48 protein-coding genes and 2 pseudogenes are annotated in these 40,650 nt (G+C 59.1%); 15 read left to right on the forward strand and 35 right to left on the reverse strand.

Features of this window, described 5'->3' with window-relative positions; all coding sequences use genetic code 11:
* Nucleotides 1-205 (forward strand): hypothetical protein (locus JCM25414_RS23470; RefSeq protein ID WP_035443637.1); only part of this gene is annotated, 205 nt, incomplete at its 5' end.
* A 433-nt stretch (nt 206-638) separates the two neighbouring features.
* Here JCM25414_RS23470 and JCM25414_RS23135 read toward each other — a convergent pair.
* Nucleotides 639-860: a hypothetical protein gene (locus JCM25414_RS23135; protein WP_148301126.1), complete on the reverse strand. Its 222-nt coding sequence runs from the start codon at nt 858-860 to the stop codon at nt 639-641.
* Nucleotides 861-1,319: 459 nt separating this feature from the next.
* On the opposite strand from JCM25414_RS23135, the gene JCM25414_RS14700 reads away from it, so the two are divergent.
* The 8 genes from JCM25414_RS14700 to JCM25414_RS26850 all read left to right on the forward strand — a co-directional run bounded on the left by JCM25414_RS14700 (nt 1,320) and on the right by JCM25414_RS26850 (nt 7,997).
* Entirely contained in the window at nt 1,320-1,643 is a 324-nt protein-coding gene (locus tag JCM25414_RS14700; RefSeq protein ID WP_148301127.1) for a hypothetical protein, read from the forward strand.
* Between the two features lie 24 nt (nt 1,644-1,667).
* Complete coding sequence (locus tag JCM25414_RS14705) at nt 1,668-2,441, forward strand: hypothetical protein (protein ID WP_025842130.1); 774 nt, start codon at nt 1,668-1,670, stop codon at nt 2,439-2,441.
* Between the two features lie 38 nt (nt 2,442-2,479).
* Nucleotides 2,480-2,995, forward strand: coding sequence for a hypothetical protein (locus JCM25414_RS14710; RefSeq protein WP_025842131.1), 516 nt, complete (start codon nt 2,480-2,482; stop codon nt 2,993-2,995).
* Nucleotides 2,996-3,825: 830 nt separating this feature from the next.
* Nucleotides 3,826-4,098 (forward strand): hypothetical protein, encoded by a 273-nt coding sequence (locus JCM25414_RS23140; RefSeq protein ID WP_148301129.1) that lies wholly within the window; start codon nt 3,826-3,828, stop codon nt 4,096-4,098.
* Nucleotides 4,098-4,553 (forward strand): recombinase family protein, encoded by a 456-nt coding sequence (locus JCM25414_RS20885; protein WP_051535921.1) that lies wholly within the window; start codon nt 4,098-4,100, stop codon nt 4,551-4,553. The genes JCM25414_RS23140 and JCM25414_RS20885 overlap by 1 nt, the downstream gene beginning before the upstream one ends.
* A 367-nt stretch (nt 4,554-4,920) precedes the next feature.
* Nucleotides 4,921-6,123: an LPD7 domain-containing protein gene (locus JCM25414_RS14730; RefSeq protein WP_148301130.1), complete on the forward strand. Its 1,203-nt coding sequence runs from the start codon at nt 4,921-4,923 to the stop codon at nt 6,121-6,123.
* Nucleotides 6,083-7,315, forward strand: coding sequence for a hypothetical protein (locus tag JCM25414_RS14735; RefSeq protein ID WP_148301131.1), 1,233 nt, complete (start codon nt 6,083-6,085; stop codon nt 7,313-7,315). Before JCM25414_RS14730 ends, JCM25414_RS14735 begins: the two co-directional genes overlap by 41 nt.
* A 340-nt stretch (nt 7,316-7,655) precedes the next feature.
* Complete coding sequence (locus JCM25414_RS26850; protein ID WP_369346101.1) at nt 7,656-7,997, forward strand: helix-turn-helix domain-containing protein; 342 nt, start codon at nt 7,656-7,658, stop codon at nt 7,995-7,997.
* A gap of 332 nt (nt 7,998-8,329) precedes the next feature.
* Here the strand turns inward: JCM25414_RS26850 and JCM25414_RS14750 are convergent, their stop codons facing one another.
* Nucleotides 8,330-9,520, reverse strand: a complete 1,191-nt coding sequence (locus JCM25414_RS14750) for a tyrosine-type recombinase/integrase (protein ID WP_051535923.1) — start codon at nt 9,518-9,520, stop codon at nt 8,330-8,332.
* 226 nt (nt 9,521-9,746) lie between these two features.
* The gene (locus JCM25414_RS14755) at nt 9,747-10,979 is read right to left on the reverse strand and encodes a type II restriction endonuclease (protein ID WP_025842138.1); all 1,233 of its coding nucleotides are present in this window, start codon (nt 10,977-10,979) and stop codon (nt 9,747-9,749) included.
* Between the two features lie 169 nt (nt 10,980-11,148).
* Between JCM25414_RS14755 and dcm the strand changes: the two genes are divergently transcribed.
* The 5 genes from dcm to JCM25414_RS20895 all read left to right on the forward strand — a co-directional run bounded on the left by dcm (nt 11,149) and on the right by JCM25414_RS20895 (nt 15,092).
* The gene (dcm, locus tag JCM25414_RS14760) at nt 11,149-12,405 is read left to right on the forward strand and encodes a DNA (cytosine-5-)-methyltransferase (protein WP_025842139.1); all 1,257 of its coding nucleotides are present in this window, start codon (nt 11,149-11,151) and stop codon (nt 12,403-12,405) included.
* The gene (locus JCM25414_RS14765; protein WP_025842140.1) at nt 12,398-12,853 is read left to right on the forward strand and encodes a very short patch repair endonuclease; all 456 of its coding nucleotides are present in this window, start codon (nt 12,398-12,400) and stop codon (nt 12,851-12,853) included. The genes dcm and JCM25414_RS14765 overlap by 8 nt, the downstream gene beginning before the upstream one ends.
* A 177-nt stretch (nt 12,854-13,030) precedes the next feature.
* Complete coding sequence (locus tag JCM25414_RS23145; RefSeq protein WP_025842141.1) at nt 13,031-13,483, forward strand: hypothetical protein; 453 nt, start codon at nt 13,031-13,033, stop codon at nt 13,481-13,483.
* Nucleotides 13,483-13,974: a hypothetical protein gene (locus JCM25414_RS14775; protein WP_025842142.1), complete on the forward strand. Its 492-nt coding sequence runs from the start codon at nt 13,483-13,485 to the stop codon at nt 13,972-13,974. The genes JCM25414_RS23145 and JCM25414_RS14775 overlap by 1 nt, the downstream gene beginning before the upstream one ends.
* Nucleotides 13,975-14,465: 491 nt before the next feature.
* Entirely contained in the window at nt 14,466-15,092 is a 627-nt protein-coding gene (locus tag JCM25414_RS20895; RefSeq protein ID WP_148301133.1) for a hypothetical protein, read from the forward strand.
* Between the two features lie 110 nt (nt 15,093-15,202).
* On the opposite strand, the gene JCM25414_RS14790 is transcribed toward JCM25414_RS20895, so the two are convergent.
* The 17 genes from JCM25414_RS14790 to JCM25414_RS14860 all read right to left on the reverse strand — a co-directional run bounded on the left by JCM25414_RS14790 (nt 15,203) and on the right by JCM25414_RS14860 (nt 29,939).
* Nucleotides 15,203-15,946 carry a phage antirepressor KilAC domain-containing protein gene (locus JCM25414_RS14790; RefSeq protein ID WP_025842143.1) on the reverse strand — a complete coding sequence of 248 codons (744 nt, stop codon included), beginning with the start codon at nt 15,944-15,946 and terminating at the stop codon, nt 15,203-15,205.
* Nucleotides 15,943-16,371 (reverse strand): hypothetical protein, encoded by a 429-nt coding sequence (locus JCM25414_RS14795; protein ID WP_025842144.1) that lies wholly within the window; start codon nt 16,369-16,371, stop codon nt 15,943-15,945. Before JCM25414_RS14795 ends, JCM25414_RS14790 begins: the two co-directional genes overlap by 4 nt.
* Before the next feature lie 292 nt (nt 16,372-16,663).
* Nucleotides 16,664-16,900: a hypothetical protein gene (locus JCM25414_RS20900; protein WP_025842145.1), complete on the reverse strand. Its 237-nt coding sequence runs from the start codon at nt 16,898-16,900 to the stop codon at nt 16,664-16,666.
* 42 nt (nt 16,901-16,942) lie between these two features.
* Entirely contained in the window at nt 16,943-17,380 is a 438-nt protein-coding gene (locus JCM25414_RS14805; RefSeq protein ID WP_025842146.1) for a lysozyme, read from the reverse strand.
* Between the two features lie 469 nt (nt 17,381-17,849).
* On the reverse strand, nt 17,850-19,940 hold the full coding sequence (drt3b, locus tag JCM25414_RS14810) for an antiviral reverse transcriptase Drt3b (RefSeq protein WP_051535926.1): 2,091 nt from the start codon (nt 19,938-19,940) through the stop codon (nt 17,850-17,852).
* A complete protein-coding gene (drt3a, locus tag JCM25414_RS14815; protein ID WP_025842148.1) occupies nt 19,930-21,306 on the reverse strand; it encodes an antiviral reverse transcriptase Drt3a in 1,377 nt (458 codons plus the stop codon). Before drt3a ends, drt3b begins: the two co-directional genes overlap by 11 nt.
* 281 nt (nt 21,307-21,587) lie before the next feature.
* Complete coding sequence (locus JCM25414_RS14820; RefSeq protein WP_025842149.1) at nt 21,588-21,833, reverse strand: hypothetical protein; 246 nt, start codon at nt 21,831-21,833, stop codon at nt 21,588-21,590.
* Nucleotides 21,826-22,191: a hypothetical protein gene (locus JCM25414_RS14825; RefSeq protein ID WP_148301134.1), complete on the reverse strand. Its 366-nt coding sequence runs from the start codon at nt 22,189-22,191 to the stop codon at nt 21,826-21,828. Before JCM25414_RS14825 ends, JCM25414_RS14820 begins: the two co-directional genes overlap by 8 nt.
* Nucleotides 22,192-22,211: 20 nt before the next feature.
* Nucleotides 22,212-22,934: a hypothetical protein gene (locus JCM25414_RS22040; protein WP_025842151.1), complete on the reverse strand. Its 723-nt coding sequence runs from the start codon at nt 22,932-22,934 to the stop codon at nt 22,212-22,214.
* Nucleotides 22,934-23,704 (reverse strand): hypothetical protein, encoded by a 771-nt coding sequence (locus tag JCM25414_RS14835; RefSeq protein ID WP_025842152.1) that lies wholly within the window; start codon nt 23,702-23,704, stop codon nt 22,934-22,936. Before JCM25414_RS14835 ends, JCM25414_RS22040 begins: the two co-directional genes overlap by 1 nt.
* Nucleotides 23,705-23,761: 57 nt before the next feature.
* Complete coding sequence (locus JCM25414_RS22045) at nt 23,762-24,277, reverse strand: hypothetical protein (protein WP_051535927.1); 516 nt, start codon at nt 24,275-24,277, stop codon at nt 23,762-23,764.
* 27 nt (nt 24,278-24,304) lie between these two features.
* Nucleotides 24,305-25,117, reverse strand: coding sequence for a hypothetical protein (locus JCM25414_RS22050; RefSeq protein WP_051535928.1), 813 nt, complete (start codon nt 25,115-25,117; stop codon nt 24,305-24,307).
* Complete coding sequence (locus JCM25414_RS22055; protein WP_051535929.1) at nt 25,057-25,365, reverse strand: hypothetical protein; 309 nt, start codon at nt 25,363-25,365, stop codon at nt 25,057-25,059. The genes JCM25414_RS22050 and JCM25414_RS22055 overlap by 61 nt, the downstream gene beginning before the upstream one ends.
* Nucleotides 25,362-27,395, reverse strand: coding sequence for a hypothetical protein (locus tag JCM25414_RS14845; RefSeq protein ID WP_025842153.1), 2,034 nt, complete (start codon nt 27,393-27,395; stop codon nt 25,362-25,364). Before JCM25414_RS14845 ends, JCM25414_RS22055 begins: the two co-directional genes overlap by 4 nt.
* Complete coding sequence (locus JCM25414_RS14850; RefSeq protein WP_025842154.1) at nt 27,383-27,637, reverse strand: hypothetical protein; 255 nt, start codon at nt 27,635-27,637, stop codon at nt 27,383-27,385. Before JCM25414_RS14850 ends, JCM25414_RS14845 begins: the two co-directional genes overlap by 13 nt.
* Nucleotides 27,583-28,902, reverse strand: a complete 1,320-nt coding sequence (locus JCM25414_RS14855; RefSeq protein ID WP_148301137.1) for a hypothetical protein — start codon at nt 28,900-28,902, stop codon at nt 27,583-27,585. The genes JCM25414_RS14850 and JCM25414_RS14855 overlap by 55 nt, the downstream gene beginning before the upstream one ends.
* Nucleotides 28,899-29,939 carry a hypothetical protein gene (locus JCM25414_RS14860; protein WP_025842156.1) on the reverse strand — a complete coding sequence of 347 codons (1,041 nt, stop codon included), beginning with the start codon at nt 29,937-29,939 and terminating at the stop codon, nt 28,899-28,901. Before JCM25414_RS14860 ends, JCM25414_RS14855 begins: the two co-directional genes overlap by 4 nt.
* A 138-nt stretch (nt 29,940-30,077) precedes the next feature.
* Between JCM25414_RS14860 and JCM25414_RS14865 the strand changes: the two genes are divergently transcribed.
* Entirely contained in the window at nt 30,078-30,488 is a 411-nt protein-coding gene (locus JCM25414_RS14865; protein ID WP_025842157.1) for an MliC family protein, read from the forward strand.
* Here the strand turns inward: JCM25414_RS14865 and JCM25414_RS14870 are convergent.
* The 15 genes and pseudogenes from JCM25414_RS14870 to JCM25414_RS20940 all read right to left on the reverse strand — a co-directional run bounded on the left by JCM25414_RS14870 (nt 30,470) and on the right by JCM25414_RS20940 (nt 40,406).
* Nucleotides 30,470-31,144, reverse strand: a complete 675-nt coding sequence (locus JCM25414_RS14870; protein ID WP_025842158.1) for an HK97 gp10 family phage protein — start codon at nt 31,142-31,144, stop codon at nt 30,470-30,472. The genes JCM25414_RS14865 and JCM25414_RS14870 overlap by 19 nt on opposite strands.
* A gap of 3 nt (nt 31,145-31,147) precedes the next feature.
* Nucleotides 31,148-31,342 (reverse strand): hypothetical protein, encoded by a 195-nt coding sequence (locus JCM25414_RS14875; RefSeq protein ID WP_025842159.1) that lies wholly within the window; start codon nt 31,340-31,342, stop codon nt 31,148-31,150.
* A 182-nt stretch (nt 31,343-31,524) separates the two neighbouring features.
* Nucleotides 31,525-31,728 carry a hypothetical protein gene (locus JCM25414_RS23150; protein ID WP_148301138.1) on the reverse strand — a complete coding sequence of 68 codons (204 nt, stop codon included), beginning with the start codon at nt 31,726-31,728 and terminating at the stop codon, nt 31,525-31,527.
* Nucleotides 31,695-31,961: a hypothetical protein gene (locus JCM25414_RS14885; RefSeq protein ID WP_025842160.1), complete on the reverse strand. Its 267-nt coding sequence runs from the start codon at nt 31,959-31,961 to the stop codon at nt 31,695-31,697. The genes JCM25414_RS23150 and JCM25414_RS14885 overlap by 34 nt, the downstream gene beginning before the upstream one ends.
* Nucleotides 31,962-32,028: 67 nt before the next feature.
* Nucleotides 32,029-33,231 (reverse strand): phage tail tube protein, encoded by a 1,203-nt coding sequence (locus JCM25414_RS14890; protein WP_025842161.1) that lies wholly within the window; start codon nt 33,229-33,231, stop codon nt 32,029-32,031.
* A 12-nt stretch (nt 33,232-33,243) separates the two neighbouring features.
* The gene (locus JCM25414_RS22060; protein ID WP_025842162.1) at nt 33,244-33,792 is read right to left on the reverse strand and encodes a hypothetical protein; all 549 of its coding nucleotides are present in this window, start codon (nt 33,790-33,792) and stop codon (nt 33,244-33,246) included.
* Nucleotides 33,793-34,200: 408 nt separating this feature from the next.
* A complete protein-coding gene (locus JCM25414_RS20920; RefSeq protein ID WP_025842164.1) occupies nt 34,201-34,638 on the reverse strand; it encodes a hypothetical protein in 438 nt (145 codons plus the stop codon).
* Nucleotides 34,638-34,961, reverse strand: coding sequence for a hypothetical protein (locus JCM25414_RS14910; RefSeq protein WP_025842165.1), 324 nt, complete (start codon nt 34,959-34,961; stop codon nt 34,638-34,640). Before JCM25414_RS14910 ends, JCM25414_RS20920 begins: the two co-directional genes overlap by 1 nt.
* Nucleotides 34,958-35,230, reverse strand: a complete 273-nt coding sequence (locus JCM25414_RS23155) for a hypothetical protein (RefSeq protein ID WP_025842166.1) — start codon at nt 35,228-35,230, stop codon at nt 34,958-34,960. Before JCM25414_RS23155 ends, JCM25414_RS14910 begins: the two co-directional genes overlap by 4 nt.
* Complete coding sequence (locus JCM25414_RS23160) at nt 35,227-35,616, reverse strand: hypothetical protein (RefSeq protein WP_025842167.1); 390 nt, start codon at nt 35,614-35,616, stop codon at nt 35,227-35,229. Before JCM25414_RS23160 ends, JCM25414_RS23155 begins: the two co-directional genes overlap by 4 nt.
* Nucleotides 35,617-35,633: 17 nt before the next feature.
* Nucleotides 35,634-36,835: pseudogene (locus JCM25414_RS25495) on the reverse strand (phage major capsid protein); the annotation flags it as partial.
* Nucleotides 36,836-36,913: 78 nt separating this feature from the next.
* Nucleotides 36,914-37,540, reverse strand: a complete 627-nt coding sequence (locus JCM25414_RS20930; protein WP_025842171.1) for an HK97 family phage prohead protease — start codon at nt 37,538-37,540, stop codon at nt 36,914-36,916.
* Nucleotides 37,533-37,661, reverse strand: coding sequence for a hypothetical protein (locus tag JCM25414_RS26205; RefSeq protein ID WP_277911350.1), 129 nt, complete (start codon nt 37,659-37,661; stop codon nt 37,533-37,535). Before JCM25414_RS26205 ends, JCM25414_RS20930 begins: the two co-directional genes overlap by 8 nt.
* Nucleotides 37,658-38,862 (reverse strand): annotated as a pseudogene (locus tag JCM25414_RS22670) (phage portal protein). The gene JCM25414_RS26205 and the pseudogene JCM25414_RS22670 overlap by 4 nt, the downstream one beginning before the upstream one ends.
* Nucleotides 38,859-40,406 (reverse strand): terminase large subunit, encoded by a 1,548-nt coding sequence (locus JCM25414_RS20940; protein WP_199897656.1) that lies wholly within the window; start codon nt 40,404-40,406, stop codon nt 38,859-38,861. The pseudogene JCM25414_RS22670 and the gene JCM25414_RS20940 overlap by 4 nt, the downstream one beginning before the upstream one ends.
* Between the last annotated feature and the right edge of the window lie 244 nt (nt 40,407-40,650).

Consider the following 40,650-nt stretch of genomic DNA (forward strand, 5'->3'; position numbering starts at 1 on the left):
CCCGCGTCGTCGTGCGTCCATCGGCGTCTTGCCGCCTGCACCTGTCCACATCCGCATCGGGCGCAAGGTCATGTACCGCCCCGCTGACCTCGACAAGTGGCTTGACGACATGGCCGCGGCGTCTGGGTTTGCCCGCGTCTCCCGTCGCCGTGGTCGCCCGACGAAGGTTGAGCAGGCCCAGCGCCAGCAGCAGGCGGAGGGCTGACCGATGGAGACGCTTGCAGAAGTGATTTACCAAAACGGGGAATCATTCAGGCAGAAGTTTGGGTGCAGAATCCCACGGTTCGACACAATACCAAGAATCCAGATTGCCGAAACAACAATCAACAGAATGGTCATAGGTACTGCGCACAAGGTCACGCATGATGAGATAATTAGTGGGGTGCGCGCAGTTTTGGGGCAACATGGACGCGGACGAGGTGTGGATTGAGTACGCAGGGGAGAATAGCTTAAGTGGTGGAAGCATAAGGTCTGTAGTGGACGGAATTGAGGTGAGTCTCTGGGGCTGCACCAGAACACGCCTGTATGGGAATGCTACCGGCTGGATTAAGCCTGACGGAATGACTGTCAAGGCGCTCCCAGAGGAGAGGTCGGGGGTGCTGAATATAGTTTTTCACATTGCAGTAGCCGCCGCCACTCTAGCCGAGCCCGGCACCCCTGCTGAACTTGCACCCGTTGACCATGCCGAGGAGCGCCGCACCCGAGAGACTAACAAGAAGCGCCGCCGGATGGGCCGTCCGCTTGACCTGCCATGCCGCCCAATCATTTGGAACCTCGACAAGGTTCCGGCATGGGACGAGCGCCGCCGGATGGCCACAAGTCGCCGGGAACAGGCCCGACCACATGCCGTAAGGGGACATTGGAGGCACTACAAAAGCGGGAAGGCTGTGCAAATCCGCCCGCATTTCAGATGCGGCATCCCGGAGAGCATGGGCCGGGACTACCGGGTGCGGGCCTAATGCTGGCCCGGTCAGGCTAGGGCTAATCGCCCTGGCTGACCTGCTACCCCGGAAATCATGGAAAAAGCAGCGGAACAGCACGGGAACGTTGAAATCCGCCACCCTGAAACTGTTCAATATAGAAAAGCCCGCTCTCTGATAGTCCCGGCAAGGACAGTGACCAGAGAAACGGGCTTGGTTCGCAACGACACGCGATGAGTTAAGTTATCCCGCCTCTGGCCCGGTTTTCAACACTCATCGCGCAGGCGGTGGGTGTTTTTTATGGTTGGCGACAGGCGGCAGTTTTGGGAAGACGTGGAGGACCGGGAACGGCTCCGTCTCCCCGCGCCCGACGCCGATGACGTGGCAGGCAGGGACGAGGTGCTGCGTCAGGACGTAGGGCTTGCCGCAAAGATTCTTCGGGCCACAAACCTCGACTTGTTCGGAAATCCGGCAAGCCTGCATGATATCGCATCCGTTACGATGCACCCATCACGCATCCCGGCGGCGGCATTGCTCAGGCGCTCCCGGTTGTTCCAGACCGTCAGGAACACGGACGCAACGTTTTGGCGCAAGGAATTCAAAACGTTCATGACCGAGCGCCGGGCAGAGCGCAGAAATCACAAACACATCATGGTCAGGCTGACAGCGGTGGGACACTGGACGCACCCATCAGGCGTGCATGATGTCTGTGATTTGCGATAAGACGGCCAGCGCGTCTACAGCGCCATGGCGGCGGCATTGTACGACGCAGAACACAGAATCAGAATCCTGCGCGGCATTGTTCTTCCGCTCTATGTCGGAACGCATGACGTTTTTGCGGACAACGGCTGGATTGTGAAACGTCACTACCATGTAGGCATTGATATCAACCGGGCCGGGCTTTCGGTTGAAGACTGGCAGTTCGTCCGGGAGCGTCTAAAGCGTCATTTCCTTGACCGTGGCTTCACTATCTACGTCCCTGAACTCGACCAGTATGACGACGAGGACGCGGAGTGGGCCGCATGGTACGCATCAGGAAAAACGAAGACGGAAGAAGGCGAGCCGGACGAATTGGACCCGGACGCTCTGGCTGAATACCACCGGCAGACAGTCGGGAGTGATTTCTATAATCCACGCGGGGATTTCCGCAGGTTTCGCGCTGACCTGAACCGGGGCGGCTTGAGGTCAAAATTCATCGGGCAGGGCATCGAACTAGTCGCCAAGGGCACCAGAGGTGCGCGGACTGGCGACTATCAGCCTCATGCCCGCGCACTCGTGAATCACCGTTCAGATGGTTTCGAGGTGCGAACAAATGTTGTCATCGCGCATCCGGACGCCGTGGACCTGAATCCCGGCGCACTGGTAGCATGTGACCTGTCGGAAGATATTCGCCGCGCCCGGTATCTTGCCGATGATGGCCTTGCGGTGGTCCTGCGCCGCCAGAATGAGGACACATGGCAGGCACTGGCCGAATGGCTGGCGACCCTCGCACGTCTACACCGTCTTATGGTATCTCCGTAAAACCTGATGTCATCCTTCCCTCTGCCGTCATCCACCTGATGGAGAACAACACCCATCGTGTCGCCGAGGTCCTGAACACAGCCATGGGATATCTGCCCGGCGTCACTAGCGCCATCAGAAACCGCCCGATGACATCAACCGCAGTCAGGTTGTGCATGAAGGAGGTCATTGAGAGCGCGAGGAACACTCACAGGTTTCTGTCATCTGTCCGCCGCATCCGTGGTCTGGGTACCCCACAGGACGGCGACAATGGCGGAATACCGCCGGAAATGGTGGGAGACTGGCAGGCACAGGCCGCCCGCCTTCTTGCCGACACGCTGAATCCGCCAGCACCCGCCAAGGCCGCCCGGTCCGCACGTCTGACCCTGACTCCACGTCCACCGAAGCCCGCACCGGAGCCAGCCCCGCAGTCCGCGCCTGACGATGAAGAAGCGGCATGGAGGCAGGCAATCGAGGACCAGAAAGCTGAATATACGTCCCGGATTGCCGCTCAAGAGGCCGGGGAAGCCCGTGAGCAGGCGAAAGCCCCTCATGATGCACTCGCCCACATTTGAGGCGAATACGCCGCCTCAAAGCGACTACAGGTCCGAGGCGGTCAGGTCAGGCACGTTCCGACGAAGTTCCGAAATCAGCCAGGCGACTGGCTGCCATATCCTCGTGCTAAGAGTAGGAAACATATTTTGGAGGCAATCAATGAGTGAGCAAGAAAATCTTACACTGATGAGCAGAATGGCCTTACTCAAGGCTGCTGTAGATGCAGCATACGACTACATCCTACACAATACCGTTCTCACGTTTGAACAGGTGAATTCCCCTCGACTTCAAAGGATAAAGACAGCGCATGAATTCTTCCCCACATTCGTAAATCTTCTGGACAGGTTCTCTAGTGAGCATAACGTTCCTGCTGCTGGTCTTGATGTCTCGACGCTAGAGAGGATTGCGCCTAGCGATTCAGATGAGGTGCTAAAAGCGGTGGGCGCATCTCTTAGTAGATTTCAATATGTATGCTCCCATTACCGTTCATCCTCTTCTGCCTTTAGGGAATTTGAAGGTTGCCTAGCCAACTTTCTGAAACTTGTGAAAGAGGAAAAGTAATAAGCGCCTGATGGCTGGGCGAGGCCGCAGGCAGACCCCGGCCATCCCTTCGAGCGCATCCAGACCCGCAGGGTGTGGATAAGTGCGAGAACAACTAGAGACGCAATTTTCAACAATAAAATCAATGAAGACCCGAAATAAATATCGGGGCTTAATTGATGCAATCGTACCAATTTCTATAGAATTTGGTATAATGATATCAAGTCAGAGGGAAATTGTCGTCTGGCGTATCGTTTTCTGTACCGTAACTTCAGGGGGCAATATGGCTATTTACGGATACGTTCGCGGCATGGCGGGCGCAGGCGCATGGAAACTTCATCAGGAGATGAGCCGCGAGGGTTGTGACATCATCACCTTTGTTGCGGACGACGACGTACCCACCGACATTGAGAGCGAGACGCATCTGGCAAACATGGTCAGCCAGATGGAACCGGGGGATATCCTTGTCATCCCGGACATCCATCACGTCGCGTGTGATTTCGATGAATGCGCCGGTGATGAAGCCCGGCAGGCTATTGACCGGATTGGCGCTTCCCTTCGCGTTCTCCGGGAGGTCGCCTGATGGCTGTTTATGGATACGCCCGCGTCTCCACGCCTCGCCAGAATATCGCGCCGCAGGTGAAAGCCCTGCGCGCAGCAGGAATCCCGAAAGACAGGATTTTTCAGGATAAATCGACCGGTCGCATTGTGGACCGGCCCGGCCTGAATGCGCTCCTGTCCGCAATCCAGCCGGGCGACACGGTGACGTGCTGGAAAGTGGACCGTCTGGGTCGGTCGTTCCTTGAATGTGCCCAGATTGCCGCGAGGCTTCGGGCTGACTACGACGCGCACATCACGACGATAACCGGCGGCGTGGACACTCGGACAACCGAAGGCCGGTTCCTGTTCTCGGCACTTCTCGCCGTGGCGGAACTGGAAACTGAACTCAGGGCCGAGCGGCAGGGCTGGAAGACGCACGCGAGAAGCGCAAGCAGACCGGGCGTCAGGGCGTCGGTGGTGGTCGCCGACCAACACTGACCAGCCGCCAGCGTGAGCACGCGCGCCAGATGAAAGTCGAGGGCAAATCCATCACGGAAATCCAGCGGCTTTTTAACGTCAGCCGGGGTGTTGCTCAGAGAGCAGCGGCGGGCCGGGAGGCAGTGCTGGATGATTTCGATTTCAAGAAGCCGGAAGACCGGGAGCGCGTGCGGAAATCGAGGCCACGAAGCGCCATCCCGAGACACCCGCGCCCGGCATTATTTCTCTCGATAATCACCGTGCCTTGCGTCGGCAGGCGCGACACTCACAGAGAGCCGTTGACGGGCTGTCTGCCGAGATTGTGCGCCTTGAAGCGCTCATTGCAGAGGAGGCCCGTCAGCGGACTTCACTGGATGGAGCGCACACGATGGCGAAGAAAATCAAGACGGGATGGATGGCAGGCGCGGACGGATACGCAGCATTGCCGGACAATCTGAAAGCGGCCGCAAGGAAATCATATAACAAGTGGAAAGGCAGGCAGGTCACAGACGGCAGGAACAGCGCAGACGTGTTCAGCCTGAGCGATTATGTCGATTACGTTCAGGGCAGGCGGAACGATGAACGTGGATGGAGATTCGAGCGTCCGGACGACGAGGCAAACACTATCCGCAGGGCACCAGAGCCGACGCCGGAAATCGTTGACAGTGACGCCCCGCCTGCACCGCAAGACGACCCGGACGACATGCCGGAAAGTGACGGCTGGGACCGTGAGAGCCGGTTCCGCGCCCGTCTTCTGGCTGGTCACTACAAGATTTCTGAAAGCAGCCTGACGCCTGAGCAGGTCGCTGCCATTTCGAAAATCCGAATTGACCGCAACCGGGGCGTTGCCACGATTGAACTGCACACGGGCGACGTTTTTGAGGATTTCGGGGACCGGATTGTCAGCCCCCGTGACCCATCCCCGGAGACGGCGGCACAACTGGCGCAGGCCGCAGTTTTGCACGGCTGGTCTAACGTCCAGCTTACCGGAACCCCGGCTTACCGCGATGAAGTCGCCATTGCCCTGAGCCTGCTGGAACCCCCGGTTTCTCACGATTGGAAACTCTCACGGGCGGCACAGGAGCGGCTTGACGCTGCCCTTGCCGAGCGGCAGGCAGCACACGAGAACACGAACGCCATCAGGCCCATTGAAGCCCCGGCGAACGAGATAGTGCCGGAAAGTCCGTCTAGGGCTGTCGCCCTGGACGAACCGCAGCCAGAAGCGCCAGCGGATACGGATGACGGTTACGACCCGGATGCTGACCCTGATTTCGTGCCCGTTGGCCCTGACCATATCGACTATGGCGAGGCATGGGAGGCCGAGAAACTGGCGGCGGTCGAGGCTCGGGAGCAGGCAGAGGAAATCACGACGGAAGACCTACTGAAACTTGCGCAAGATTCACCGCCGCCGACCGTCCGGATTGCTGCCGTGGTTTTGGGAACAGGCAACGTTGTGTCCGTGGAGTGGTTGCAGGCAAACCGGGATGCTTACGCTGGCATGTCGGCGGCGGATATCATGTCAGTCTTCCCGTCGTTCATAGGGGGAGCAGGTGAATCCAGCGGCCTTCGAAAACGACCCGTCCGGTGGTGAAGACCTCGACCATGCCATGCAGGAGGCGGACCGGGAGTGGACCCGGCAGGTAGGCGACGCCGTGGAGGCGTGGGAGGAAGCGACAGGCCGTGAACTTGCCGACCTGCCGCACGTGGAATGCCGACAGGTGTTCATCACGGACCCAGCCGACCCAGCGGGCGACCTTGACGCGGCGGACATGCGCACGCGCCCGGAACTGGCAAGGGTGTCCGACAGGCTGAAAAAACTGACGAACGAGCAGCTAGAAAAGCGGCTTTCTCAGACCTTCCCGCACTATCATCCTGATGTCGGTGCTCCCGACGCCAGAGACCACGCCGTTGCGAAATGGAAAGCTCGCAGGGCAGCAAAGAAGGAGGCAAACAATGCGAAAAATCAGGAGAATCACGAGGCTCGTGTTCCCGGTCATGATGAGCCTGTAAGTCCTGTTGTCTCTGACCCTGCACCCGACCCAGACGGCGGCAATGCTCGCCGGGACATGGCAGACGTTCGACCGCAGCGGACTGCCGGTGATGGTGCTGACGCTGTTCGGGATAGCCGCTCTGTTCCACTTCGCCCGGCACCGGCTGAACAGTCTGGCGAGCAGGTAATCAGGCAGACGCTTGCGGAAATCCGGGAACGCTATGCTCATGAGGCCGCACGGCTCGACGTTCCCGCACTGACCGTCCTTCTTGAACCCCGGCAGGCCGCCATTGACGGCGCCATCAGGGCAGCAGAGAAAGCCGCATCCAAGGCAACGAGAGAGGCCAAGACCGCACGGAATAACGCCTCTTTCCTGTCACCGGGCACCCGGAATGCCGCAGAGGACGCAGAGAAGCTGGCACAGGCTCTAAAGGCCGAGGCCGACCGCCTGAAAGAAGGCCGCCATGCAGCATTGGTGCAGGCCCGCAAGAATGCCGAAGCCGAGCGGAAGGAACTGACGACTGAATCAGAGCGTCAGGCCCGGTCGCCAGATTATCAGAAAGCAGAGCGTGCGCTCAGGGATGCAAACTTGATTGACCTTGCACTGGACAGCCGGGACGCGGGCACGCTGGAAGCGCTGAAAACCGGGGATTTCTCTGCCATCAGGGCAGCGGCTCAGGATTGGCAGCGTAAGCAGCGGAGGCAGGCCGATGCTCTGGAAGTGGCCCGGCTCAAGGCAGGTCCGAAGGCCAAGCAGGCGCAAAAGACCGGGCTTTCTGTCGTCCCGGAGTGACCTGACAACATTACGAGGATTAAATCTGGTTCAGGAAGGGGGCGTTCATTTATGAGCGCTCCCTTTTTCGTGTTCATGAATTCATGACCTCATTTATAAATAGATATGACCATTTATGATGTTATTAATAAATATAGAATTGATTCCATTCTGATTTGTAATGTTACTGACTGCTTTATGCTTTTAGATAACTTGCCGGTGCGTCTGTGAAGACCTATCGTATATCTGTATTCAACGAGCGGAGAACAGAACAGTGATTGATAACGGTTACACGGCACAGGTAATCCACTGCCACCCCGGCGCGGCTGGCATGACATTTACAGAGTTCAGTCACCCCCGGATGGAGACTGCACTTGAGGAATGGGCGGCTTCTGGCCTGACGACTACGGCCATCAGGACGGAATTGCGCCGGGGTTTTCTGGCGAGCCAGACGACCGCAGCCGTCCGGGTTGAGATTGAGCCAGAGCCGACCGTTGGTGGTCATACGGTGACGGCATTTATCGTCAGGGACCGTAAGCGCCAACCGCGCCGCCGTCTCACGCATGCCGAGCAGAGAGAAATTGTAGACTGGTACCGGGCGGACTTTGACTACCGGGAAATCGCGGAGGCGGTAGGACGGGAGCCGTCAACCGTGGCGTCATACCTGCGCCGGGTTGGCCTGATGGGGAGAGCCGGGGCTTAGTGCCCCAGCCACCAGAGCAGAAATCCCAGAACCGCCGAGGCGACAAGCAGGACAATCGCCGTTTCGAAGGCCAGTGCAAGCCCTTTGCGCGGCCTTCCCCGTGGTCTTTTCCCGGGAGGCGGGGCCAACTCTGGATTGTTCGCCGCGACCTTCTGATTGATGAAATCATCAAGTCAGTCACCCGAAACCGCCTGTCTCGCTTGCCGTAGCTGAATGACCGGGGACCGAGGCCAAGCCAGAGCAGGTTCCGGAACCTGCCGTATGATACACCGAGATATTCCGCAGCCTGTTTGCTGTCCAGCACGGCAGGCAAGCGGCGGTTCTGCGGGCTTTCAGGCGTCATCGTCATCACCGGCAATGATGCCCGCCAGCTTCTCCGCTTCCTCAATCTGCCGACTGATGGTCTCGGGTACGGGCTGATAATAGCGGTCCAGACTTTTCAGGTCTTTGTGACCTGTCACCCGCTTGAGGTCGAGCGGATTGGGCAAAAGGCGGGCAAGACGGCTTGTGGCCTCATGCCGCAGGTCATGGAACGTCAGGTCTGCAAGTCCGGCCTTTTTCGCCCGGCGGACAACCCGGATTCCGAATGTGTTTCCGTTTCCCACATTGAACACCGGGGCGTCAGCTTTTGGCGGCTTCTGATACGTCAGAAGTTTCTCACGGAGGAGACGCAGGGCACCCGGCGTCAGGGGGCGGACTTCAAGCCCGCGTTCTTCTTGATGGTCCCGACCCTTGGTCCTGCCGTCATCGCCGCCTAGATGAACGGTCCGCCGTTCGAAATCGACATCCTGCCATCTCAACAAGATAGCTTCGCCGCGTCGGGTGCCTTGCTCAATGGCGAACCTGACGAGCCAGACGTCATCCGGGTGCGTCTCGCTGGTCACGGCCTCAATCAGGCGGTCATACTCTCCCGGCTCGGGGCCGTCTGCACCATTTGCACCATCTGTCAGCCGCCGGTTGCGCTTCTTGTCCGCGCCCGCGGGCCTCTTCACGACCCGCCCGGACGCATGGTTGACGATGCTGATATCCCATTCGGAAATCGCGTGCTGAATCACGGCAGCCAGCAGGTTCAGGCGCTTGGCGACTGTCCCCGGCGCATACCCGGCCTTTGTCATGCGGTCCCGGAACCCCCGGACATCAGCCCGAGAGAACTTGGAGAGCCGGACGCCGGGAAGGTCGGAATCCCGCAGGATGGCCGGAATGTGCCCGGTGCGGTCGGCTTCCCGGTCGGCCATGCACTCCGAGGCATACCGGGTCACGAGGTCGGAAATCGTGGTGTTGTCGAGAGGCCGGGTGTCCTGAAACTGGCCGAGTTCCGCCTTGGCAGTCGTCTCGGTTAGCCATCGGCGGGCGAGGGCGGCAGTGCTGAAGGTCTTCTGAACCCGGCGACCGTCCACGACTTTGCGGGTCATGTACTGCTTCGGGCCGCGATAAGTCACGCCCTTGGGGAGAGGTTTACCCGTAGCCGGGTCAATGCGGGCGCTCATGCCCGGCCTGTCATCAGGAATCGCATCGCCTGCCATGCATCGGAGGATATGACGTTCCTCGGGATGGTGCAAAAATGGTGCAAATAACCGGATTTTTCGGAGGGATTTTCCAAAAAAGTGAGGAAAATCAAATGGCGTCCCATAGGGGAATACAGCAGTTGGGACTTTTCAATAGGTTACGCCGTAAAACAGTACAAATCCAGTTCCGGAAATCAATGGGTTAGCGGCAATTTGTAAAACACTGGATACATGTGGCCCTCTTTCAGAGGAGGGTTTCTTCCTGTCTTTCCCTGACCAGAGCGATGAATTCTTTCAGGTTCATGAGCCAGTGCTGCTGTGCTGGCTTGAATGTTGTGTGCAGGCTTTGCGGCAGAACGAGCTGCAGGTTTTTTGCCTGCATTTCGCCGGTCTGGTTTTCCGATATTCCTGGCTCGAGGGTGAGCAGATGTTTCCCCGGAATACGGACTGCCTCGGAGAGCACCTGACGCCATCTGTCTTTCAGCGTCGATTTGGCGCCAAGCATGGTGAGCCGGGATTCTGGGAACTGCGGGTTTGCATACTGTGTCGTGCCGGGAAACAGGAAATCCGGCCGGTTGCGGTTTTCGGTTTTCGCCCCGCGTTCGTGGCTGATGCTGCATGCGGTGAAGATAGCCTCCAGATGGTTTTCCAGAGCCATCCCTGCGCGAGCCTTGCGTCTGTTCTGCACGCTCAGGGAAAAGCCCAGAAATCCCTCCACATCTGGCCCGTCCTCCTGAATGAAGCCGCCCGCAATCCGGCTCGCAACGATCCTGCGCTCGAGACGGCGGAACAGCTGTTCCTCGCGTTCCATCCAGGAAATGAGAGCCAGATCGGGATCATCAAGAGGGGAGATCTCCGGGAGTGACTGCCGGGCGAGTGTCGAAAAGACCTGCGTCTTCGGGAAAACCAGACCGAATGGATCAATCAGGCAGTCCAGATAATCTGCTTCGGGCTCTGCCTGTTCGAGCCCCAGCTCATCAAGGATATACCGCGCGGCAAAACCGAGCTCCGGATTGTTTGTTTTCCCGACATCCGTAAAGACGAAGCCTTTTTTAGAGCTGCTTCCGTCTATGCCGAACAGCCAGTCAAGCTGGTTTCTTACCGTGCCTTCCGCAGCCGTGATGATCACCAGCGCAGATCCATCGGGGCGCAAGGCAAGATAGAAGAGGTCTCCCGGGGACATCAGGAGAGTGACCTCATTTTCCCTGTAATACAGGCGGTACTCGGTACGGGTTTTATGCGCACGCCGGGAGTCATACCAGCTTAGTGATCCGTCGACAGTTACCGGCTGTTCGTCTTCGTTGAGCCAGATGAAGCGCGCGGGAAAATCCGATCGATCATCATCGCCGAACAGCGCGCGCAGGGCCAGCGAACCGTTGAATTCGTGCTGATGGGACTTCGCCGGCGAGGCCTCAACCGCGCTGATTACCTTAGATACAACGCCAACAAACTCATCTGCCAGCCGCCCGCGCTTCATAATCCCTGCCTGATCTGAATGATGCCCGGACAAGCCGGCTCAATCATCCCAGCCTAATCTGACCGGTTCCGGCCGTCGAGTCTGGGGAAAACAGGAACAAGTCACGAACAGGGCATTGTCATCTGGGAGAAAAAATGTACAAATGCCCAAAATATTCCCAGAGGGCCGAATGTCGCTTTTTCCCGATGCACGCACCAGTTTCTCGCTCATGAGAGAGCAGGCCGGGCTTACCCTGAAGGAAGCCGCCGGCAAACTCAGGATCAGCGAAAGCACAGCCAACCGCTACGAGAAGGGTCGGCAAAAGGTATCTCCGCCGGTCATGCGTCTGCTCGAAACCCTGGTGACGGAGCGCCGTCGCAGTCAGCGTGCCGTTCAGCCCGGTTTCCGCTTTATCGACCTGTTCGCAGGCATCGGGGGGCTGCGCATCGGGTTTGAGGGGATTGGCGGTCGCTGCGTCTTCACGTCCGAATGGGACCGGTTCTCGCGTGAGACCTATGCCCTGAACTACCCTGACAATCATGAGATCAGCGGGGATATCAGACCGTTCTCGGAGAAACCGGAACTGGTGCCGGAACATGATGTACTGCTGGCCGGGTTTCCCTGCCAACCATTCTCTCTGGCCGGCGTTTCGAAAAAGAATGCTCTTGGTCGTCCCCATGGCTTTCTGTGCAACATGCAGGGCACGCTCTTTTTCGATACGGCACGGATCATCGCGCATCACCGGCCCGCTGCCTTCCTCCTGGAAAACGTGAAGAACCTGCGCAGCCATGACAAGGGCCGGACATTTGCGGTCATCATGGCCACCTTGCGGGACAAGCTCGGATATCACGTGCAGAGCCGCGTGATCAGCTCGGCCCCATGGGTGCCCCAGAAGCGTGAGCGGATTTTCATTGTGGGCTTTCGCGAGAAAACGGATTTCGATCTCGATGCGCTCGAACTCCCGGCTGCGGAGAATGGCCCGCGTCTGGGCGATATCCTTGAGCCCAATGGGCTGGTACCGGCCAAATACACCCTGACCGAGCATCTCTGGACCTACCTGCAGAATTACCGCGCCAAGCATGAAGCCAAAGGAAACGGTTTCGGCTTCGGTCTCTGCGGTCCGGAGGACGTCGCCAGAACACTCTCTGCCCGTTACCACAAGGATGGATCAGAGATCCTGATCCGGCAGGACGGCAAGCGTCCGCGACGCCTGACACCACAGGAATGCGCCCGTCTGATGGGGTTCGAGCGGGAAGAACGACCCTTCCGCATTGGTGTGTCTGACACCCAGGCCTACAGGCAGTTCGGCAATGCGGTGGTCGTGCCGGTAGTGGAATATCTGGCGCAGGCAATGGCGCCCCATATACGCACGGTCATGCAGACCCCCGAGGATCCTGCACGTCGCCAGGAACTGTCATCGGCCAGTGTTGAGGTGCCAGTTGGCTGATATCGTCACGCCGGAGGTTCGCAGCCGGATGATGTCAGGCATCCGTGGTAAGAACACGAAGCCGGAGATCGTGCTACGCAAGGCCCTGCATGCGCGGGGATTCCGCTACCGGCTTCACGATCGCGCCCTGCCGGGGCGTCCGGACATTGTGTTGCCGAAATGGAAAGCCGTCATTCTTGTCCAGGGATGCTTCTGGCACGGCCACGACTGCTCGCTCTTTCGCATGCCATCTACCCGGCAGGAGTTCTGGTGCGAGAAAATTGAGGGCAATCGCGCGCGTGACGCGCGCAATCGCGAGCAACTGATAGGGCAGGGCTGGCGCGTGCTGGAAGTGTGGGAATGCGCCATGAAAGGACCAGGTCGGCTGAAGTCAGACATGCTTACGGACGACGTACAGCGATGGATCACCAGCGGCCAGAGTTTTTGGACCTTGTGCGGTTCCTGTTGAACACCCAGGAGCCCGAAAAGGTAACCGGTCCGGACAAGGGCAGGCACAACTCTTGCCGGTAATTTAGTGTTACATAATGTCATCATCACATAGCCTCCTGTGTTCTGACCGGAGGTGATGAAAGAGCAATGCCCGAGAGTGACTCAGCGGATCCCATAACGGAACTGTTTCGCATGGATGAACCCAAGCGGATCGCCGGTCTTCTTATGGAAATGTTTTTTCGAACGAAAAATCTTTACCTATCTGGCGGGTAAGGATCCCGGGGGATCCTTCTCGACAGGTTGGCTGATGGGTCGCCACGATGGTTATGATATTGCGCTGCGGGAATGCACCGCCCCCCTGCAGGATGCAGACAAAAAATTCATGGAGCACCTGCAACGTGGAAGGTGGGAGATCGTGCAGTTTCATTTTGCTGATCAGCGCTTTTCTGCTCTTGGAGATTCCCCGGGCTGGTTCAGGAACTGCGTGAACACGGCAAACAACATTCTGTTATCAAAGACACTTACCAGCGGTAAAAAGGCAGACCAGCGCTCAAGGATAACCGGAAAGTCCATGGTGATTTTTTCAGCAGGATGTCAGAAGCTGATATCCGTCATGCATGGCAATCAAGAACCATACTCAATGTCCTGATGGAGACCGGGCTCATCAGATTAATAAAGGACATTGACGCGATTGCTTATAATGAGAGACGCGGACTGCGGGTATTCGAGTTCAAACGCAAATATCCAGCCAGAGGATACTACCGCTTCCAGGAACCCGCTCAATTCGGCAGACTGCCCGAAATTCCTGCCATACGGGATATTTCTCCCGAATTGATCAAGCAAGCGGCTTTTGGTCTTGACCGGGGACACGCCCTCACGCTTGAGGTCTGTCGCAAACTTCAGATCGGATACGTCTACCTGATACTGAACTCCATCGAGACGAGACCGGAACATTTTTTCGACGAATCATTCAGAAGCAGGCAGCCACATGAACTTCTGTATCGCTCTGTTGAGCTCAGAGATCTGGTCGGCTACCACTCAACTGATGGAAAAGACAGTGGCTCATTCAACAGGAACAAGCGCTGGCAATATATGATCGATCGCAAAGTATTCGAGGAATATACGCTGCCCGCAGGCTGAACAACATGCCGGAGATAGCAGCCGGAAGATGCAAGGCAATCGCATGCGTGATGCGCGTAGTCGCGAACAGCTGACCGGGCAGGGCTGGCGGGTGCTTGAAGTTTGGGAATGCGTCATGAAGAGGCCTGAGAGGCTGCACCCGGAACAGGTCATCGAAATAGCTATTTTGTAGCTTCTGGAAGGAGCCTCTACGGGTGTTGTTAGAGGGACAGTGGACGTCCGATAAACGAGATCCGTGAGAATCTATGGTGTAGACCAAGAGGGTCTGAAGTTGCGCTGACATCATCCCCCGTTAGGCTTATTGGGTGGAAGTTAGCTGTTAACTCGAGGGGTGAGTAACTTTTATGGCAGACGCAACAGCAGAGGTTGTACAGAACTTCTTTGGCGACAAAAATTACCAGAAAAATGCTCGAGGAGCCTTGCCCATACTGGTGCGCCAAGCGCGGGCCAGAGCTCCGATCTTCTATGCCTTTCTGGCCAAAGAGCTCAATATGTCCAGTGCCAGACATCTCAATCGTCCTCTGGGATCTATCGGCAAGACACTCATCGAGCTAGGCGATGAATGGGGCGAGTCCATACCCCCGATCCAGTGCTTGGTTATCAACCAGCGTGATCGGACTCCAGGGTTGGGTTATGGCTGGTTCATGTCGGAAGACGACTGGAGCGGGATGACACCCGCAAAGCGGAGGGAAGCCTTGGACGATCAGTTCCACTTGGTCTGGTCGTATCCCCGATGGGGCAAGGTTCTCGAGGCTCTGCACCTCAAGCCACTCAAGGAAAATTTTAACGACCTCGTCTATGAGGCCTCTCAACGGCGTGGAGGCGGTGAGGGCGAGGAACACCGGCGCCTGAAAATGCATGTGGCGCGCAATCCAGGTATTGTCGGGACGAGGGTACGAGGCGGTGAAGGGCTGACAGAAAAACGTCTGCCCTCCGGAGACAGCTGGATGTCTATTTTCAAAATGATGAAGAGCGTGTGGCGGTCGAGGTCAAGCCGGCGACCTCGGATCGGGCTGACCTCACACGCGGAATATTCCAGTGCGTCAAATACACAGCAGTTCTGCGAGCCCAAGCGATTGCGGAGGGCAGGGAGCCCGATACGAGAGCAGTTCTGGTGATCTCCGGGAAGCTTGATCCCGAGCTGAGACGCTTGGCCACACGTCTTAACGTCCACTGCATCGAAGATGTTGTCCCGCGGTAAGGTCAATCGCGGCGCGGGCCACACCCCTCACGCCACGCTATGCAGCCGCTCCGGCATCAGCTTTTCGAGTTTGGCGAGGCCCTTCGCGGTGATGCGCACCTGTTCTGTCACCTTTTCCGAACCGTCGGGGCGGGTGACGGTGGTGATCTTATGGTCCAGATCGCCGTTGGAGGTGTGGGCCTGATAGCCCAGCCAGTGATCGGCGCCGGGGCGGCGGTAGATCCAACCATTATGCGCCAGCCAGTCGAACAGGGCCTTGGGGCGCATATGCAGATTCTTGGCGGCGGCGGTGATGCACAGACTGCCCTCGGCATTCACCAGCCGGTCATACACCTCCGCCTTGGGCAAGGTTTCCGCCAGGGCGGCTTTCTGCCGGGCTACCGTGGCCTGCAACACGGCCAGAGCGCGGGCGGCGAGGGCCTCGGGTGTTTCCTCCGGGGTGGCTGTCATGTAGCCGCCGGTCTTGCGTATGGCGGGCAGGACTTCCTCGAACACCCAGCGCTCGAAGCGTTCGGCCTCGGGGCGCTTGCTGCGCACGATCAGCCGCAGCACGTCGGGCTCCGACAGAACGCGGACATCCTGTGTCCCGCCCGGTGTCGAAAGGGGGTGGTGTTTCGCCACCCCCTTGCAATGCTGTTTCATCGCGTTGGTTGGGTCGGCGTAGCCCAGCCGCTCGGCCACATCCCTGCCGACAAAGAACGGCTCGCCGCCGATCGTCACCACGCGGATTTCCCTGCCCTCAAAGCTGAGGGGGATAAGCATCTCGTTCATGCGGCGTTCCTTTGTGCGAAAAGGGTGGCGTCTTCGATGAAACTGGACAGGAGACGGATTTCCGGACTGCGCTGATCGACCTCGAACGCGTGAAAATACGGGGGCAGATAAAGCCGGATAAGGCGCGCCTTGGCACTCAGCCCCTCGGGCGTGACGGCCTGCATGTCGGCCAGCGCGTCAAGCTGATCGTCGAAGGTATCGGAGAGGGCAAGGCATTCATCATCGGTGAACTCATGAGCGCGGTCATTCATGACGCGATGCGTTTCTATGGCCTGCGTGATGCGGGCCAGCAGCATGGCATCGGCCCCGCCGGACGCGCGCGCATCTGGCATGAGGGCGCCGAGTGAGCCGACAAGAGGCAGAACGGCAAGTTGGGAGAGAACAGCACGTCGAGATGTGCTAGGAAAGGCATCAGCCTGTGGCATGGGGTGTTATCCCTGCTGGAGGTTAGGCCGGAAGGAAAGCACCACCTTTTCTTCCGGCTGATACGTATCTACCGTATCTGAGGATTATGCGTCAACGTAATTGACGTACAAACCGTAGCTATCGTATCTGGAGGACCATGGAACGAAAGCCGACACGATTTGAACTCCGCCTACCCGCTGATCTTGGGGATGAGATCGATCACTGGCGGCGTGCTCAGCCGGATCTACCGAATAGAGCAGAGGCGGCCCGGAGGTTGATTGTCCTTGGGTTGAGATCTGGGCAGAACGAAGCCTAAGAATCTTTTAGGCTGTCATCCGCATTTGCGGCGTGTCTGCTGTTCATGGCGATGAGATTGACCAGCCCGTAAAGCGCGAGCCATTTCGACCCGAGAGCAGGTCGGGGCCAGAACCGCGCAACGATAGCGCATAGTGCAACGAGAAACGTCCCAATCAGGGTTAGATCGCTTGCGATCTCGGCCGGTATGAACGGGAGTAGGGCCGCGTAAAGGCTCTGCCAATCCAGTGTCATGGCGATAATTTCCTTCTTATGTGAGAGGATATGTCGGGCCGGTCACGCCATGAATGGCACGCCCGCAACGGGCCGACCGGAATAGATGGCGAGTTCAAGCCGCCTGCGCCGCTGTAAGCCAGGCAGGGGCACCAGGCCGCCATTTGCCGTCGCCTTGTCCCATCGCAGGAGCTGCTGCCCCGCCGTCGTGTAGAGCTTGCGGTTAAGCAGATTGATAAGCGTAGAATTGCGCATAGCCGCGCTGCCAATGTTGAATTGCCAGGACAGGAGCGCGGCTTCCTGCCACGCGGTGAGCGGCACATGCACCGCCGCCCGCAGGGTTATGCGCAGCCCCGTAAGGGTCTGGCATGCAAGCGCTATCGCTTCGGCATCGGTGATGGGTTTCGTGCTGGCCGTGACGGGCGACCCATCAGCAAGCGCACGATTACCGATGCCGATCGTCCAATATCCGGCAGGGCACAAATAAGGCGCGAGGCGCAATCCCTCGATATCGTCGGCGCAAAAACGCTAGGGCAATTTCCAGTGAACTGGTCGTCAATGATATCTCCGGAACGAAAAAAGCCGCCCGAGTGGGGCGGCTTAGCGGTCGAATTTAATTCGGATCATAGCTGGCTTTTGCCTTCCTGCTGGGCGCTTGAAGCTTTCCACCGCCTCCCACATTACAAATACGACATATTTAAAGCCTAAGGGGCAGTTGGTGCACTAAAAACTTGGCTTACAGTTACGTACATGAAGCCTGATGCAATTGATTTGCGGACTCTAGATCGAAGAGTTTGACTTCGGCGGCTATATTTCCGCAGAAAAAGTGTCGGATGGCGCATCCCCACCACCGACGAAATCCTGATGACGTCTATAGGCATGCAGGACATGGAGCTTGTGTGTATGCCGCAACTACGTTTCCCTCAGAGAGTTCCGCGTATGGCAATTTAGCTTGGATGCCGCTCTAATCTTAATAAACCTCGCGAGCGCGCTTCTTGTCAAGCTCCCTCGAAAGATCAAAGTTCCTCCAGTTGGTGAACCAGTACGGAGTCGCGCGCTGCAGCAACGGGTGTCGCGTGGTTTCAATCCCGTAGAGGCTAGCGATATACTCTTTGAGTCCTTGAGAAACGTAAGGACAAGACTGAAGATCGAGCGCTGCGATGACGAGTTCCGCATCTTGATGCAGGTAGTGTTTCCGATCTTCAAACTTTTTTCTGATTTCGACTTCCAAGTAATTACGAAGCTTTCCGTATCTAGATTGATTCCTTATGTAGAGTAGGCAAACAGAAATAGAAAAGTAGCTCATGTATTTCTTAAATGAATAATCCCCCGCATCGCTGATTTCCAATCCAACGAAGGTCGCTATGTTTTGTTCAGGAATTCTGTAACCGCGACCCAGTTTGTTGAGGGCAAGAAGTAAATAAAGAGTTTCGACCTCGTGGAAGCGATCATGGGGAGTATGTTTGACGTGTCTATTAATAGTATCGAAAATGAATTTAAAAAGGCGATCTTTTAAGTCTCGACCAGCGTTAACCTCATGTAACTTATCAATTACTGTTGAAATAATTCTCGTCAATCTGACTGCGAAATTGATTCGCGGTTGAGCTGCGTAGACAAACGTGGAAAATTCCAGAATTCCCAGCATGGCCGATACTAGCTCTGAATAATCCTTGTGGTCATCATGATTCGATTTGAACTTCCGAAAGATGATATTCACCTTTCTCTCGATCGCAGCTAGTGTATAGTTTAATACATCTTTGTATTTAACGCCGCTTTCCTTGAGCGCGGTTTTGTAGTCCACGATCAAGCTACGAGCTTGCACTTTTACATTGAAGTAATCGACGTCATCCCCTCCATCTGGATTGCCTCTTTTCTTTGTATCTGTCACAATCCTCTCGGCGAGGCAGTTGCTAATTTTATTTTTAGCCACTGTGAGCGGAGTAATTATAGGCCTTTCGTAAAGCTCCGACTTCTCGGAACTCAAAGTAAGCTTAACAAGCTTTAGCAACCCCGACAAATGACGCCTCACGTAACCAGCGACCTCATCGCTATCACAAAAAACGAAATAATCATCAACATATCTGAATAATTCATAGTCAACTTTGTTTGCAAGTCCGTGCTCTACAATCAATATTTCCTCTAACTTTCGATCAATATCTTGCAGTATTATTTCAGCAAACACTCTCGAAAATTCAGGTCCTATTACAATGCCGCTGGTTTCTCCTCTATTTAGTTCTTGAATGAGCTTATCAAATCTACTTCCAAAAGTGGAGGAAGTATTACCAAGTTTCTCCTTAGCAATCTCCTTCCCAAGTGTAGCCCACTCAATGGAGTGAGTATATATACTGTCAAAACAGCTAGATATATCCAGTTTATACAGACGTCCAAATTTCCGTTCTGCGTTTAAATATGCATAATTTTCGTAAAACTTGAATATATTGCTATACTTACTGTAAATGAAGTATGATCCGGACCCCTCGTATTCCTTTCCGGCTTCCTCTATGGAGTCATCAGGATCTCCAATATTCTCTTTGAATAGTCGATCTTTGTACCTGACAGACCTCGCTACGGATGATGGAAATCTGATAGAGAAGCTGCTTTTGGAGCAGTGATAGAGTATCTCTGACGCATGTAGATGGTAGAACTCAGCTATGAACATCTGAGCTTGTGGGTGTATTACTGAAAGTTGACGAAATTCAGCCTCTTTATGGGATATTCGAAAATTGAATGGTATTGTCCAGTTCAAACAAATTTTCCACTCTCGGATGAGCAGATTTTTGCCATTATGAGCCTGTTCAATAGTTCGGAAATTTTTATTGGTTTTGTCTGCAAGTCTAAATATTATCCTGAATGCATCGTCAAACCTGTCGTCGGACGCAACCCAGCGCACAGTCTTTTTTTGCTCCCAGCAACCGATCGTGACTTGCAGCTGTGTCAGGAACGCGAAAAAGCCAGAGTTGGAAAATGAAGGAGGCACCTCGAAGGGTAAGATATCAGTCGCCACTGGCCGCTGATAGCGCGCCTTAGGTGACAACTTCATCTTCCTAAAGTTACTTTTCATATTTCCACGCCTCTACAATTTCTCTGAACTCGTCTTTCTTGTGAAAACGTCGAAATGTTCTCTCATTAAACCCCCGCATAAAGGAATATGTTGACAACTTCGCGTTTAAAGATGGACTGGAAAGAGCGCTTGATTTTGCAGTCAGAATTGCGTCTAGAGCCCTCAAATCCTTATCACTAGTTAAGTGCATATTATTATAATAAATTCCTACATACGCATTGCTCTTGTTGTGAGAAAGCTGCGTATTACTTGTTAGAAAGCGGACTCGTTTGATTATGAGCCGGTATGCTTTCTTTTGGTTTTTCGATCTCTGACTTTCATATCGAAGAAAGCAGGCTGCTATCCGGTTCTTGTACCTATCAAGTCTCTTTCGGCTCATCGAGACCGTCAAACCTGAGCGGAAATTTATGTCATAACCGAGGTACTCAAAGTTCCACGACCGCTTCGCAACGGGAATTCCTCGGGTATCAAAAGGCGATTCTCTTGTTTTTTGCTCGCTCTCGTTCATTGTTAGCGAGATATCGCTCAAGTAACCGCGAATTGCGGAACGCTTTAATCTAACATCGGATCCAGGAATTGGTGCAAAAAGAACAATGATATCGTCAACATACCTAGCGTAAAAGACAACATCATCAAACATCTTTACACGTCGATCGAAATCTCTCATGTAAAGTTCCGATAAGTAGGAACTTATGCCGAGGCCTCTTGGTAAACCAATGCCTGGCGTGTTTGCAAATCTTGCATATCTGAACAAAATTCCCGCGATAAGTCTAAGAGATTTCTGACTAAGGAGTTGATCTTCCTTCAACTTATTAAGTATTCTCTCATGAGGAATGCTCTCGAAGAATTTTGAAATGTCAGTTCTTAGAACGTGATAGTCAAATCCGTCTGATACTATACTAATTAGCTGATTCATCACCTCGTTTCTATTCGCTGGCTTCAACCGGTAAAGAGAGGCGAGATTGGATTCCAGCTTTTTGACTGCGTAAAATTGTTCAGGAGCTCCTTGATCAATGACATAGACTTTTTTTCCTCCAGGCCCGTCTTTCTGGCTGAAAGGAACTTCAAAATCTTTCTTGCTGATCTTTTTGGAAATATTTCTGAGCTCTTGGAGCAGCATATCATCACGCTCGCGCCGCTTCTCTTCGCGCCGATCTTTAATGTGATTGAACTCGGCTTGTTCCTCGTCTGAGTATTTTCCGGGATGTAAGCGTCTAAATTCTTTTGTCTCCCGTATAGCTTGTTTTAGGTCTTCAGTTTTCATTCTCACAGACTCAAAGAAATCGAGATCGCGAACTCGTCCTCGACGCTTCTCTTTCTCGGATAATTTTCGAAGATTCTCTGCGGAAAATGTCTGGTCTAACAAGATACGCTCACGTGACTCTAATTCGGATCGCCGTAATGATGACCGCAACCTTGTCGAAATGCAAATCTTGCCACGATTGTCTATAGATTTATCAATCTGTCGATGTTGTTTGCGTTCTTTGCTCCGGCTAGAGAATACTGCTGCAAATAGAGGAGAAATTCTTCTGGAGGTTACTAGCAGTCTCGCTAACCCGGGAAACGGCAACGCTCTCGATATCCCGCCATCATAGTGGACATTCCGTGTCGTCCTACAGTTCTGCCTATCCTTCCAGTTAAGAGCTCTTAATATCCCAATCTCTCCCGCAACATCGCATTCTGTTCCCGTAATTCCTCGATCAGCGCGAGATACTCCTCCTCGCGTTCTTCCAGCCTGTCCACGCGGGCGTTCAGCCGGTCCAAATCCTGACGCTGTGACTCGATGGTGGCTTTCGCGCTCGATGCCCCAAAGCCTATCAGCCACCGGATGGTGAAAAGCAGGCCCCCGAGAACCGCAACCCACCAGGGCTGCGGGGTAAGGTTCTCAGGCATTGCCCATTCTCCCCAACGCTGCCCGGATATTGAGCAGGGCAAGCGCGCCATAGGCCGCGATCGCAGGCACAAGCGCGCTCGGGGCGATCAGTCCGAAAGCGATGAACGCCCAGGCCGTGAAAGCCGCGATCGCCGAAGCGCGACGCAGGGCGGGATGATTGCACACCGCCCCCACGATCTGCGCACCGCCCGTCAGCCAGGCGAGCAGGGCATAGACCAGCGTTGGATCGTCGGCGCGGGGCAGAATGGCGAGAAGCTGCCCTATGCCCGGCCATGTCACATCCGTCTGCGGTAGTGCCAGAAGCAGGCAGGCCCACAGGACGAGCGCGCTTCCGAGGCAGAATTCCTGCATACGCATGGTGTTCTCCTCCTGTTCGTTCAGACTGAAAGCCATGTGAGGGCGGCATCGGAGAGGAGCGGGATGAAAGTGAAATTCGGACGGCTCCTGTCGAGCGTCGCGATCGTGATCACCGCCCTGACCGTTTCGCCCTGCGCGAGATTGACGGCCAGAGCGTTGACCGTGATCGGCATAGGGCCATTGCGGTCGACGCGGAGGCGCCTTTGTTCCGCCGTGTAGAGCGAGGACGAACCGTCCGAATTCAGGCGATACAGACTGCAGATGATTTGCAGGAACCCCCAGTCGGTCTCTTTGACGTCGCCCCAGTTCTTGAGCTGGATTATTCCGGCAAATTCAGCCTTCAGCGTGATGCCGCTGGCCCGGATATCCTGACTGAAAAAATCCCGTCGCTGATCGTTCAGTTCAACAGCGGGAACCGATATGCGCCCCTGCGTGACGGGCGGCGTGATGGCCTCCACGGGAATGTCGGAATAGACATAGACCAGCCCGGTGAAGTTGAGCCGGTCCTGCCGGTCGAACGTGTTGCCCAGCACCTGATCGCGCGAGATCGTGGCGGGCTGGCCATGCGTCAGGCGACCGATGCCCCATTCGGCCTGGGTGCCGTCATCGGCGAAATAATACACGTCACCATCGGCAAAGGTGCCGCTCCAGCCGCGTCGACCAGATGGCGCCCCGCTCAGGGCAAAGGGGCCTGTGCCGGGGTTGTTGGACCGCTCGAGCACGAACGGGGCGAATTTTGGCATCAGAGACGCTCCTTGACGGTCATGGTCGTGGCCCGCCGATCGGCAGCGCCTGCCGGGCAGGTAATGTCACCCGGTGTCAGGCGACCGAAGATCATCGCGCTGTTGCGATCGGGGGCAGAAAGATCGGGCACGAAAAGGATGTTTCGCCCGGTCGCGGCCGTGTTCTCGATGCTGCGGATCTTCGGCAGCTCGGCGATGCCCAGAGACTGGTGATCGATCGCGATCGCGCGCTGGCGATAGCGCAGGGTCGGATATTCCACCCCCGAGAGGCTGGTGGCCTCGTCGATGGTGGCCTGCTGACTCTCATTGCCCTGCCAGCTCATATTGCGCTCGGGCTGCCAGAGCGGCCCGAGATAGGCGAGCGGGAAAGACAGGAAGCTGTCAGGATTGCCCTGATCGCTGATCGAGATATCGAGCTGCGTGATTGTCTGGTCGTTCGGAAACACAACGAGGAACTGGCCCGAGACGGTTTGCGTCTGCTGCCCGCCCGAGGCGTAAACGACACCCGCCCCGTTGCGGGCAACAAGGGAATATTGCGCTCCCGCCGTGAGATTGGTGCGGTGAAATGAAAAGCCCCGGCACAGGATAGGCCGGGGCAGATGCGCGATGAGATAGGCTTCCTTTCCCGGCACGCGCCAGGCGGTCGAAGGCGCCCCCTGATCGTTTTGCAGATTGATCAGGGGCAGTTCAGCCACCTGAGCATTGCCCTCGAGCCGCGCCTCCATGAGCGCATTCTCTGCGCCGAACGCGCAGGTCCAGGCCTCGGCCATGGCCGTTCCTTTCGTTGGTTTTTTCGAAGTGATGAGCCGGGGTAAGCGGGCCGGGCCCTAGACCAGAACGGTCAGGGTCACGCTCGCCTCGGCAGAGCGGATCTGCTCGCCGATCACGAGCCCGGTCACGCCCCCGCGCAGACCCGGCGCTGGCAGATCGAGCCGCAGCGCCTGGCCGAGATCGATGCCGCCCGCGACAGAGCGCGGCAGGGACAGGCTCCAGAGATGGCGCTCGGCCCCCCAGAGATAGCCATGGCTATTGGCGGCGTTCTGGGCATCGCCTTCGTTGATCAGCGCGGTCGGAATCACCGGCAGATCGCCGGGCTGGCGATAGCGCAGCTTAATGGTGGGCAGATACCAGGCTGCAACACGGTCTTCCTGCAGCACATAACTCTGCCGATCGGCCGTGATACGCGGATGCAGTGCATTGCCGCCCTGCTGCACCGTCTGGTTATGCGCATAGCCGATGCGCCACCGGAAAGGCGGTGGCGACAGCCCGCTATCGAGCGCAATCCCCGACAGGGCCGTGACCTGGTCTGCCGTCAGCACCCGCGAGGGCGTGCCGCCGGGCATTTGCAGGCGCAGGGGCGTGAGCGTGCCTCATGGTGGGCACGAGCCGGATGCCGAGCCCCGAGAGCCAGGTATTGACGATCTGGCGCCCCGTGACCGCCTGGCTCCCGTCCCAGTACCAGCCCGCCTGCGCGTATCCTCCCACGATCCGGCAAGCCATTGCGCGGGCATGGTCAGATCCTCGACCAGCATCTGGCGCAGGAGCGGCAGCAGAGTGCGCGGCGCTGCCCCCGAGGGGAAATCGCCCGTGGCATCGACCGTGATCGCATAGACGGGCTTTGTGCCGAGCCGGATGAACAACCCGCCCGAGCTGCTCTGCATCTGCCAGGTGCCGGGTGAGGGGGGTGACGCATAGAGATCGCCCACGGCCCCGCCATAGGCGATGCCACCGGCAAACCCGCCCTCGTAGAGCGTCGCGACAGAGCCCGGCCCGTCGCTGATCTGGTAAACGAGATTGACGGCATCGATCAGCACCGGGGTCAGGTTGAGCGCCGCGCCACGCAGGCGCGGCATCGAGCGGCCCTTGACGTTGCCATCCCCGCCAAAGCGCCCCGACCCGGCATAGGAGCCGACCGGCATGATGACCTCATCGAGCCAGCCGGAGACCTCACGCAGCGCGATCTGCACGTTCAGCCGGTCGGGTTGCCACGAACTGCCCAGCCCGGTGAATATGGGCACGAGTGCCGCGCTCGCCGGGTCGAGATCCATCTGACGCGCCGTATCGCGGGCTTTGAAACCGGCCCGGATACGCACCGGCATCCGGTCGATCACGCGATCGCGGATCAGCGCATCGAAACGCCCATCGGGATTGGCGAGGGTGATGGCGCCCCAGCTTTCGCGCACAGAGGGCGAGGCTGGCGACAGATCGAGCCTGCGATCGATCGCAAAGGCATCGGCCAGCAAGGCGGATAGGGCCAACCGGCCTCATCGACATACCCCGCATCGGACAGGCGCAGCGTGTCGATCTCGCTGCTGCGAAACGGCAGAAGCGTGATCGTGCCCGCCGCCGCCGTGCCCAGACCACGGACGAATTCGACATCGAGCGGGCGCTCGGCATCGATCTCGACCGCATGGAACAGAACGCCGCTCATGCTGCCTTGCCCTGCGCCTGGTGGCGCTGCTCGGCAAGCTGCTTGTTCGCCGTCTCGAGCAGGCGTTGCAGCAATGTGGCCAGGGTCTGGTTATTGCTGGCAAGCATCGCCTTGAGCGCCGATTCAGTGATCGTATCCGGCTTGAGGTTGCCGATCGATTGCATCACCTGCTGCACATGCGTGACATCGTCGGCATAATCGCGCCCCGAGCCGTTATAGCTCATGCTCTGCGTGAGCAGGGCCTCCGCCGCGCTGCGCATGGATTGCAGCGCCTCATAATCGCCTTGCCCGGCCTTGTTCGCGAGCGTGTTGAAATTATCGTTCGCGGCCCGGTATTGCGCTTCGGCCGAGAGAGGCGAGTAGCTGGATGTGCTGAGCCCCTTGGCGAAATCAAACAGGTTGCTGACGACGGACGCCGCCGAATTCGAGGCCTGGTCGCGTTCCTGCTTCGCCGTTTCAACCGCCTTGTCGGCATATTGCTTCTGGATGGCCAGACGCTCTGCCGCGAGCGTCCGATCGAGATCCGTCGCCTGCTGCAGATAGGTCTTATTCCCGGCATAGGCATCGCCAAGAAAGCCCTTCCAGGACTCGGCCAGCTGGCGCCTTTGCTGCGTGGCCGAGAGATCGAAATCCATCAGATCGGCGCCCTGCTGATTACCCTGCGCCGCCAAGAGCCGGGCTTTCACCGACTGCCCGCTTTCGGTCAGGCTGCGCATGTTCTGATCGTAGCCTTCCCGATAGAGTGCGCTGAACTTGTTATTGAGCGCGTTGCCATCCAGCCCGTAGGAACCGGCCTGGCTGGCCGCGTCCGCATAGGTCTTTTTGAGCGCCTCCATCTGTTCCACCCAGCTCTGCTGGCCGTTGACCGTGGCTTTCATGAGATTGGGCATGGTGTTGCTGACAAACTCGGTGATGGTGGCAACCTGCGATTGCAGATCGCTGGTCGAGACCGTCTTGCCGTTGAGCATATGATCGAGCGCCGTGCGCAGATCGCCCGTGGCCTCGGTAAAGCCCGAGACAGTGACCGTGCCGTCACTATTGAACTTCGAAACGGCAACGTGCAGCGCATCGACCGTGTCGGCCATGGCCTTGAGCTGCGTGACCGCGCTCTGGAACGAGGCCACGCTATCGAAGCTCGCAGGCATTCCCTGCGCAAGCGCCTGGGTGAAGGTGGCATTGCCGTCGCTGCGCAGCTTCACGCCGCCGAGCAGATCCTTGAGGCTGACCGAACGCTGATCGGGGTCTTTGTTATTCGGATCGTCGCGCACCGTGCCGAGATAGGCATTATCGGCCTTCAGCCCGAGGCTTGTCATCATGGTGTTGAGGCTGGCCAGCTCCGATTTGAGCTGGGCGGTGATGGTGTCGGTCTGCTTCTGGTTCCAGCTCTGCCCCATCTTGAACTCGTCGCCCTCGAGCAGCACCTGGTCGATCGTGTAGGGGTTTTTCTTGTGGCCGAAGAGCCCGCCCAGCAGGCCACCGATGCCACCCCCCGCGAGACCGCCGATCAGCGTGCCGATACCGGGAAAAATCGTGCCGATGGTCGCACCGATCGCGGCTCCCCCACCTGCACCGAGCAGGCCATAGGTGCCGCCGCCGATATTACCCAGAGCCGAACCGAGCCCGAACCCGCCGCCGATACCGCCGAGCATATTGCCCACGGTCGCGGTGCCGAAAAGCTTCGTGCCCATCGCACTCGATAGCCAGCTGCTCGAGCTGGCAACGCTGCTTGTCGCCGTGCCAGCGCCGGGAATGGACACGCTGCCCGCCTTGCCTGCGGCGCCACCCACCGACCCGCCCGACGCCAAGGCATCGGAGAGGCTCGAAAACGTGCTGCGACTTCCACCATCCAGAGCGTTCATGGCCGGATTCATGAGGCCAAGCTTTGCGACAAGCCCTACGATCTGCGTCTGTAGCCCAGAGAGGATCGAGCCGAAGCTCACAGCCCCCTTGCCGCCCTGCACGAAAGCCTGCGTGACGCTGTTCGTCATTGTGTCGAATATGCTTTCCATGCTGCCGGTCAGCTCATCCATGGCCGATTTCTGATGCTGGTAGGCGGCACTTGACTGAGCTTGTGCTTGGTAAGCGCGATATAATCCTGCGCCTCTTTAGGCAGAACGTCGCCGTATTGCCGGTGCATTTCCATCTCGGCCTGCATGACAGCGAGATTGATCTGACGCTGTTCTGTGTTCTCCCCGAGTGACGCCGTCTGCGCCTTGATCAGGGCAATCGAGTCGGACAGGCTCTCATTCTTCTGGAGCTGCTGCGCCCGCACCTGGGCTGCGGATGCGGCATCGAGCGCCGCCGTGCGGCGTTCCACTGCCGACACGAATTCGGGGCTGGATGAGTCAAAATCATTGAGCGCCTCGGTATAGGCCATCTGGTAGTTCGTCGCGTGTTGCAACGCCTCACTCGATCCACCCGCAGCGGTAGCAATTGCGGCTTGCGACTGCGCCTGGCGTTCAGCCGCAACCGTGCCATCTTCATAGGCGGCAGCGAGCACGGCCTGTTTGTCTGCCAGAGCTGGGTAAGCGCCTGTTGTTCGACGCCCGTGCCGCGTGCCGTCTGATCGAATTGAGCCACCACCTCAGCCATGCTGCGCCAATAGCCCGTTTGCGCCTGCAGGGGGGCGAGACTGTCATTGAGCCCCTGGGTTATCTTCTCCTGCGGGCTCAGCGTGTTGGCGAGCGCCACGCGCGCCTGCGTGATCTGCTCTTTGGTCTGGGTCCAGGCTGCAGAACCTTCCTTTTGCGTGGCGAGCAGCTTCTCCTCAGACGCAATATAGTCCTCAAGCGCGCCGCGCTGCTGCGTCCAGCTTGTTTCACTGACCGAACCGGCACTGGCAGACGCACCGGCCTGCAGCGATTTCGGATTATCGATGACAGCGGCAGAAATCGCGTGCCTGACCGATTCAGTCGAGCCCACGCTCGCCGCCTTGCGGTCGGCATATTGATGGCCGCCGCTCTCATGACCGATGACGGCCTTGTAGAGATTGGTGAAGCGTTTCGGGAAGTTGAGCCGTGCCGCCTCCTGGTCGATCAGCGATGACGTGTCGGCAGGAAGGGTGTCGATATCGTAGCCCCGCACGGCAGTTGCATATTTGCTGGCACCGGCGCTGCCTGGCGTGTTGCCGCTGTAATAGGCGAGCGTGTTATCGCGGTTGTCATTGGCCTTTTTCATCGCTTCCATAAAGATCTTCATGGAGGCGTCGATATTGCCCTTTGGCGTCATGATATCGTAGCCGCTGCTATAGCGCGGATCGACCTGACCGAGCCCGTAATGATGCTGACCGGCGGCGTAATTGTCGATGACGTCACCGCCTGCCAGCCCGTCCGTGGCCGGTCTGCGGGCGTTTTTCGTCAGATAGGAGGTGACGTCGGTGATCGCATCCATAAGCGATGTTCCGATGCCCGTTGCCATTCTGCCCAGAGCCGACGTGACTGGCTCCGTTACGGTCTTGAGGTTTTCGAGCGACCGCTCAAACGGCGTCATGGCCTCGTCATGCGCGCCTTTGGTCGCATCACGCAGGCGATCCATCACCTGCGCAAAAGCTTCTCCCTGATTGCCGCTCGCCTGAAGCTGCGCACCTGTTCGACAAGGGCTGCATCGACGCCGGGGAGGTGCTGCTTGTAAAGCGCCTCGATCTCGGCAGTCGGGTCGGTCATGGCCTGTTGCACGGCCTTGAGCCCGTCGGCCAGCGTACCGAATACGGCCCCCGCATCGCGGGCAATGTTGGCAAGCTCGATGATATCGGTACTTGACCCGGCAAAGTTGTATGTCTGACCGATCTGCGTGGCGGCGGTTGTCGCGTCGCCACGAGACCAGCCGGTCTGATGGCTCAGTGTCAGCCCTGCCGAAGAGACGGCGCCCGCCATACGCGCAGCATCATCGCGGGTCGCGCGTAGCTGCGTCGAGAGCTTGGCCAGGCGCGATTCCTGTTCCTCGGCATACATGCCCATCTTGCCGAAAGCGGCCCCCGTTGCCAAAGCCAGAGCCGCGACACCGACCGGCCCCGCCAGCAGGCCGCCCACGATTTGCGTGGCTTTGCCCAAACCGCCCATGACCGTGATCATGTTCGGCACCTGGTAAAACGCGGCCTTCATGGCGCCGCCACCGGCAAGCACCTGATCGGCGAATTTATGCGCCTCGCCAGCCAGAATGCCGATCTGATAGCTCGACAGCTTCGCAACCGCCGTGCCTTCCGCAAGGGCTGCAGTGTGCAGCTTGCTGGCACCCGTAGCCGCGTCGAATTTCTCTTTCTGTGCTGCCGCCGATTTCGCGATGCCGGCCAGAGACCCGGCATATTGCTCCTGCGTAATCTCACCAGCCGCAAGAGCTTTCTGCAGCGCCTCGATATTGGCTGAGCGCTGTCGGATCTCGCTGCCAAGTTTTGACGACGCACGCGTAGTTTCATCGAACTGCCGGGCCACCGAAGCGCCGGTACGGCCCACTCTGGTCAATCTGGTATCGACCACCTCTGCCGCATCGCCGATCTTGAGCAGGGAGGCCGCATCCTCCTGCGCCTTGGCGAGATTGCTTTCGAAGGCGATGTATAGCTCGGAAATGGTGGTGGTCATCGAAAGGCTCCATGCGTGCGGCATCAGCCCCTGTGTTCTGCAAACACAGATGAGCCCAAGTATTGCCGTGATCTGGTAGGAAGGTCTGCGCACGCCCCGAAGCGACAAATTCTGCGCGGCGAGAAAAGGAGCAGGACCATGATTCGAAAACTGACGGGAGCAGCAATGGCTCTGGCAGCCATAACCGCTATCGCACCTGTGCGCGCAGAGACCGGGGATTCACTCTCGATCCCCCTTTCCACGTCGACCGACATCCAGCGTCAGACCGTTGCGTATACCTGCAAGGCAAAAAAAGGAGCGAGCTCAGCCAAACTGCGCGCTGTCCTGCCCGAAAAGATCGTCAAGGTAAGCTATATCAATGCGGGTGATATCAGCCTTGCAGTGCTTCGGATCGACGGGAAAACGCAGATTTTCACCAACGTGATTGCAGCGAGCGGCGCCAAATATGCCGCAGCTGAATATGTCTGGTGGAGCAAAGGCGATGACGCGATGTTCTCGAGCGAAATGGATGCCAGCGCCATGCTGACCTGTCACGAAATCAAGGGCTGATTATTTCCGTCTCCGCTCTCATGAGCGAGGCTGATTTCCAGCGCCGGATAGGTCATGGCAACGCCCGCCCGCGTTCTGCGCTCGCCAGAAGCGCCGCGCAGGATGTAGGGGGCCGATGCCGCGACACCGCTGCCCAGGCGGATAAAAATCTTGCCGAAGCTGAGTGTCGGAAAGCGCCGCATGAGGTTCTGGCGCACGCGTTCGAGTTCATTGCGCCTGATGCGCGGCTCGAGTGCCCCGGTTTCGATCTTGCGGGCATAGGGCATCGGATTGACGATCAGGATCGTTGCGCCGGCTGGCAGATCCCTGAGCGGCTGTTTCCACGGCCTGTCGTCGCAAAGCGGCACCCAGGAATCGCGAAAGCGCCCGCTACGCACGGGCGAGGTCGATCGACACAGATCGAGGGCCGCTTGCGCCGCTTCGCCTGTGAGGTTGAAACGATAGAGAATGGCCCCGTCCAGACGCACGCAGGATTCGGGCGCATCGGCCTTGCCATCCACATAGCGCCGCCAGCTGGGCGGGGCCTCGCCGCGTGCGATGAGATCCTCACGCGCAGCGATCGCCCTGCGGGCCAATTCGGCGCGCAGGGCTTCAGGCGAGAGGTTCCGATCGACGAAAAGCCGAAGCGACCGGCTGAAGGTTGCAGCACGGGCCATGGTTTACCCCCTCATGAACTGGGCAATATCCTGGGTGATCCTGCGATTGCGGTGGGCGATGAAAACGGCATCCATGGCGCGGATCTGGGCCTCGACCCATGGGCGGTCGTTTTCCGAAACGGCGTTGACCTCGCACCAATGCGCCAGGGCCTGCCAGCTGATGCCGCCCGGTCTGGACACGCCACGGATCTTGCCCATGGCGGCGCCGAGCGTCTCGCCGATCCAGCAGCGATCGTGCTGCAGATCGTGCCAGCCGCGCCATGGACGATCGAGCCATGGCGGCAGCTCCGGCTTGCTGGCCAGCAGGAATTCACGGTGCGCCGGAAGCTCGTCAGGCCCTGTGAACTGGCCGAATTCAAGCTCCCAGGCCAGCGCCTCGGTCAGTTTCCCACCGCGTCCCGATGGGCTTGCGCCTGCTCGTCACCGACACGCGACGCCGCCGAGATGGCGAGTGCGATCAGCATCGGATGCTCACCGCTTGCGAGCAGTTTGCGGAACGCGTCGACCGTAATTGCCGACCCGTCATCGTTCTGCAGGCCGTCCACATCGATCACGCAATGCTCGGCGATCGCCTGACCCTGCAAACGGTCATCCTCGCTCGGGGGCAGGGTTTCGGCTGTGTATCGTGTGCGCCCGGCTGCAGCGAGCGGTTGAGACGGCTGGCCGCTTCAGACTTGAGCGTAAAGAGGGCATCGCGGTAACGCGGTGTGAAGCCGCGTGTCGTGACGAGAAACGTGTTGCCGACCGGGCCGACCTCGATCGTTTCGCCCTCCTGCACACGGGCAGCGTCACGGGAAAAGGCAGAGAGTTTTGCCATTGTGGTATCTTTCTTGTGTTTGGGTCGATGGGAAGCCTGCACCCTCTGCGGGCGCAGTGTGATGCAATCAGGCCGGGAAGATGCTGAGCGAGAAGGTGCCGCCGCCCGGTTGCGGGTTGCCCTCGATGTCGAAGGTCGCAACGATCGTGCTGTTCTTGGACGTGGCATTGACCTGCGGATTCTGCAGGGTCGATGAGAAGAAGGTCAGGCCGTAGATGTTGCCCTTGATATCCTTGAGCAGCACCTGCACCGGCCCCTGCCAGTTGTCCTGAAACCGCTGGTATTCCGTGCTGTTGCGGAAAAAGAGCTGGATCTGGCCCGTTGCCGTGAGACTGCCGGGCCGCTGCCCCACCGCCGCCACGCTGCCGAGGGCGAAATCCTGACCGGCCCCGTCACGCGTGAGCGTAACCGAGAACTCGCGCACCGGGTCGTCGACCTTCTTGCCGTCGATCCAGATCGCGCCCCATCCGTTGACGGGATCGAGCACGAAACTATCGGTCGGGGCGAGCAGATCCGTCGCGGGCGACGTGGTCAGTCTCTGCTCGTCGCGAAAATCGAAATCGGCCGAGAAGGTGGCGAACTGGCCCTGAGCGATCGAGAGCTGGATCTGTTTGACGAAACCGCCCGTGCGCACAAGGACGTCATCGCCGAGCTGCTCGATAAGCGTGATGCTGTTGAAAATCGCATCGTTCGTGATCACGCTCGCCGAGGCGGTTCCGCCGTCCGTGACGGTGGCGGGCAAGGCGTCGAACGTATCGAAGGGCGCGATAATGTAATCGGGGCTTGTGCGCCTGTAGGGGATCACCCGGTTGATCTTGCCCCCGCTCGCCCAGAGACGGGTGAACCCAGCCAAGGGCAAGGAACTCCAAAGGGAATCCTTCCAGGTCGAGATCGTGATGCCTCTGGGTTCCCAGGACGGGCGCTCGAAACCCAGCTCCGTTCCGTTAGGGACACGCACGGTCTGATCGACCGTATTGCCGGAACAGACGCAGGCGAACAACGCATCGTAGCTGCCGAAGGAGAGCGCGCCCGAAAGCGTGCCCCCCACGGTCTGCTGCGTTGTGACGGCTTGAGAGGCCTCCCAGTGCGGGTCGATTTCCTCGGGGCGCTGCCGGTTGTTCTGTCGCCGGAAATTCTCGCCGGTCAGGCGCAGGCGCTTATAGGCGATTTTCGGCGCGACGCCATAAGTCGCCTCGCGGGCATAGGCGAGCCGGGTGTCATTGGCCTGCACACCGGCCTGATACCCGGCAGTGGCTCCAGTAAAATTCATATCACGCGCCCTTCACGCCAGAGGAATTACTCGCACCGGCGCCCGAGCTGGAGACCGAGCCCCCCGAGGTGACGGCACCACCCGAACTCGCAGAGCCGCCCGAGCTGACGCTGCGCCGGATGTCTGCGCCCCGGATGAGGACACGCTGCCGGGGTTTGACGGGGCGGGCGTGGCCTGGTCCGGCTTCGTGTCGGTCGCAGCCTCGAGCTGGGGCGTGAGTGCCACGCGGCGCCCATAAAAGAGCTGCAGCGCGTAGGCCGTCATCGCCGCATCGCTGGTCTCGCTCACAAGGATCTGCTTTTCGGTGGCGAAAATGCCCGCATCGTCGGCCTGCTCGATGAGCAGCTCATAAGCCTGGCCCTGTTCGGCGCCCGCAGGCGCGACCGGGGCGGGCATGCCGCTCATGGCCCGATAAGGGGCGACAGCGACACGAAGCCCGGCCGCAACCGTCTTCGCGGTCCTGGTCAGGGCGACTGAGGTGCCGGGCGCGTCGAGGGCAGCACCGGACAACGCGAAAAGACCGCTGCCAGCAGCGGTCTCCGCAAGAGAGAAGAATTTCATCTTGTGCCTTTCAGGGGAGGAGATGGCGGTGGTGGTCCGTTCATGAGTGCGGGTCGTCGCCGCCATGTTGCGCGCATGAAAAAAGCCGCCCGGAAGGGGCGGCTTTGCAAAGAACTGGTAGTCGATCCCGGCTGAGATCAGAGACGATGACGTCTCCCTTTTACGCCGGCTGTCGATCTGGCTATCACATAGGCGACAGCGCATCCCCCGAGGGCAGCCAGGATCGACGTGTAGGCCGCACTCTCAGCGATAAAAGAAAAGCGCGGCGGTGCATGGGCTATTATCAATGAGAATTGAGCAGCGAAGAGTGCAGCAATGAAGATGCGCGGACCGGCGTCCATCGTTTTTTCCTCCATAAGCTCATGGAAGTAGAAAGCTAGAAGGCCGCGTATATCATGACAAACTATTTCAATCTGATTCGCGGATTATTCGATCCTGATAGCGGTAACGGATCATCAGGCTCATGCTGATCCAGTTGCCGGTGGTGTCGGGATCGGGCGGGTAGAGGCTTTGCCCGTCGTAATAGAGGCCCTCGGGCCAAGGCAGCGCGTCGGCCTGCTGCGCGCGAAACATCGCGCTCATGGCCGTGCAGTGGGTCAGGGCATCGGGTGTCGAGATCCTGCCCACGCGCATCGTCAGATGCAGCGCGATCTCGCCTTCCTCTTCCATGGCGGTTTCACCCAGACCGAGGCGGTCAGACCGGCTGGTCTGGGCTTCCATGCGCCAATGGAGCGGAGGGCGGTCCCCTGGTGGCTGCATCAGCACATCGACCAGCGGGATGTTCTGCTTCTCCGCTGCAAGCGAAGCGCGGGCATAGGCGTCATTCCAGACAATTGCGGACAGCATTACGAGCCTCCCGAAGCGATAAGGGTCCAACCGCAAAGCGTGACCCGGTCATAAACCGGGCTGGCATCGGTCAGGGTGTAGGTTTTGAGCCCGTCACGCAGCTGATCGCCCGACCGAGGCGTGTAGCCGCTGCGTGCCGTTTCATCGGCGGTGATCTGGACGATGAACGGGGCCTTGCCTGCGCCCTCGGCCAGCTGCGCCGCCTGCGGGGGCGGTGCATAGCCGGTGACGGTCAGGCTCTCTGAGAGATCGGCCCGGCTCAGCACCATGGATCGACCGGCCCGCAGGATCTGCCGCCTGCGTCGGCTTGCGCCCACGCTCACGAAAGACCCGCCTGCGCATAGCGGGCAAGAATGGCTGCGGCATCGGGTGGCAGACCACCCAGGCTTGAATCAGGCGTGGCCCAGCTGCTCGCCCCCACGCCTTGCTCGCTTTCCGAACGCAGGAGCGGATCGCCGCGCTGCGCCGTGTAGAACAGGGCACGGGCCGTCGAGAGCGTGGCAGCGCGGATATCGGCGGGCACGGTGGAGGAGAGATCGTTGCCGTGACAGTCTTTCATACCCGGCACGATCCAGCCGCCCCTATAGGTCACGCGGTAGCGCCCCGGCCACCACCAGGCGCCTGCAGGGACGACGGGTAGAGCAGCCCGGATGATGCGCCGGATTCCCAGCCATCCGGCCCTGGGTCGAGGGTAAACCCGTCCTGCGTCACGTCGACGATCGCGATCAGCGGCGTGACGGCCAGGGCGAGAGAAAGCCTGCGCTCGCCATCCCCGACGCGCAAGGTCTGGCGATACAGGCCCGCCAGAACCGGACGGCCCAGCATGGACTGAACGAGCGCCGTGGCCTGCGCCAGATACTCGCTCAGCGCCAGATCGCTGATCTGAGCGGCAGGCTCGCCCGACAGCTGCTCGCGCAACGCATCGAGCGACGCCAGGGTCAGCCCCTCGGCAGGGGCTTCGAGAATGATGAGCGTCATGGCGAAGCCCCCGATCAGGCTTTCTTTGCCGCCGTGGCATCCGGCGGAAGGGTACCGGTGATGAAGGATTGCTGACGATAAACGACGAGGCCGGTACGTTCTTCGATACGAACGGTGACCATGTTCTTCTCGAAATCGTCACCCACAGTGGCAACCTCGACCGCGACAGACTGCCGGTCGAAAATCTGCGCACCGGTGGCAAAGGCACCCACCAGAAATCGCCCTGTCGGATCGTGTTGCTGACGACAACCGGTAGACCCCACAGGGACCGCGTCGCGACGGATTGCGGGTCGCCGAGGACATAGCGGCCGATGCCGTCCTTGACGGAGGTGATACGAAACCAGTCGATCTCGTGCAGGACGATGCCGGTTGCCGGGTAGAGCGACAGCGAAGCCTGCAGCATGGCCATCCGGATCGTATCGAGAGCGGCATCCGGGACTGCAAGACCGGCTGGCGCCGCGAAAGCTGTAGCCTGCTTCATGAGGCCAAGGATATTCGCCCCCGTCCCGTCGCCGTACATGAACTGGTATTCCTCGACCTGTTCCAGCCCCGCAACGCCCTGCGCATTGATGATCGAGACGAGTTCAGGAGCATCGTCGAGAGCTTGCTTCGAGGCCTTGAACAAGTGGGCGATGACCGCGACATTCGCCCGGCTGAGCTCGAAACTCATATCCGAATACGGCTTGGCCGCGCCTTCAGCGACCGGCGTGGCCTTATTGCTGAAGCTTTTCTGCCGTACGAATTCGATAATGGGTGACGAAGTCGCTCCGGAGGGGATGAGACTACGCAAGGTGGGTTGCGGCAGGCGGATCATATCGATACCCGGCAAACGCATCGCAGGAATGAGGGATGTTCCGGCAGACGTCGTCGCGCCCATGGTGGCAGGCCCTGTCGTCAGCGCCTTTCGTTCCATCTCGGTCCTGACCCGCCCCTGAAATGAGGATTTGAGGTCGCGTGCCGCTTCGCTGGCCATGAACTCTTCGCCCAAGCTCAGAGGCCTGCTCTCGGCGTCGCCGCTACGGCGAGCTGTTTTCTGCTCGATATCGGCCAGGCGGGCCGAAAGCCCGTTCATCTCGGCCAAGGCCTTGTCTGCACTGGCTTTGGTTTCTTCCGTGACCCTGCCAAGGTTCTTCAGCTCGGCGGTGGAGGCCTCGGCAAAACGCTTGACCTCATCGGTCGCGGCCTTGAGTTCGCGGGCGGCCTGTTCGTAATCGGACATGGGGTTTTCCTCATGAAAAAGGGCGCTCGAGGCGCCCTGTTCCGTGTTCTGGATGGATAGTGAGATGCGCCGGAGCGATCAGCCTGACCGGCTGGCCCCACGCGGGTCGGCAGGGTGAATCTGGCGCGCGTTGCCTCGCTCAATGCCCGGCTGGCAGCGCGTATTTCTGCAATCAGCTCGGGAAGCTGCGGCTGCGGGATAAAAGCGCCTGCGCATCTCGAACACGCGGGCGAGAGCGTTTGACGGGTCGTCCACGAGGCTGACCTCGTGCAGGTTCACGGCCTTGATCTGACGGCGCGAGCCTTTCGGATCGGTGCCGAAAGTTGCGCCGTTCTTGCGTAAGGAAAAGCCGATGGAGAGGCCGCCGAGCGCGCCGTCCTTGACGAGCCCGTAAAGCCTGCGCCCGTAATCGGTATCCATGCCCGACAGACGCCCGCGCAGATGCAGGCCGTGCGCGTCTTCGCTTGCATCGTCCCACACGCCCACGGGTAGGCCGTCACCGCCCAGAATGCCGTGCATGACATGCATCGGAATGCTGCGCCCCTGCGCCTTGCGCTCGGCCAGCGTTTCGGCAAAGGCACCGGGCAGCACGATATCGCCATGCGCATCCTTGTGGCCGAACACGCTGCCATAGCCCTCGAAGCTGCCTTCGGGCGCGTTGGGGGCGAATTTCCACTCAAACGGGGCGGCGAGATACTCACTCATTGTCATCTCCTGTCAGGTCTTTGCGGGGGCCTGGCGCTGGATCGTTACCGGGCGGACCCTGGCCACCCGAGCCGAACCCGGTGAGGGTGCGGGGCTTGCCGATATCGGTGAGCGGGATCATCTGGCCTGCACCATCAGCACCTCGCCGCCCGGCATGGGGGCCAGATTGTCATTGGCGCGAGCCTCGTTGACGGTCATCCAGCCCGAGCGGAGCGCGCTCTGCATGTAGCTGGCGCGTGCCGTGCTATCGCCACGCATGAGCGCATCGACATTGAACCGGGCGAAATACCGATCGCGCTCGGCAGGCGCGAGCAGGCAGCGCGAAACGGCCTGCTCAATGCGTTGCAGCCAGGGCATGAGACCGTATTGCAGGAACCAGAGATTCATCTGCTCCAGCCCGGTGCCCCAGGCCGTGGATTTCTCCATGGCCCCGATCATGGCGGGCTGCACCCCGAACCACCGGCAGAGCGTCGCAACGCCCAGCTGGCGGGTTTGCAGCAGCTGCAGATCCTCGGCCTTGAGCCCGATGCTTTCGACCTTCCAGCCGCCCTCGAGCAAAGGCGTTTTGCCCGCGTTCATCGCGCCTGAATAATCGGCCAGAATGGTCTTGGCCTGTTCCTTCTGCGGTATGGTCAGATAGGTCGGGGCAGAGATATAGGTCTGCGAGAGCAGCCCGTTTCTGAACATGCGCCCCGCCGTTTCCTCTGCGGCGAGTGCGGCCCCGATGGACTGCCGACCGGCCGTAAGCGGTGAAATGCCCATGAGCCCGTCGAAACAGAAACCCTTGATGTGGAAGATGTCGCCCTCATCGAGCACGAGCGTCTTGCCCTGGTAGCTGTAGCGATAGACCAGCGCGCCGGTATTGGGGGCGCGTTGCACGGTCATGCGGTCGGGCCGCAGCGGGTTGAGCGCCACAATCTGCCCGTCACCACGCCGCATGATCTGGCGAAGCCATTGCCCCAGGCGAGGCAGCACGCAGCCATGCACGACCAGAACTCGATCGGCGTCATATCGGCATTGGGCGCGCGGGCCAGCACGCGATAAAGCGGATGATCGCGCGCCAAAGACGATTGCCCGTCGCCCTGCTGCTCGTGCAGCTTGAGCGGCATCGAGCCGATGGTCTCGGACAAAAGCCGGATGCACGCCCAGACCGTGTCGAGCTGGAGCGCGGTATCGACCGAGACGCTCTGGCCCGCAATGCTCGGCCCGCCCGCCATGAAAGCGCCTAGGCGCAGATCGGTCAGGGACACGCCCGTGAGGGACTGGAACGCCGCGCTTGCGGCCTTGTAGGCCATGCCGCGCAGTCTTGTGGCGATGCTCATACGGCAATGATCCCGGTTGAGAGAAAGTCATCCATCCGGCCGCCACCGGGCGGCTCGGGGTTGCGGCTCATCAGCGTGACGGCATTGAGCAGCGCCATCAGCGGGTCGATCTTGAGATAGCCCGCCGCCTGTTTGGTGATGATGATGGCATTGCCTCTCGGCTCCACCTTCGCGTTCGAGACAGCCCAGCCCATGATCGGCCGCGCACCGTGGCACAGCGTGCCATCCGCCAGCTTGCGCTCGGCGGTCTTGATGGCGCCCGAGAGCGTCCAGCCCTGCGAGATACCCACCACGCGCTCATGGGCAATGCCGATCTGGGCCAGCGCATCGACAATGGCGCCCACGCCCATCGGGTCGAGCCCCACGATCGCCAGCTTGTTGCTCTGGTCGATCGTGCCGAGTACCGCCACCAGCTGGTCGATATCGGTACCGGGCTCGGCCGTGATGACCAGATCGCCCTGCGTCTCGAAGTCACGCAGCTGGCTGGCCTCGCGCTTGCGCAGTGCGAGTACGCCCTCGAACACCCAGCTTTTCTGCCAGTGCAGCCACTGCCCGGTTATACGATCACGCCCCAGGACAGCGAGCGACAGCAGATCGTCGAGGCCGCCGCCGTCGATGCCCGCCACGATGACCTCGCAGCGTTCGATCAGGGCTTCGAGGGTCAGTGTGTCGTCGCCTGCGCCCTGCCAGTAATCGGCACCGACCCAGCGATCGGAGCGCAGGGCCAGGCCGATCTCGACATTGAGATGTTGCGAGGCCCAGCTGGCCAGCTCGCCCACGCCTTTCTCGCGTGCGTCCTCATATTCGCGCTTGAGGCGATCCAGCGTGATCGACCGCCCCAGATTGGGCAGGACCATCGGCCAGTAGGCGGGATCTTCCCAGGGCGCGGCCTCGCCGGGCAGTTTCGAGGGCTGCTGGATATCAGGCGGCAATTCGTACAGGACCGGCAGGACCGGCTGGAAGCGCTTGCCATCGCGTATCTCGCGGGCGCGGATCAGATCCTGCGCGAACACGCCTCTCGGTGGCCCGTCGCTCTGGGTGGTGATGATGGCCAGGAACGCCTCGGGCTGCGAGATCATGCCGCCGCGTATCTGGCGCATGACACTGCCCGCATCGTTGCGCATGGCGATGACATGCTGCTCATCGACCAGCACGCCTGCGGGCTTCACGCCGGTCATGACGTCTGGGCTGAACGCCTTGACCTGTAGTGTCGCCCCGGTCGTGCGGAAGGTCAGGCGCTTGAGATGCGTTTGCGCGTGGAACCGCTGCATCAGCGTGCGGTCGTTCTGCACCATGCCCAGCGCCTGGCTGAAGGCGAGATCAGCAATTTCCTTTGTAGGCGCGACGATCAGGAATTCTGCGTTCGGCCGCTCGTTGACGATCACGGCCGTCAGCATCAGCCCGGCGCCGTTAGTCGTCTTGCTGTTCTTTTTCGGCACCAGAAGAAACAGTTCCTGGATGGCGCGCGCACCTGTGTTGGGATCGAGCGCGCCGAACAGGGCAGAGAGGATCTCGCGGAACCAGTCGCCGCAAGCTTCCGCCATGGCAGGAGTACCGGCACATCAGGAATGCGCAGCCGGTCGAAGCAGCGCACGGCCCGCGCCGCGAGTTCGGGATTGACTGGCTCGAGATCCGGCAGGAGAGACCGGCCAGCACGCAGGCGCGCTTCCCAGTCCTTCCGGCTCAGATCCAGCATGGTCAGTTCCTTCTGTTGATCGGGGGCAGATCGTCGCCCCAGCCGCTATCGAGGCCGGGCAGAGCGGGTTGATCGTCACGCGGGGCCGCGAG

This window comes from Asaia platycodi JCM 25414 (assembly GCF_000614545.1).
GTDB classification, from domain to species: Bacteria; Pseudomonadota; Alphaproteobacteria; order Acetobacterales; family Acetobacteraceae; genus Asaia; species Asaia platycodi.

Bases quoted from the DNA above. Each gene is read 5' to 3' on its own strand.
- JCM25414_RS20885 (WP_051535921.1), top strand. From the start codon at position 4,098: ATGGCTGTTTATGGATACGCCCGCGTCTCCACGCCTCGCCAGAATATC.
- JCM25414_RS26205 (WP_277911350.1), bottom strand. From the start codon at position 37,661: ATGATCCCGCTCACCGATATCGGCAAGCCCCGCACCCTCACCGGGTTC.
- JCM25414_RS14825 (WP_148301134.1), bottom strand. From the start codon at position 22,191: ATGCGTATGCAGGAATTCTGCCTCGGAAGCGCGCTCGTCCTGTGGGCC.
- JCM25414_RS14860 (WP_025842156.1), bottom strand. From the start codon at position 29,939: ATGACCACCACCATTTCCGAGCTATACATCGCCTTCGAAAGCAATCTC.
- JCM25414_RS14710 (WP_025842131.1), top strand. From the start codon at position 2,480: ATGGAGAACAACACCCATCGTGTCGCCGAGGTCCTGAACACAGCCATG.
- JCM25414_RS14885 (WP_025842160.1), bottom strand. From the start codon at position 31,961: ATGGCAAAACTCTCTGCCTTTTCCCGTGACGCTGCCCGTGTGCAGGAG.
- JCM25414_RS14730 (WP_148301130.1), top strand. From the start codon at position 4,921: ATGGCGAAGAAAATCAAGACGGGATGGATGGCAGGCGCGGACGGATAC.
- JCM25414_RS23145 (WP_025842141.1), top strand. From the start codon at position 13,031: ATGAACCCAAGCGGATCGCCGGTCTTCTTATGGAAATGTTTTTTCGAA.
- JCM25414_RS23140 (WP_148301129.1), top strand. From the start codon at position 3,826: ATGGCGGGCGCAGGCGCATGGAAACTTCATCAGGAGATGAGCCGCGAG.
- JCM25414_RS14820 (WP_025842149.1), bottom strand. From the start codon at position 21,833: ATGCCTGAGAACCTTACCCCGCAGCCCTGGTGGGTTGCGGTTCTCGGG.
- JCM25414_RS14775 (WP_025842142.1), top strand. From the start codon at position 13,483: ATGGAGACCGGGCTCATCAGATTAATAAAGGACATTGACGCGATTGCT.
- JCM25414_RS14705 (WP_025842130.1), top strand. From the start codon at position 1,668: ATGGCGGCGGCATTGTACGACGCAGAACACAGAATCAGAATCCTGCGC.
- JCM25414_RS14755 (WP_025842138.1), bottom strand. From the start codon at position 10,979: ATGAAGCGCGGGCGGCTGGCAGATGAGTTTGTTGGCGTTGTATCTAAG.
- JCM25414_RS20895 (WP_148301133.1), top strand. From the start codon at position 14,466: ATGTCCAGTGCCAGACATCTCAATCGTCCTCTGGGATCTATCGGCAAG.
- JCM25414_RS22055 (WP_051535929.1), bottom strand. From the start codon at position 25,365: ATGAGCGGCGTTCTGTTCCATGCGGTCGAGATCGATGCCGAGCGCCCG.
- JCM25414_RS22040 (WP_025842151.1), bottom strand. From the start codon at position 22,934: ATGCCAAAATTCGCCCCGTTCGTGCTCGAGCGGTCCAACAACCCCGGC.
- JCM25414_RS20920 (WP_025842164.1), bottom strand. From the start codon at position 34,638: ATGCTGTCCGCAATTGTCTGGAATGACGCCTATGCCCGCGCTTCGCTT.
- JCM25414_RS20930 (WP_025842171.1), bottom strand. From the start codon at position 37,540: ATGAGTGAGTATCTCGCCGCCCCGTTTGAGTGGAAATTCGCCCCCAAC.
- JCM25414_RS22045 (WP_051535927.1), bottom strand. From the start codon at position 24,277: ATGCCCGGCGGCACGCCCTCGCGGGTGCTGACGGCAGACCAGGTCACG.
- JCM25414_RS22060 (WP_025842162.1), bottom strand. From the start codon at position 33,792: ATGAAATTCTTCTCTCTTGCGGAGACCGCTGCTGGCAGCGGTCTTTTC.
- JCM25414_RS14795 (WP_025842144.1), bottom strand. From the start codon at position 16,371: ATGCCACAGGCTGATGCCTTTCCTAGCACATCTCGACGTGCTGTTCTC.
- JCM25414_RS14835 (WP_025842152.1), bottom strand. From the start codon at position 23,704: ATGGCCGAGGCCTGGACCTGCGCGTTCGGCGCAGAGAATGCGCTCATG.
- JCM25414_RS14875 (WP_025842159.1), bottom strand. From the start codon at position 31,342: ATGGGCAAGATCCGTGGCGTGTCCAGACCGGGCGGCATCAGCTGGCAG.
- JCM25414_RS26850 (WP_369346101.1), top strand. From the start codon at position 7,656: ATGGAGACTGCACTTGAGGAATGGGCGGCTTCTGGCCTGACGACTACG.
- JCM25414_RS14845 (WP_025842153.1), bottom strand. From the start codon at position 27,395: ATGGATGAGCTGACCGGCAGCATGGAAAGCATATTCGACACAATGACG.
- drt3b (WP_051535926.1), bottom strand. From the start codon at position 19,940: ATGAAAAGTAACTTTAGGAAGATGAAGTTGTCACCTAAGGCGCGCTAT.
- JCM25414_RS23160 (WP_025842167.1), bottom strand. From the start codon at position 35,616: ATGACGCTCATCATTCTCGAAGCCCCTGCCGAGGGGCTGACCCTGGCG.
- JCM25414_RS14865 (WP_025842157.1), top strand. From the start codon at position 30,078: ATGATTCGAAAACTGACGGGAGCAGCAATGGCTCTGGCAGCCATAACC.
- JCM25414_RS14870 (WP_025842158.1), bottom strand. From the start codon at position 31,144: ATGGCCCGTGCTGCAACCTTCAGCCGGTCGCTTCGGCTTTTCGTCGAT.
- JCM25414_RS23135 (WP_148301126.1), bottom strand. From the start codon at position 860: ATGTCCCCTTACGGCATGTGGTCGGGCCTGTTCCCGGCGACTTGTGGC.
- JCM25414_RS14750 (WP_051535923.1), bottom strand. From the start codon at position 9,520: ATGGCAGGCGATGCGATTCCTGATGACAGGCCGGGCATGAGCGCCCGC.
- JCM25414_RS20900 (WP_025842145.1), bottom strand. From the start codon at position 16,900: ATGACACTGGATTGGCAGAGCCTTTACGCGGCCCTACTCCCGTTCATA.
- dcm (WP_025842139.1), top strand. From the start codon at position 11,149: ATGTCGCTTTTTCCCGATGCACGCACCAGTTTCTCGCTCATGAGAGAG.
- JCM25414_RS14790 (WP_025842143.1), bottom strand. From the start codon at position 15,946: ATGAACGAGATGCTTATCCCCCTCAGCTTTGAGGGCAGGGAAATCCGC.
- JCM25414_RS20940 (WP_199897656.1), bottom strand. From the start codon at position 40,406: ATGGCGGAAGCTTGCGGCGACTGGTTCCGCGAGATCCTCTCTGCCCTG.
- JCM25414_RS14890 (WP_025842161.1), bottom strand. From the start codon at position 33,231: ATGAATTTTACTGGAGCCACTGCCGGGTATCAGGCCGGTGTGCAGGCC.